Origin of the sequence: Streptomyces sp. NPDC058758 (assembly GCF_042746075.1) — a bacterium.
Lineage (GTDB): Bacteria > Actinomycetota > Actinomycetes > Streptomycetales > Streptomycetaceae > Streptomyces.
In genome coordinates this window covers 223,406-280,017 of sequence record NZ_JBHYPS010000003.1, presented here as the reverse complement: position 1 = coordinate 280,017, position 56,612 = coordinate 223,406, and the positions used below count along the sequence as shown (strand labels likewise).

Annotated in this window: 49 protein-coding genes (1 of these 49 cut by a window edge); 29 read left to right on the top strand and 20 right to left on the bottom strand. The window is 74.0% G+C overall.

Going from position 1 to position 56,612, the window contains the following annotated elements; genetic code table 11:
• Positions 1-278: 278 nt before the first annotated feature.
• Together ACFW6A_RS06020 and ACFW6A_RS06015 are read left to right on the top strand one after the other, a co-directional pair.
• Positions 279-1,580, top strand: coding sequence for an MDR family MFS transporter (locus tag ACFW6A_RS06020; RefSeq protein ID WP_386478289.1), 1,302 nt, complete (start codon positions 279-281; stop codon positions 1,578-1,580).
• Between the two features lie 150 nt (positions 1,581-1,730).
• Complete coding sequence (locus ACFW6A_RS06015) at positions 1,731-1,952, top strand: hypothetical protein (protein ID WP_386638945.1); 222 nt, start codon at positions 1,731-1,733, stop codon at positions 1,950-1,952.
• A gap of 46 nt (positions 1,953-1,998) precedes the next feature.
• On the opposite strand, the gene ACFW6A_RS06010 is transcribed toward ACFW6A_RS06015, so the two are convergent.
• Entirely contained in the window at positions 1,999-2,535 is a 537-nt protein-coding gene (locus tag ACFW6A_RS06010) for an isochorismatase family cysteine hydrolase (RefSeq protein WP_351849769.1), read from the bottom strand.
• A gap of 159 nt (positions 2,536-2,694) precedes the next feature.
• Between ACFW6A_RS06010 and ACFW6A_RS06005 the strand changes: the two genes are divergently transcribed.
• Together ACFW6A_RS06005 and ACFW6A_RS06000 are read left to right on the top strand one after the other, a co-directional pair.
• Positions 2,695-2,976, top strand: coding sequence for a hypothetical protein (locus ACFW6A_RS06005; RefSeq protein WP_351849699.1), 282 nt, complete (start codon positions 2,695-2,697; stop codon positions 2,974-2,976).
• A 340-nt stretch (positions 2,977-3,316) separates the two neighbouring features.
• Positions 3,317-4,513: an MFS transporter gene (locus ACFW6A_RS06000; protein WP_386638942.1), complete on the top strand. Its 1,197-nt coding sequence runs from the start codon at positions 3,317-3,319 to the stop codon at positions 4,511-4,513.
• Here the strand turns inward: ACFW6A_RS06000 and ACFW6A_RS05995 are convergent.
• From ACFW6A_RS05995 to ACFW6A_RS05985, 3 genes are all read right to left on the bottom strand, one after another.
• Positions 4,510-5,337: a methyltransferase domain-containing protein gene (locus ACFW6A_RS05995; RefSeq protein ID WP_351847371.1), complete on the bottom strand. Its 828-nt coding sequence runs from the start codon at positions 5,335-5,337 to the stop codon at positions 4,510-4,512. The genes ACFW6A_RS06000 and ACFW6A_RS05995 overlap by 4 nt on opposite strands.
• Before the next feature lie 115 nt (positions 5,338-5,452).
• Positions 5,453-6,037 (bottom strand): hypothetical protein, encoded by a 585-nt coding sequence (locus ACFW6A_RS05990; protein WP_386638939.1) that lies wholly within the window; start codon positions 6,035-6,037, stop codon positions 5,453-5,455.
• Between the two features lie 2 nt (positions 6,038-6,039).
• Positions 6,040-6,597, bottom strand: a complete 558-nt coding sequence (locus ACFW6A_RS05985) for an SRPBCC family protein (protein ID WP_386638936.1) — start codon at positions 6,595-6,597, stop codon at positions 6,040-6,042.
• Positions 6,598-6,807: 210 nt separating this feature from the next.
• Between ACFW6A_RS05985 and ACFW6A_RS05980 the strand changes: the two genes are divergently transcribed.
• The 6 genes from ACFW6A_RS05980 (at position 6,808) to ACFW6A_RS05955 (ending at position 10,879) form a co-directional block, all read left to right on the top strand.
• The gene (locus ACFW6A_RS05980) at positions 6,808-7,500 is read left to right on the top strand and encodes an HAD family hydrolase (RefSeq protein WP_351847365.1); all 693 of its coding nucleotides are present in this window, start codon (positions 6,808-6,810) and stop codon (positions 7,498-7,500) included.
• Between the two features lie 131 nt (positions 7,501-7,631).
• On the top strand, positions 7,632-8,018 hold the full coding sequence (locus ACFW6A_RS05975; protein WP_386638933.1) for a CDGSH iron-sulfur domain-containing protein: 387 nt from the start codon (positions 7,632-7,634) through the stop codon (positions 8,016-8,018).
• Between the two features lie 90 nt (positions 8,019-8,108).
• Positions 8,109-9,128 (top strand): iron-containing redox enzyme family protein, encoded by a 1,020-nt coding sequence (locus ACFW6A_RS05970; protein ID WP_386638930.1) that lies wholly within the window; start codon positions 8,109-8,111, stop codon positions 9,126-9,128.
• Positions 9,125-9,784, top strand: coding sequence for a nucleotidyltransferase family protein (locus ACFW6A_RS05965; RefSeq protein ID WP_351847358.1), 660 nt, complete (start codon positions 9,125-9,127; stop codon positions 9,782-9,784). Before ACFW6A_RS05970 ends, ACFW6A_RS05965 begins: the two co-directional genes overlap by 4 nt.
• Positions 9,777-10,070, top strand: a complete 294-nt coding sequence (locus tag ACFW6A_RS05960; protein ID WP_386478267.1) for a BON domain-containing protein — start codon at positions 9,777-9,779, stop codon at positions 10,068-10,070. Before ACFW6A_RS05965 ends, ACFW6A_RS05960 begins: the two co-directional genes overlap by 8 nt.
• On the top strand, positions 10,067-10,879 hold the full coding sequence (locus ACFW6A_RS05955) for a metallophosphoesterase (RefSeq protein ID WP_386478264.1): 813 nt from the start codon (positions 10,067-10,069) through the stop codon (positions 10,877-10,879). Before ACFW6A_RS05960 ends, ACFW6A_RS05955 begins: the two co-directional genes overlap by 4 nt.
• 10 nt (positions 10,880-10,889) lie before the next feature.
• Here the strand turns inward: ACFW6A_RS05955 and ACFW6A_RS05950 are convergent, their stop codons facing one another.
• From ACFW6A_RS05950 to ACFW6A_RS05940, 3 genes are all read right to left on the bottom strand, one after another.
• Positions 10,890-11,576 (bottom strand): DUF6766 family protein, encoded by a 687-nt coding sequence (locus ACFW6A_RS05950; RefSeq protein ID WP_386638927.1) that lies wholly within the window; start codon positions 11,574-11,576, stop codon positions 10,890-10,892.
• Positions 11,577-11,660: 84 nt separating this feature from the next.
• Complete coding sequence (locus ACFW6A_RS05945; RefSeq protein ID WP_351847348.1) at positions 11,661-12,089, bottom strand: hypothetical protein; 429 nt, start codon at positions 12,087-12,089, stop codon at positions 11,661-11,663.
• A 108-nt stretch (positions 12,090-12,197) separates the two neighbouring features.
• Positions 12,198-12,395: a hypothetical protein gene (locus ACFW6A_RS05940; RefSeq protein WP_351847345.1), complete on the bottom strand. Its 198-nt coding sequence runs from the start codon at positions 12,393-12,395 to the stop codon at positions 12,198-12,200.
• Positions 12,396-12,551: 156 nt separating this feature from the next.
• Here ACFW6A_RS05940 and ACFW6A_RS05935 point away from each other — a divergent pair, with 156 nt between their 5' ends.
• Together ACFW6A_RS05935 and ACFW6A_RS05930 are read left to right on the top strand one after the other, a co-directional pair.
• Positions 12,552-13,247, top strand: a complete 696-nt coding sequence (locus tag ACFW6A_RS05935; protein ID WP_351847342.1) for a DNA alkylation repair protein — start codon at positions 12,552-12,554, stop codon at positions 13,245-13,247.
• Positions 13,248-13,442: 195 nt separating this feature from the next.
• Positions 13,443-14,360: a pirin family protein gene (locus tag ACFW6A_RS05930; RefSeq protein WP_351847339.1), complete on the top strand. Its 918-nt coding sequence runs from the start codon at positions 13,443-13,445 to the stop codon at positions 14,358-14,360.
• A gap of 88 nt (positions 14,361-14,448) precedes the next feature.
• Here ACFW6A_RS05930 and ACFW6A_RS05925 read toward each other — a convergent pair whose 3' ends face one another.
• On the bottom strand, positions 14,449-17,808 hold the full coding sequence (locus ACFW6A_RS05925) for a S8 family serine peptidase (RefSeq protein ID WP_386639119.1): 3,360 nt from the start codon (positions 17,806-17,808) through the stop codon (positions 14,449-14,451).
• Positions 17,809-18,336: 528 nt separating this feature from the next.
• Here ACFW6A_RS05925 and ACFW6A_RS05920 point away from each other — a divergent pair.
• Positions 18,337-20,577, top strand: coding sequence for a glycoside hydrolase family 9 protein (locus ACFW6A_RS05920; protein WP_351847334.1), 2,241 nt, complete (start codon positions 18,337-18,339; stop codon positions 20,575-20,577).
• Positions 20,578-20,599: 22 nt separating this feature from the next.
• Here ACFW6A_RS05920 and ACFW6A_RS05915 read toward each other — a convergent pair whose 3' ends face one another.
• A complete protein-coding gene (locus tag ACFW6A_RS05915) occupies positions 20,600-21,592 on the bottom strand; it encodes a GlxA family transcriptional regulator (protein ID WP_386638922.1) in 993 nt (330 codons plus the stop codon).
• A 71-nt stretch (positions 21,593-21,663) separates the two neighbouring features.
• On the opposite strand from ACFW6A_RS05915, the gene ACFW6A_RS05910 reads away from it, so the two are divergent.
• Both ACFW6A_RS05910 and ACFW6A_RS05905 read left to right on the top strand, forming a co-directional pair.
• Positions 21,664-23,007, top strand: a complete 1,344-nt coding sequence (locus tag ACFW6A_RS05910) for an MFS transporter (RefSeq protein WP_386638919.1) — start codon at positions 21,664-21,666, stop codon at positions 23,005-23,007.
• Between the two features lie 62 nt (positions 23,008-23,069).
• Positions 23,070-23,417, top strand: a complete 348-nt coding sequence (locus tag ACFW6A_RS05905) for a GNAT family N-acetyltransferase (protein ID WP_351847327.1) — start codon at positions 23,070-23,072, stop codon at positions 23,415-23,417.
• A 10-nt stretch (positions 23,418-23,427) separates the two neighbouring features.
• On the opposite strand, the gene ACFW6A_RS05900 is transcribed toward ACFW6A_RS05905, so the two are convergent.
• From ACFW6A_RS05900 to ACFW6A_RS05890, 3 genes are all read right to left on the bottom strand, one after another.
• A complete protein-coding gene (locus ACFW6A_RS05900; protein WP_386485777.1) occupies positions 23,428-24,339 on the bottom strand; it encodes a M56 family metallopeptidase in 912 nt (303 codons plus the stop codon).
• Positions 24,336-24,704: a BlaI/MecI/CopY family transcriptional regulator gene (locus tag ACFW6A_RS05895; protein ID WP_351847323.1), complete on the bottom strand. Its 369-nt coding sequence runs from the start codon at positions 24,702-24,704 to the stop codon at positions 24,336-24,338. The genes ACFW6A_RS05900 and ACFW6A_RS05895 overlap by 4 nt, the downstream gene beginning before the upstream one ends.
• Before the next feature lie 195 nt (positions 24,705-24,899).
• Positions 24,900-26,369, bottom strand: coding sequence for a cytosine permease (locus ACFW6A_RS05890; protein WP_386485774.1), 1,470 nt, complete (start codon positions 26,367-26,369; stop codon positions 24,900-24,902).
• Between the two features lie 544 nt (positions 26,370-26,913).
• On the opposite strand from ACFW6A_RS05890, the gene ACFW6A_RS05885 reads away from it, so the two are divergent.
• The 5 genes from ACFW6A_RS05885 (at position 26,914) to ACFW6A_RS05865 (ending at position 32,083) form a co-directional block, all read left to right on the top strand.
• A complete protein-coding gene (locus tag ACFW6A_RS05885) occupies positions 26,914-28,323 on the top strand; it encodes a family 2B encapsulin nanocompartment shell protein (protein ID WP_351847317.1) in 1,410 nt (469 codons plus the stop codon).
• Between the two features lie 55 nt (positions 28,324-28,378).
• The gene (locus ACFW6A_RS05880) at positions 28,379-29,620 is read left to right on the top strand and encodes a family 2 encapsulin nanocompartment cargo protein terpene cyclase (protein ID WP_386638916.1); all 1,242 of its coding nucleotides are present in this window, start codon (positions 28,379-28,381) and stop codon (positions 29,618-29,620) included.
• Positions 29,621-29,646: 26 nt separating this feature from the next.
• Positions 29,647-30,525: a geranyl diphosphate 2-C-methyltransferase gene (locus tag ACFW6A_RS05875; RefSeq protein ID WP_351847313.1), complete on the top strand. Its 879-nt coding sequence runs from the start codon at positions 29,647-29,649 to the stop codon at positions 30,523-30,525.
• 210 nt (positions 30,526-30,735) lie between these two features.
• Positions 30,736-31,464 (top strand): helix-turn-helix domain-containing protein, encoded by a 729-nt coding sequence (locus tag ACFW6A_RS05870; RefSeq protein ID WP_351847309.1) that lies wholly within the window; start codon positions 30,736-30,738, stop codon positions 31,462-31,464.
• 148 nt (positions 31,465-31,612) lie between these two features.
• Positions 31,613-32,083 (top strand): hypothetical protein, encoded by a 471-nt coding sequence (locus tag ACFW6A_RS05865; RefSeq protein ID WP_351847306.1) that lies wholly within the window; start codon positions 31,613-31,615, stop codon positions 32,081-32,083.
• Between the two features lie 64 nt (positions 32,084-32,147).
• On the opposite strand, the gene ACFW6A_RS05860 is transcribed toward ACFW6A_RS05865, so the two are convergent.
• The 4 genes from ACFW6A_RS05860 to ACFW6A_RS05845 form a co-directional block, all read right to left on the bottom strand.
• Positions 32,148-33,590, bottom strand: coding sequence for a GH1 family beta-glucosidase (locus tag ACFW6A_RS05860; RefSeq protein ID WP_351847304.1), 1,443 nt, complete (start codon positions 33,588-33,590; stop codon positions 32,148-32,150).
• 107 nt (positions 33,591-33,697) lie between these two features.
• Complete coding sequence (locus ACFW6A_RS05855) at positions 33,698-34,612, bottom strand: carbohydrate ABC transporter permease (RefSeq protein WP_386479401.1); 915 nt, start codon at positions 34,610-34,612, stop codon at positions 33,698-33,700.
• Positions 34,613-34,615: 3 nt separating this feature from the next.
• Positions 34,616-35,626 carry a sugar ABC transporter permease gene (locus ACFW6A_RS05850; RefSeq protein ID WP_351847298.1) on the bottom strand — a complete coding sequence of 337 codons (1,011 nt, stop codon included), beginning with the start codon at positions 35,624-35,626 and terminating at the stop codon, positions 34,616-34,618.
• A 91-nt stretch (positions 35,627-35,717) separates the two neighbouring features.
• Entirely contained in the window at positions 35,718-37,055 is a 1,338-nt protein-coding gene (locus ACFW6A_RS05845) for an ABC transporter substrate-binding protein (RefSeq protein ID WP_351847295.1), read from the bottom strand.
• 422 nt (positions 37,056-37,477) lie between these two features.
• On the opposite strand from ACFW6A_RS05845, the gene ACFW6A_RS05840 reads away from it, so the two are divergent.
• Entirely contained in the window at positions 37,478-38,500 is a 1,023-nt protein-coding gene (locus tag ACFW6A_RS05840; protein WP_351847374.1) for a LacI family DNA-binding transcriptional regulator, read from the top strand.
• A gap of 119 nt (positions 38,501-38,619) precedes the next feature.
• Here the strand turns inward: ACFW6A_RS05840 and ACFW6A_RS05835 are convergent, their stop codons facing one another.
• Positions 38,620-40,374: a glycoside hydrolase family 6 protein gene (locus ACFW6A_RS05835; RefSeq protein WP_386638913.1), complete on the bottom strand. Its 1,755-nt coding sequence runs from the start codon at positions 40,372-40,374 to the stop codon at positions 38,620-38,622.
• Positions 40,375-40,427: 53 nt separating this feature from the next.
• A complete protein-coding gene (locus tag ACFW6A_RS05830) occupies positions 40,428-41,993 on the bottom strand; it encodes a cellulase family glycosylhydrolase (protein ID WP_386638910.1) in 1,566 nt (521 codons plus the stop codon).
• Positions 41,994-42,307: 314 nt separating this feature from the next.
• Between ACFW6A_RS05830 and ACFW6A_RS05825 the strand changes: the two genes are divergently transcribed.
• A complete protein-coding gene (locus ACFW6A_RS05825; protein ID WP_351847288.1) occupies positions 42,308-45,223 on the top strand; it encodes a glycoside hydrolase family 48 protein in 2,916 nt (971 codons plus the stop codon).
• A 108-nt stretch (positions 45,224-45,331) separates the two neighbouring features.
• Here ACFW6A_RS05825 and ACFW6A_RS05820 read toward each other — a convergent pair whose 3' ends face one another.
• On the bottom strand, positions 45,332-46,138 hold the full coding sequence (locus ACFW6A_RS05820; protein WP_351847286.1) for an MBL fold metallo-hydrolase: 807 nt from the start codon (positions 46,136-46,138) through the stop codon (positions 45,332-45,334).
• A 229-nt stretch (positions 46,139-46,367) separates the two neighbouring features.
• Between ACFW6A_RS05820 and ACFW6A_RS05815 the strand changes: the two genes are divergently transcribed.
• From ACFW6A_RS05815 to ACFW6A_RS05785, 7 genes are all read left to right on the top strand, one after another.
• Positions 46,368-47,891 carry an alpha-N-arabinofuranosidase gene (locus tag ACFW6A_RS05815; RefSeq protein ID WP_386638907.1) on the top strand — a complete coding sequence of 508 codons (1,524 nt, stop codon included), beginning with the start codon at positions 46,368-46,370 and terminating at the stop codon, positions 47,889-47,891.
• 158 nt (positions 47,892-48,049) lie between these two features.
• Positions 48,050-49,339 carry an extracellular solute-binding protein gene (locus ACFW6A_RS05810; RefSeq protein WP_351847280.1) on the top strand — a complete coding sequence of 430 codons (1,290 nt, stop codon included), beginning with the start codon at positions 48,050-48,052 and terminating at the stop codon, positions 49,337-49,339.
• The gene (locus tag ACFW6A_RS05805) at positions 49,339-50,373 is read left to right on the top strand and encodes a sugar ABC transporter permease (protein WP_351847277.1); all 1,035 of its coding nucleotides are present in this window, start codon (positions 49,339-49,341) and stop codon (positions 50,371-50,373) included. Before ACFW6A_RS05810 ends, ACFW6A_RS05805 begins: the two co-directional genes overlap by 1 nt.
• Entirely contained in the window at positions 50,370-51,227 is an 858-nt protein-coding gene (locus tag ACFW6A_RS05800; RefSeq protein ID WP_351847274.1) for a carbohydrate ABC transporter permease, read from the top strand. Before ACFW6A_RS05805 ends, ACFW6A_RS05800 begins: the two co-directional genes overlap by 4 nt.
• Positions 51,224-51,808: a hypothetical protein gene (locus ACFW6A_RS05795; RefSeq protein WP_351847271.1), complete on the top strand. Its 585-nt coding sequence runs from the start codon at positions 51,224-51,226 to the stop codon at positions 51,806-51,808. The genes ACFW6A_RS05800 and ACFW6A_RS05795 overlap by 4 nt, the downstream gene beginning before the upstream one ends.
• 348 nt (positions 51,809-52,156) lie before the next feature.
• Positions 52,157-54,892, top strand: a complete 2,736-nt coding sequence (locus ACFW6A_RS05790; RefSeq protein ID WP_386638904.1) for a Tat pathway signal sequence domain protein — start codon at positions 52,157-52,159, stop codon at positions 54,890-54,892.
• 17 nt (positions 54,893-54,909) lie between these two features.
• Positions 54,910-55,956 (top strand): rhamnogalacturonan acetylesterase, encoded by a 1,047-nt coding sequence (locus tag ACFW6A_RS05785; RefSeq protein WP_386638901.1) that lies wholly within the window; start codon positions 54,910-54,912, stop codon positions 55,954-55,956.
• 12 nt (positions 55,957-55,968) lie between these two features.
• Here ACFW6A_RS05785 and ACFW6A_RS05780 read toward each other — a convergent pair whose 3' ends face one another.
• Positions 55,969-56,612: the 3' portion of an ABC transporter permease gene (locus ACFW6A_RS05780; protein ID WP_351847263.1), read on the bottom strand. The gene runs 241 nt beyond the window's last position; 644 of the gene's 885 nt are visible here — the last part of the coding sequence; its start codon lies beyond the right edge, outside the window; it ends in the stop codon at positions 55,969-55,971.

Here is a 56,612-nt window from a genome sequence, read left to right as displayed (position 1 = left end):
CCATACGGGGGAGACGGGGGATACCGGGGATACGGGAGATACGGGGGGGACACGGGCGGCAGGGGAGATACGGGCGACAGAGGAGATACGGGGGCGGTTCACGCGGCGGGTTCCGGCGCCTTGCGCGAGACGTGCCCCCGACGTGTCCGAGAGGTGCGTGGCGCGTTCCCGCCTTTCGCGGAACCGCTCCGGCCGGTATTCATTCGGTGTTCGGACCGGCGGAACGCGGGTCTCGTACCATCCACCCCGTCCACGGGTCTCACGACGAAGGGGAACGCATGCGATTCCGGCCACTGACGAGGGCGCGGTCCTCTCTCGGCGCGACCTTCGGCGGGCTCCCCTCCGGCTTCTGGTGGCTGTGGACCGCTCAACTCATCAACAGGGCCTGCGGGTTCGTGATGCCCCTCCTCGCCTTCTACATCACCGAGGAGCTCGACCGCAGCGCCGCCTTCGCCGGCACCGTCGTGGCGGGCATCGGCGTCGGGTCGCTCGTCGCCGGCCCGTTCGGCGGCGCCCTGGGCGACCGCTTCGGCCACAAGCCCACGCTCGTCGGCGCGCTCGGCGCCACCGCGGTCAGCATGATCGCCCTCGCCTACGCCCGCTCGCCCTGGGCCCTGCTCCTCGGCGCCTTCGTCGTCGGCGTGGTCAACAACGCCACCCGGCCCGCCCACAACGCGCTCATCGCCGACGTCATCCCCGGCAAGGACCAGGTCCGCGCCTACTCGCTCAACTTCTGGGCGATCAACGTCGGTTACTCCATCGCGATGCTCTCCGTCGGCCTCGTCTCGTTCACCGGCTACACCGCGCTCTTCTGGCTCAACGGCGCCACCACCCTGATCGGCGCCGTGATGATCGCGATCCGGGTCCCGGGCCGGGCCCCGGCCACCGCGCCCCCCGACGGCGAGGAGGGCGAGGGCTTCGGCGCCGTGCTGCGCGACCGGAGCTTCGTGGCCTTCGTCGCCGCCCAGTTCCTCGTCCTCACGGTCCTCCTCCAGTCGGAGAGCGGACTGCCCATCGCGATGGGCCAGGACGGTTTCTCGCCCAGCACCTTCGGCCAGGTGGCCGCGCTCAACGGCATCGTCATCGTCGCCGTCCAGCTGCCGCTCACCCGGCTCTACAAGCGCTTCCCCGAGTCCTGGGTGCTGGCCGGGTCCTCGGCCCTGATCGGCGTCGGCTACTCGGTCCTCCTCTTCGGCCACTCCGCCTGGATCTACGGCGCCTCCATCGTCGTGTGGACCCTCGGCGAGATCGGCAACACCCCCACCAGCTTCGCACTCGTGGCCCGCATCTCCCCGGACCACCTGCGCGGCCGCTACCAGGGCCTCTACCAGGTGGCCTGGACCGGCTCCGCCGTCGTGGCGCCGCTGGTCGGCGGCTGGGTGATCCACACCTGGGGCGCGGCCCCGCTCTGGATCGGCTGCCTCGCCGTCGCCGTCGCCGCGGCCGCCGCCCAGTTCGGCATCGGCACCCGCCTCACCCGCCGCGCGAAGACCGCGGAACGGACCGAGCCGGAACCCGCCACGTCGGGAGCGGGCACGCCGGGGGCCGGCACGCCGGGAGCGGGCACCGAGACGGTCTGACCCGGACCCGGACCCGGACCCGGACCCGGCCCGCCGAATCCGGTCCTCCCGATGCGCCGTTCGGGGCGGGCGGGGAACCTTCCGGTGCGTCCGCCCGTCCTTCCCTCCAGGAAGCGGAGACCCATCGTGTGCAGACCCGAGCGAGGTGCCATGCGGACGACGAACGACCCGAACACCCTGGAGACCACCCTGGCCGACGGCCGGCGGATGACCCTCTCCCTCCCCGCCACCGGCGCCGGCTGGGCCGCCGACGGCCTCGCGGCGCTGCGCCCGGTGCGGCCCACCCACACCGGCCGCGGCGACGAACCGCCCGCCCTCCCCGAGCGGCCCGCGCTCCCGCTGGAGGTCGCCCTCCTCGGCTTCGCGCTGTAGCCGCGGCCGCAGGCGTGGCCGGTTCCCGGGCAGGGCGGGACGGACGTCAGAACGCGACGTCGGCGGCGTCCACGATCCGGCCGTCCATGTTCCGCTCGATCATCCGCAGCGCGGCCCGCGCCAGGTCCTCGTGGATGTGGGCGACCGCGTCCCGGGGCACCGTCACCCGCAGGTGCCGGATGTGCGCGTCCAGCGCGGAGTAGAGCACGCACTGCTCGGTCACCTGGCCGACGAGCACGAGATCGGTCACGTCGAGGGAGCGGAGCAGGTAGGCGAGCGGCGTCTCGTAGAAGACCGAGTGGCGCGCCTTCACGACGAACAGCGCGTCGTCGTCCGGCCGGACCGGCTCGACCAGGTCCGGCCTGCGGCCCGCGAGCGCCAGGTCGAGGATCTCGCCGTGGTGGGAGCGCCACTGCCCGAAGTTGTCGTTGGCGTACACGACCGGGGTCCCGGCGGCCCGCGCCCGCCGCAGCAGCTCCGTGATCGCGGGCAGCGCCGCGGTCACGGACGGCACGAGCCGGTCCGCGTCCTCGTGCTCGTACGTGTTGAGCATGTCGATCACGACGAGCGCCGCGCGTGCCACGGCGATCACCGCCCTTCTCCTGTTCCGGGTTCCGTGGGCCACCTCCCGGCATACCGGCGCGGAGCGCCGCGCGCACCCCGAGCGGGTGCCGTCCCCGGCCCGGCGTGGTGTGCTGGTGGGGAGGGGGGGTGGACCGTCGCCTCATGAGGAGGAAGGATCATGGCGATCCTCGTCCACGCCGTCCTCGGCGGAGTCAGCACGGATCAGTACGACCAGCTCAACGCCAAGCTCCAGGAGGTCCCGGGGATCTTCGACGGCTGCCTCTCGCACGCGTGCGTGCCGACCGACACCGGCCTGGAGATCTTCGACGTCTGGGCGAGCCGGGAGCAGATGGAGGCGTTCGCGGAGAAGATGATGCCCGTCGCGAGCGGGCTCGGCTGGGCCGACCAGCCCCGGCCCCGCGTGGTGAACGTCCACAACTACTGGGTACCCGGCGGCTGACCCGGCCCCGTACGCCCGGAAGAGCGGCGGACGGCCCGCCCCCGGCGCGCCCCTCCGGCCGTACGGCTCCCCGGCCCTCCGCCCTCCGGCCCGTACGGCTCTCGGGCCCTCCGCTCTTCGGCCGTACGGCTCCCCGGCCCCGTCCTCCGGATCGTACGGCTCCATGCCTCTCCGCCCTCCGGCCGTACGGTTCCAGGACCCCCGCTCTCCGACCGCACGGCTCCCAGCCCCGCCCTCCGGCCGTACGCACGGCTCCCCCGCCCCCCCCGTGCGGCCGGCGGTGTGGCCGGTCCGCCGCGCTGCCGCGGGCGGACGGGCCCGGCGGGTTACCTTCGCCGGTATGGCCGGTGATCGACGCGGGTGGCTGCGGTGTCTGCTCGGCGGAGCGGTGTTCGTGGTGTGCATGGCCGGCACCACGCTCCCGACCCCGCTCTACCCCCTCTACCAGGAGGAGTTCGGCTTCTCCGAACTCACCGTCACCGTGGTGTACGCCGTGTACGCCTTCGGTGTCCTCGCCGTGCTGCTCCTCGCCGGCAACGCCTCCGACACCATCGGCAGGCGCCCCGCCCTGCGCTGGGGACTCGCCTTCGCCGCGGCGAGCGCCGTCTGCTTCCTCTGCGCCGACGCCCTCGGCTGGCTGTACGCGGGGCGGCTGCTGTCCGGCCTGTCGGCGGGCCTCTTCACCGGGGCCGCCACCGCCTACGTCATGGAACTCGCCCCGCCCGGCAACGCCGCCCGCGCCACCCTCGTCGCGACCGCCGCCAACATGGGCGGCCTCGGCTGCGGACCGCTGCTCGCCGGGCTCCTCGCCGAGTACGCGCCCGAGCCGCTGCTGTTGCCCTTCGCCGTCCACCTGGCCCTCGTCGCGGTCTCGGCCCTGGTCCTCCAGTGGCTGCCCGAGACGGTGGCGAAGCCCCGGCCGCTCAGCGCCGTACGGCCCCGCAGACCGGCCCTGCCGGCCCGGGTGAGGGCCGTCTTCGTGCCGGCGGCCGTCGCCTCCTTCGCCGGCTTCGCCCTCTTCGGCGTCTTCACCTCCGTCAGCCCCGCCTTCCTCGCCCGCTACCTGCACGTCGACGACCACGCCGTCAGCGGCCTCGTCGTCGCCCTCGCCTTCTTCGCCTCCACCGCCGGACAGGTCGCCGCGGGGCGCTTCGGCCCCACCCGCTCGCTCCCGCTGGGCTGCGCCGTCCTCTTCGCCGGCCTCGTCCTGCTCGCCGCCGCCCTCGCCACGGACCTGCTCGCCCTCATCGTCCTCGCCGCCCTGGTCGGCGGCGTCGGGCAGGGCCTCGCCTTCCGCGCGGCGCTCTCCGCCGTCGCCGCGGCCTCGCCCCCCGACCAGCGGGCCGCGGTCATCTCGTCCCTCTTCGTGGTCGCGTACACCGGCATCTCGATCCCGGTGATCGGCGTCGGCCTGCTGGCCGACCCCCTCGGCCTGGAGGGCGCCGGCCTGGTCTTCATCGCCTGCATGCTGGTGCTGGTCGCATCCTCCGCCGCCTACCTGCTCCGGCGGGCGCGCACCGCGACGCCCTCCGGCTAGCCCACGGCGGGGCGCCGGCCCCACGCGGTGAGCATCCCGGCCGACAGCGCGGCGCACTCCTCCGACTCCAGATAGCGCACCGCCCCGTCGAGGGCGGCGTCGTCCACCAGGCCCGTGGCGACCATGGCGGCCCTGCTCCGCTCCCAGGTGTCCGCCCAGAACCGGCTGATCGGGCTGCCCGGCAGCAGGGGCGGCACGTGGAGCTCGGCCCCCACCTGCCGCAGCCCCGCCGCGCGCAGCAGGGACGGGTACGCCGGCACCCGGGAGACGTCGGTGCCGATGGTGTCCCGCAGGCCCCGCCACATCGCCCGCATCGCCCGCGTGTACGGCGTCCCGGGCACCACGTCGCTCGTCAGGTCGACGGCGTCGCTCAGCACCAGCACCCCGCCGGGCTCGACCAGCTCGGCCAGCCTGGCCGCCACGCGCTCCCGCTCGGGCAGGTGCATGAGCACGAACCGCGCGTGGACCAGCCGGAACCGGCCGGGGCCGAAGTCCGGGGCGGTGACGTCGGCCTCCAGCAGGTCGAGGCCCGGCACCCGGCGCGCGGCGAGGAACCGCACGTCGCGGTCGACCGCCAGCACGGACTCCACCCCCACCTCCTCCAGGAGCCGGCGGGAGACGGTGCCCGTGCCGGCCCCCACGTCGAGGCAGCGCCAGCCGGGACCGGCACCGAGCGCCGTCAGCCGCGCCAGGGTCAGGTCGTCGTAGGCGAGGGCGCCGTAGTCGATCCGTTCGCCCTCGCCCGGCCGCCCGGGCGGGAAGACGTCCTCGCCGTACCGCCCGCCGCCGGGGCGGCCGGAGGGGGGCGGGTCGCTCGGTTCCATGGGCGCGGGTCCTCTCCACGGGGCGGGAGGCGCGGCCGCGCGGTCCGGCCGGCGCCGCCGTCCCGTCGATCCTCCACCCCGGCCGCCCCGTCCGCATCCGAGGCGGCCGTCCGGCTCAGGGTCCGACCACCGGGCGCGGTTCCGGCGTCCCGGTCAGATGGATCAGACGGACGTGGTGCCGCTCGCGCGCCAGCTCACGCCCGTGACCGTCGGTCAGCCGCCAGGCGACCCCGTAGAGGCCGCAGTGCGCCCGGCCCACCGGCATCCGCCGCGGGGGGAGCCACACCTCGTACGGGCCGCCGTTCCGGAAGCCGCCGAGCGGGGTCCGCGTGGTGGCTTCCGGGGCCAGCCCGTCCCGGGCCCACTCCTCCTCGAAGACGAGCCCGTCGACCGCCGCGCCCAGCAGGAAGGTCAGCCCCACGCTCACCACCGTGCCCTCCGCGAGCACCAGCGGTTCGCTGTTCTCCGTCCCGCTCCCCAGCTCCACCGCGATCCGTCCTGACTCCTCCGTGTGCAGGGTGACGTCGAGAAGCCGGAAACCTGCACGGGCCCCGGAGCCGCCGGTGCCCGCGCCCGGCCCGGTGCCCGCGCCGCCGCCGATGCCGGCGCTGGTGTCTGTGCCCGAACCGCTGCCCGGACCGGTGCCGCTGCCGGTGCCCGGACCCCCGCCCGGACCGGTGCCGGTGTCGGTGCCGTCCACGACTACACGGGTCCCGGGTAGGGCGGTCCCGTGCCGGGGGCCGGGGGCGGGAGGTCGTCCGGCGCGGCCGGGTCCGCGGGGGCGGTGCCGCCGGGGCTGTCGGCGGGACGGATCCGGCCGCGCCACCCGCCGGTCGCCCGGTCCCGCTCCTCGATGAAGTGCTTGAAGCGGTGCAGGTCGCCCTCGATGCGGTTCTCCACCACCCCCATCGCCTTCGCCGCCCGCTCCGCGACGCCCGAGGCCTCCACCTCCATGGACAGGCGCACGCGCGTGTGCGCGTCGTCGACCCGCTCGAAGGTGACGACGCCCTTCTGCTTCACGTCCCCGCCGACCGTCCGCCACGCGATCCGCTCGTCGGGCAGCTGGTCGACGATCTCGGTGTCGAACTCGCGGGTCGCGCCCGCGATCCTGATCCGCCAGTGGCAGAGCCGGTCGTCGAGCTGCCGCACCTCCTCGACCCCCTCCATGAAGCGGGGGAACTCCTCGAACTGCGTCCACTGGTCGTAGACCTCGCGCAGCGGGGCCTCCACCGTGATCATGTCGTGCACCATCTCGGTCATCTCCTGCTCTCGGCGCGGCACCTGTCGGCGCGCGGTTACCCGCGCCCGCGCCCCGTAACCCCGCCCCCAGCCGCCCCTCCCGCACGACCCGCCCCTCGCGTCGCCTCCGCATGTCCCCCCGCATGACCCACCCCCGCCGGGGCAGCCGCAGCCTGTCGGCGCACGACGGCCGCGCCGGCCCAGCGGCACCCCTCGCCCCCGGGAGGCGCGATGACCCCGCACCCGGCGCCGCGGACCCGCGGCGCCGCCCTGTTCGACGTCGACGGCACCCTCGTCGACACCACCTACCTGCACACCCTCACCTGGTGGCTGGCCCTGCGGCAGCACGGCCACACCGTGCCGATGGCCCGCATCCACCGGGCCGTCGGCATGGGCGCCGACCGGCTCCTCGACGCCGTGCTGGGCGCGGAACGGCGGGCCGATGAGGACGACGCGATCTCCGGCGCCCACGGCACCCTCTACGCCACCTGGTTCGACACCCTCACCCCGTTCGAGGGCGCCGCGGAACTGCTGCGGGCCACCGCCGCCCGGGGCTGGCGGATCGTGCTGGCCAGCTCCGCGTCGGACGAGGAGGTCGCGGCCGTACGCGCCCGGCTCGACGCCGACGACGTCATCGACGCGGTCACCTCCAGCGCCGACGTGGCCGCCACCAAACCCGCCCCCGACCTGGTGCGGGCCGCCCTCGACAAGGTGCGCGCCGCACCGGAGGACGCCGTCTTCGTCGGCGACACCGTCTGGGACGTCGAGGCCGCGGGACGCGCCGGAGTGCCCTGCGTCGGGCTCCTCACCGGCGGCGCCACCCGCCGCGAGCTGGAGGACGCCGGCGCGGTCCTCGTCCACGACGACGCCCGCGCCCTGCTGCGCCGGCTCGACGCGGGACCGCTGGCCCGGCCCCCGAGCTGAGGCCCGGCCCCGCCCGGCGCCCCGCCCGCGGGCATGGCGGGGCCGGGAGCGGGCAGGCGCCAAGGCATCCGTCCCGCGGGACCGGCGGCCCTCACGGCCCCGTCCCGCGCTTCCGCCTCCGGAGGTGTGCCGTGGAACCCGTGTCAGAGAAGGCTCCCCGGCCGGCGGCCGCGGAGCCGGCCGGCCGGCCGGAGCGTCCGGCCCCCGCCGCACCCGCACCCGCACCGGCTCCGGCCCCCCGCCGCGGGGCGCCGGTCGTCCGCGTCACCCCGCTCGCGGAGGGCCCGCTGCTGGTCGACGGCCCCGTGGAGATCGTGCTCGCCGACGGGACCGTGCGCCGCAGCCAGCGGCCCGTCGTCGCGCTCTGCCGCTGCCGCCGCAGCCTGCTCGACCCGTTCTGCGACACCAGCCACCGCCGCCGCGTCCGGGCCGCCCGGCCCGGCCGGGCCGACGGACCGGAAGGACCCGACCGACCCGACCGAACCGGCCCACCCCGGCCCGCGCCGCCGCCCGCCTGACACCCGCCCGACGCCCGACGCCCGACACCAAGCCCCCTGCCCACCCCGTCCCCGCCCCCGCCCCCCCCCGCATCCCGAGGAGGACCCGCCATGACGATCACCGCCCCGCATCCCGCCGAGGCCCGGGCACCCGCTCTGCCCCCGGCCCGCGGCGAGCTGTCGGCGGCCGTCTCCGGGCGGCTGCGCGGACGGCCCGGCGCGCTGCCCGGGGCCCGCGCCGCCGCGGCGGCCGATCCGTACGGCGAGGACCTCCAGCTGGCCCTGCACCTCTGCTACGAGCTCCACTACCGCGGCTTCGCCGGCGTGCCCGACACCGCCGAGTGGGACCCGGACCTGCTGCGCCTGCGGGCCCTCCTGGAGGAACGCTTCGAGGGTGCGCTGCGGGAGGCGTGCCCCGGGCCCGCGACGCCCGACGAGGTCTTCGACGGCCTCCTGACCGAGCCGCCCGACGGCCGCGGCGTCTCCCGCCACCTGCTGCGCCACGGCACCCCGGAGCAGCTGCGGGAGTACGCGGTCCTGCGCTCGGTCCAGCAGCTGCGGGAGTCCGATCCGCAGGCCTGGATGCTGCCCCGGCTGCACGGGCGGGCCAAGGCGGGCATGGTGACCGTGCTGTACGACGAGTTCGGCTGCGGCCGGGAGGAGCGCGTGCACGCGCGGCTCTACGCGGACCTGATGAGCGCCCTCGGGCTCGATCCCGGGTACGGCCGCCACCTGTCGGCCATCGGGGCGCCCGCCCTCGCGACGGCCAACGTGATGTCCCTCTTCGGGCTGCACCGCGCCCGCAGGGGCGCCCTCGCCGGCCACTTCGCCGCCCTGGAGATCGGCTCGTCGCCCACCGCGTCCTGGCACGCGGCCGCCCTGCGCCGGTGTGGCGCGGAGGAGGCCGCCCGCTACTACGACGAGCACGTGGAGGCCGACGCCGTCCACGAGCAGCTGATCCGGCGCGAGGTCGTCGGCGGACTGCTCGCCGAGGAACCCGGCCTCGCCCCCGACGTCGCCTTCGGCGCCGAGGCCACCGTCTTCCTGGAGGACGCCCTCGCCGCGTCCGTCCTGCGCGCCTGGCGCTCCGGCGGCACCGCCCTGCGGCTCCCCGTGGAGGAGGAGGCATGAACCTCACGGCCCACGCCCACACCCACGCCCACGACGCCGACGGCGGAGGCGCCGCCGGCGCGCTCCCGCCCGACCACACCCAGGCCATCCTGGAGGTCACCAAGGAGGTCGGCGCCGTCCTCAAGGGCTCCGGCTGCCCCTTCGCCCTCGTCGGCAGCGTCGCCGCCTACGCGTACGGCATCCCGGTCCGGCTCCAGCACGACACCGACTTCGCGCTGCGCGCGGAGGACTCCGAGACCGTCGTGAAGCTGCTGCGCGACCGCGGCATCGAGATCGTCGACCCGCCGGAGGACTGGCTGGTGAAGGCCCGCAGCGGCGGGGAGCACATCGACCTGATCTTCGCCCTCGCCGGCCGGTCCGTCACCCGCGAGCTCCTCGACCGCGCCCAGATCCTCCCCGTCGACTCCGTGCACCTGCCGGTGATCGACCCGACCGACCTCATGATCGGCCGGCTCGCCGCCCTCTCCGAGCACCACTGCGACTACGGCGCCCTGCTGCCGGTCGCCCGGGGGCTGCGCGAACGGGTCGACTGGGACCGGGTCGCCGAGGAGACCCGCGACCGGCCCATGGCCGTCGCCTTCCTCTACCTCCTGAGGCTCCTCGGAGTCCTTCCGCACCCCCCGACGGCACGAGAGGAGGCCGACGGCCGTGACTGAACGACCCGAGCCGCACGAGGACCGGGCGCCCCGGCCGGAGCCGTACGAGGACGAGTACCGCATCGCGCTGCTGCGGGAGCGGCTCGCCGGCGACGGGCCGGCCGAACTCGGCGTGCGGGTGGAGCGGCGCGGCGGCGTCGTGCTGCTGACCGGCACCGTCCCCAACTCCACCCGGCGCGAGGAGATCCTGGAGCTCGCCCGCACCACCCTGACCGGCTGCACGGTGCGCACCGAGATCGCCGTGGCCGGCCGCGGCGCCCCGGACCACGGGGAGGAGCTGACATGACCCTTCCCGGAACGGAGGGCACCGGCCGGGGGGCGGTCGTCCGGGTCGCCGCTGTCGGTGACATCCACCTCGGCGAGGACTGCGCCGGCCTGCTCCGGCCCGCCTTCGAGACCCTGCCGGACTGCGCCGACCTGCTGCTGCTCGCCGGCGACCTGACCCGGCACGGCAGCGTCGCCGAGGCCGAGGTGGTGGCGGGCGAGATCGCGGGGCTCGGCGTCCCCGTCGTCGCGGTCCTCGGCAACCACGACCACCACGCGGACGCGCCGGACGAGGTCGCCCGGGTGCTGCGCGACGCCGGCGCGCACGTCCTGGAGGGCGAGAGCGCCGTCCTGCCCGTCGCCGGCCACGAGGTCGGCGTCGCCGGGGCCAAGGGCTTCTGCGGCGGCTTCCTCGGGCGCAGCGCCGGCGAGTTCGGCGAGCCCGAGATGAAGGCCTTCGTCCGCACCGCCCGGCACAGCGCCGAGCGGCTCGGGCACGCGCTCGGCGAACTGGCCGAGCACGGCTGCGCCGTCCGCATCGCCCTCACCCACTTCTCCCCGGTGCCCGACACCCTCGCGGGCGAACCGCTGGAGATCTACCCCTTCCTCGGCAGCTACCTCCTGGCCGAGGCCATCGACTCCCACGGCGCCGACCTCGCCGTCCACGGCCACGCCCACCTGGGCACCGAGCACGGCATGACGGCGGGCGGCGTCCGCGTCCGGAACGTCGCCCAGCCCGTCATCGACCACGCCTTCGCCCTCTACCGCCTGCCCCTGGACGGCGACCGGTCCCGACCCGCCGCCCCCGCGGCCCGTTACGACCCCCGCTGACCGGCCCCGCTCAGCCCTCCACGCCGGTGGAGCGGTGCGCCGAGCCCACCGGCTTGGACTCCGGGGAGCCTCGCTGGCGGAGGTAGACGGAGAGGACGGCCATCGCGGAGACGGCGAGGAGCTCCGACTGCCAGTTCTGCAGGGAGCGGTTCCAGAAGTCCGCGGAGGCGAGGTACGCGCCCCAGTCGATCGGCGCCTGGAGCTGCCGCAGCCGCTCGCCGTTGTACGCGGCGACGCCGGAGACCGACTGGGTGAACCAGGAGAGCAGGAAGAAGACGGCCATGACCAGGCCCAGCGAGTGGGCGTACAGGGCCTGCCGCCAGTCCTTCGTGCCCGCCCAGGAGGGGGAGTCGGGGCGGGCGTGGTCGCCCATCTTCTGGTCCCGTTCGCTCTCGGTCCCCGCCCGGTCCAGCGGCTTCGACTCGGGCGAGCCGCGCTGGACGAGGTAGACGGTCCCGTACACGTACAGGAAGAACTGGAGGAACTCCGACTGCCAGTTCTCCGTGACGTCGACGGCGAAGTCCGAGGAGGTCAGGTACGCGCCGAAGCCGATCTGCTGGAGCCCGGCGACGGCCAGCTGCTCGTTGAACTCGGCGCGCCCGGCGACGGCCTGGGCGGCGAGCACGACGAGGAAGGCCCCGGCGAAGACGAGGGTGAGGCTGTTGGAGCGCCAGAAACCGGCGCGGCCGGCGGTCACCGGTGCATCGCCCCGATCACCGTGAAGTAGGCGAGCCCGCCCAGGACGGTCACCACGCAGCCGAGGAAGAGGATCCGCATCCCGTCAGCCCCCCTGCACCGAGCAGCGGTACGGCTCGTCGCCGGAGTCCTCCTCGCAGCCGGCGGCCGTGACCAGCCAGCCGTCGTCGAACTGCGACAGGAAGAGCGTGTCCGCGGTCATCCGCAGCAGCGCCTCGCGGCCGTAGACGTCGACCCCGCGCGGTGCGCCGGCCGGCGGCAGCCCCGCCTCCCGCAGCCCCGGCCCGCACGGGCCCTGGGCGTCCTCCTCGATCTGTTCGCGGGTCTCGGGGGCGAGCAGCTCGCAGCCGGTCCGGTAGTCGCCGGCCGACACCGCGGCCGCGAACCGCCGGCCGGCGTCGGTCGCGCCGTCCTCGCGCGCCGCGGACGCCCCGCAGCCGCACAGCAGGAGCACGGCCGGCAGGGCGCAGACCGCGCGGCGGAGCGTTCTCGTCCGTGGTCCGGCTGCCGTCATGGGCCCACCCTGCCCCCGCGGGCGGTACGGCCCCGAGACGCGGGGCCGCCCGGCACACCGGCTTCACCCGATCGCACCGCCCGCGCCCCTGCCGCCCGCGGCCCGCCTTCAATGGGCGGCCGCGCCGAACTCGGCGTGCTGCGTGCGAAGGGAGAAGTCGGTCTCGCCGGGGGGCGGCCGGCCCAGGAAGCCGCGCCGCGCCTCGGCCCTGGCCTCCCGTATCAGGACCCTGAACTCCGCGTCCGTGAGCCTGCGCCGGCAGCCCGTGCCCGGGTCCGCCGCCCGTCCTCCGGTGCGTCCGCGCATCGTCCTCGCTACCTTCCCGATCCGGCCTCCCGTCCGGGCTCCGCGCCCGGACGCCTTCGTACGGCGTCTACCCGCCGGCCGCCCCGGCACCCGTCCCGGCCGCCCGGAACCGCCGCGCCCGTAGGCTGGGGCCGTACGCGAGCGGCAGGAGGAGCGATGGCCGGGACGGCGGCCGGGGAGACCGGCGTGACGGTGGACGAGGTGCTGGCCGAGCTGGCCGCGCTGGAGGACCCCCGGGCGCGCGAGGTCAACGAACGGCACGGAGACGACCACGGGGTGAACCTCGCCGCGCTGCGCGCGATCGCCAAGCGGCTGAGGACGCGGCACGGACTCGCCCGCGAGCTGTGGGCGACCGGCGACACCGCCGCCCGGCTCCTCGCCACCCTCGTCTGCCGCCCCAGGGAGTTCGGCCGGGACGAACTCGACGCCATGCTGCGCGAGGCCCGCGTTCCCAAGGCCCACGACTGGCTCCTGAACCACGTGGTGAAGAAGAGCCCCCACGCCGAAGAACTGCGCCGGCGGTGGCTCGCGGACCCCGACCCCGTCGTCGCGAGCGCCGGCTGGGCGCTCACCGTCGAGCGGGTCGCGAAGCGGCCCGACGGGCTCGACCTCGACGCCCTCCTCGACACCGTCGAGCGGGAGATGAAGGACGCCCCCGACCGGCTCCAGTGGGCGATGAACCACTGCCTGGCCCAGGTCGGCATCGAGCATCCCGCCCACCGCGCCAGGGCCCTGGCCATCGGCGAGCGCCTGGGGGTCCTCAAGGACCGTCCGACCCCCAGGGGCTGCACCTCGCCCTACGCCCCGGTCTGGATCACCGAGATGGTCCGCCGCCGCGAGGGCGGTTCCTGACCCCGTCCGCCCCCGTGCCCGGCCTGGAGCGCGCGATCCGCGCGGCCTTCCGGTGGAGGTCGTCCGGGCAGGGCCGGGAGGCACGGCGGGGCCGGGGAGGGGCGGCGGCGGGGTCCGGTGGATCATGGACTTGCGGAGGCGCGGGGCGTCGCCCACAATGGTTGAATCTGAAACTAAAGCGAGGAGGGGTCGGAGATGGGCGACACGAAGGTCGAGATCCTCACGCCCCGGGACGTGCCGCTGGGCGGCCCCCGCGCCATGACCGTACGGCGCACGCTGCCGCAGCGGGCCCGCACCCTGATCGGCGCGTGGTGCTTCGCCGACCACTACGGCCCCGACCCGGTCGCCGCCTCCGGCGGCATGGACGTCGCCCCGCACCCCCACATCGGGCTCCAGACCGTGAGCTGGCTCTTCAGCGGGGAGATCGAGCACCGCGACAGCCTCGGCAGCCACGCCGCCGTCCGCCCCGGCGAGATCAACCTCATGACCGGCGGTCACGGCATCGCCCACTCCGAGGTCTCCACCCCCGACACCACCGTCCTGCACGGCGTCCAGCTCTGGGTCGCCCTCCCCGACGCCCACCGCGACACCCCGCGCGCCTTCGCCCACCACGCACCCGCCCCGGTGCGCGTCGACGGCGCCGAACTCCGCGTCTTCCTCGGCACCCTGGCCGGCGACACCTCCCCGGTGGAGACCTTCACCCCCCTCCTCGGCGCCGAACTCCTCCTCGACCCCGGCGCCACCGTGACCCTCGCCGTCGACCCGGAGTTCGAGCACGGCCTCCTCGTCGACGAGGGCGACGTCACCCTGGACGGCACCCCGCTCCGGCCCGCCGAACTCGGCTACACCGCCCCCGGCCGCGCCTCCCTCACCCTCGTCAACACCTCCTCGGGCCGGGCCCGCGCGGTCCTCCTCGGCGGCCCGCCCTTCGGGGAGGAGATCGTCATGTGGTGGAACTTCATCGCCCGCACGGACGCCGAGATCCGGCAGGCCCGCGAGGACTGGGCCGCCGGCTCCGACCGCTTCGGCGCCGTCACCGGCTACCCCGGCGACCGGCTCCCGGCCCCCGAACTCCCCACCACCCCGCTCCGCCCCCGCCGCAACGCCCGCTGAACCGGACCGGCCGCCCGGCACGCCGGACCGGCGCCACCGCCCCACGCGGTGACGCCGGTCCGGCCGGCGCGCGCTCAGCGGCCGGGAATCACCTCCCGGTCCACGCGTTGCGGACGGAGAGCGTCGAGGTGTTGCCCTGCCGGTCCGCGACCTCGGCGGAGAGCGAGATCCCGCCGCCCTTCGCCGGGTTCTTCACGACCACCCGGCCGCCGACCACCGGCACGGACCGCCAGGTCCCGCCCCCGTCGTAACTGACCTTCACCGTCAGCGACCCGAGGTTCCGGCCGGCCGCCGACCCCTGCACCGTCACCGGCACCGACACCCAGGCGCCCGCGGGGGCGCTGGTGGCCAGGTCGACCGGGGCGGCGAAGCGGACCGTGGACACCGGCAGCGCCGTGGTGGCCGCGACCTCCTTCGAGCGGAACGTGAAGGAGGTGTCGATCCGGGTCGACACCCCGGCGACGCCGGCGGGCCGCTCCGCCGAGGTCACCAGCCGGTACTCCGCCTCGGCGCCGTCGACCGCGAACGGCTCCGTGCCGCTCAGCGGGTCCTCGTTCGCCGCGATCCGCACGCCGTCGCGGTACAGCGTCGACGTCGCCGACGAGAACGGCGAGGAGCCCGCGTGGCCCGCGCCGTCGGCCAGCAGCGGCACGGCCCCGACGAGGTGCTGCTCGCCCGTCGCCGGATCGGGCGCGGTGCGGAAGACGCCCATGCCCTCGCCCAGGAGCGGCCCGAACACGCCGGCGTTGAACCGCTCGTGGTACGTCCGGCCCGCCTCGTACCGCTTCGGCCGGAGCATCTCCAGGCTGCCCTCGAAGGCCGGGTAGCCCCACTCGTCGGGGGCGCCGAGCTGGTTGAAGCGGGTCAGCCACGACACGCCGTCGGCCGTCGACACGTGGAAGGTGCGCGTCCCCGGCGTCGCCTGCGGCGCGGAGAAGCCGTTGCCCTCCGGCGCCCCCGGCAGGTGCGCGTAGGGAGAGGCCAGCGCGGTCTTGCCGGCGGCGGAGGAGCCCAGGCCGACCTCCAGCGTGGCCAGTTCGCCGGCCTCCACGTGGCGGCGGTAGCCGGTCGCGATCCGGTCCGTCCGGCCGCCGAAGGCCACCGAGTACTGGCTGCCGGCGGCGTCGTCGAGGAAGTGGGCGTCCCAGGTCTGCAGCAGCGAGCCGTCGGTGACGGCCGGCCCCTGGTGGGCGGTGCGGAAGCCGGTGAGGTCGCGCAGGACCCAGCCGTTGCCGACCCGCCCGATCTCGGTGTCGACCTCGTAGTACGCGCCCGCGTAGTCCGCCCGGTCGTTCCCCGGCACGGTCAGCTCCACGGGCCGCGTCGTGCGCGCGTCGACGGTGACCTCCGTGTCGGCGGAGACGTCCAGCTTCGGCCGGGCGATCCAGTCGGTGCCCTTCGTGTAGTCCGAAGGGTCCTCGTAGACGGCCGTGTTGAGCGTGTACGAGCCCTTGGGCACCCGGAGCGTGTGGCTGCCCGGCTCGTTGTCGACGCGCGCCTGGAAGCCGGCGGCCGGCCCGGCGACGCCGATCAGCGTGTTGGCGAAGTTCCGGGCGTCGGCGCCGTCGCGGCCGAGCGTCCTGACCGTGAGGTCGTACGACTCCGCCTCCCGCACGGCCACGGCGGCGGCGCGGACGGATCCGCCCGCCCCGGTGGCGGTGACGTAACCGGAGTAGGTGCCGTCGGCCTCGCCGATCCGGGTGTCGGCGACGAGGTCGACCGACGCGGTCCCGCCGGCGGGCACGGTCACCCGGGGGGAGCCGAGCGCGAAGAAGCCCTCGGGGGCGGGCTTGCCCGCCGGGTCGAGCCCGGCCACCGACAGGTCGAGGGTGACGTCGGCCGTGCCGAGGTTGCGGTAGACGAGCTGCCGGGTGACCGGCTCGTCGTCGGCGTGCGGCCAGCGCGCGGTGCCGAAGTTCAGCGATCCGGACTCGGCGACGACGGTCTGCTCCAGCGCCCGGTCGACCTGGATCCGGCCCGTGCCCTGCTGGAAGGCGGTGAGGCCGTCGCCGCCCTTCGTCGACCCGGTCAGCGCGCCCTTGAGCTCGGCGGCCTTCCACTGCGGGTGCCGCTGCTTGAGGATCGCCGCCGCTCCGGCCACGTGCGGGGTGGCCATGGAGGTGCCGTCGAGCCGGAGGTAGCCGGGCGCCGGATGCGGGGTGCCGGGGCGCGTGTCGATCGCGCTGCCGGCGGCGGCCGCCGCCGTGACGGCGACGCCGGGGGCGGTCACGTCCGGCTTGACGGCCCCGTCGCCGACGCGGGGGCCGGTGCTGGAGAAGGGCGCGAGCCGGTCCTCGTGGTCGACGGCGCCGACGGTCAGCGCGGCGTCCGCGCTGCCGGGCGAGCCGACCGTCGAGGGGCCGGCCTCGCCCTCGTTGCCCGCGGCGACGGCGAAGAGGATCCCCTTCTCGGCGGAGAGCCGGTCGATCGCCGCCTCCAGCGGGTCGACGCCGGGGCTGTCGGCGCTGCCGAGGCTGAGGTTGACGATGTCGGCGCCCTCGGCCGCCGCCCACTCGATGCCCGCGAGGACGGCCGAGTCGTCGCCGTAGCCCTCGTCGTCGAGGACCTTTCCGCTGATCACCTCGGCGCCGGGGGCCACTCCCTTGTACCGGCCGCCGGACCTGGCGCCGGTGCCGGCGGCGATGGACGCGACGTGGGTGCCGTGGCCGACGCGGTCCACCGCGTCGGGGGAGGAGGAGAAGTTCTTCTCCGCGACGACCCGGGTCCTCAGGTCGTCGTGGGTCCGGTCGACGCCGGTGTCGAGGACGGCGATCTTCACGCCGGTGCCGTCGTAGCCCGCCCGCCACGCCTTGTCGGCGCCGATCTGCGGGACGCCGCGGTCCAGGCGTGCGCCGCGCACCCCGTCCAGCCACACCTTGCCGATGCCGGAGGCGGCGGCCCGGGCACCGTCCCGCCGGCGGTCGGTCAGCGCCTCCCAGAGCCGGGCCAGGTCGTCCGGGGAGGCGAGGAGCGCCTCGGCGCCGAGCGCGGGGAAGGTCCGCAGGACCTCGGTGTCCCCGGCCGCCCGGACCCCGGCCCGCGCGGCGGCGGCCCCGCCCTCGTACCGGACGATCAGCTTGAGCCCCGCGCGGTGGGCGGCGCGCAGGCGCGGATCGGTGAGGACGGAGAGGTCGAAGAGCCGTTCGTCCAGCCGGTCCTCGGCGATCAGGCGCTGGGCGTCGCCGGGCACCACCAGGGTGCGGTCGCCGGTGCGGCGCACCTCGACGGGTATGTGTTCGCGGCCCGCGGCGGCCTCGAAGCGGACCATGCGGCCCGCGGCGTCCACCACCACGTGGTCGCCGGTGACGAGCGGGATCCGCAGGTCGGCGCCGGTGCGCCGGACCTCCGGCGCGCCGGGGGCCTTCGGGCCCTTCGCGTCCTTCCGGTCCTTCGCCGGGCGGGCGGTGTGCGGGGTGTCCGCCGCGCTCGCGGTGGCCGGGCCGGTCATGCCCGCCAGCAGGGCCACCGAGGTGGCCGCCGCGATCGTGAGGACGCGTGCTTTCTGCACGTGTGCGCGCAAGTCTCCCCCAGGAGCTTGGGATGAGGTCGAGTGGTCGAATCCGGCCAGCGGCGCGAGAGGCGCCCGCTGCCGGTCAGCGCAGTATGTGAGGTCACCGGGGTGTGATCAACGGCGGTCCGGGGGAGGGACGTTGGAACGCATGGTTTCCGGCCACGCCGTGGGACGCCAGTTCGATGGGGCGGCGACGGTGGTGTGACGAGTCCGTGACACCCGTGCGATGCCTGTGCGACAGCGGCCGCCGGCGATGCCGCGGAACCCCAGGCGGCGCACGCCTTTCGGCCGTCGGCCGCCCCGCGACCGGAGCCCGTCTCTCCGATTGGCCGTATCCGGGCCGCGTCGGTCCGGTCCCGTCCGAGCCGTTGACGGCCCGGCGTCCGGACCACAAGGATGTCCACCGCCCGCTTGGGAGCGCTCCCACCGATGGTGTGCTCCCCCGACCCCCCGAGGAGCCCGGACGTGAACCGACGCAGAACCGCCCTGCTCTCCCTGACGGCCCTGCTGGCGGCGGGCCTCACCGCGCTGCCCGCGGGGACCGCCGGCGCGGACGAGGTGGAACAGGTGAGGAACGGCGGCTTCGACGCCGGCACCGAGTCCTGGTGGACCAGCGGCGTCACCGCCGGGCCCGACGGCGGCGGACTCTGCGCCGACGTGCCCGGGGGCACCGCGAACCGCTGGGACGCGGCGGTCGGCCAGAACGACCTCACGCTGGTCAAGGGCGAGTCGTACCGCATCTCCTTCCGCGCGACCGGCACCCCGGCGGGCCACTCCGTCCGCGCCGTCGTCGGCCTCCAGGTCGCCCCGTACGACGCGTACCACGAGGTCGTGCCCCAGCTCAGCGTCTCCGGCGACACCTACGCGTACACCTTCGCCTCCCCGGTGGACACCACCCAGGGCCAGGTCGCCTTCCAGCTCGGCGGCGCCGCCGACCCCTGGCGGTTCTGCCTCGACGACGTGTCCCTCCTCGGCGGGGTGGAGCCGGAGAAGTACGAGCCCGACACCGGGCCCCGCGTCCGCGTCAACCAGGTCGCCTACCTGCCCCGCGGACCGAAGAACGCCACCCTCGTCACCGAGGCCGTCACCCCGCTGCCCTGGCAGCTCAAGGACGCCCGGGGCGCCGTCGTCGCCCGCGGCCGGACCGTCCCGCGCGGCGTCGACCCCTCCTCCGGGCAGAACGTCCACACGATCGACTTCGGCGGCCACCGCAGGCCCGGCACGGACCTCACCCTCGTCGCCGACGGCGAGACCAGCCGCCCCTTCGACATCGGCACCGCCGCCTACGAGCGACTGCGCCTGGACGCCGCGAAGTTCTACTACACCCAGCGCAGCGGCACCCCCATCCGCGACGACCTCCGCCCCGGCTACGGCCGCGCCGCCGGCCACGCCGGCGCCGCCCCCAACCAGGGCGACACCCGGGTGCCCTGCCAGCCGGGCGTCTGCGACTACGCCCTCGACGTCTCCGGCGGCTGGTACGACGCCGGCGACCACGGCAAGTACGTCGTCAACGGCGGCATCTCCGTCTGGCAGCTGCTCTCCACCCACGAACGCGCCCTGCACGCCCGCACCGGCAGCCCCGAGGCCCTCGGCGACGGCACCCTCGCCCTCCCCGAGAGCGGCAACGGCGTCCCCGACATCCTCGACGAGGCCCGCTGGGAGCTGGACTTCCTCCTGAAGATGCAGGTCCCCGACGGCGAGCCCCTCGCCGGCATGGCCCACCACAAGATCCACGACGAGCAGTGGACCGGCCTGCCGCTGCTGCCCTCCGACGACCCCCAGAAGCGCGAACTCCACCCGCCGACCACCGCCGCCACCCTCAACCTCGCCGCGACCGCCGCCCAGGCGGCCCGCCTGTACGAGGAGTACGACCCCGCCTTCGCCGCCACCGCGCTCGCCGCCGCCCGCAAGGCCTGGGCCGCCGCCCTCGCCCACCCCGACGTCCTCGCCTCCGAGAGCGACGGCGTCGGCGGCGGCGCCTACCCCGACCGGAACGTCGCCGACGAGTTCTACTGGGCCGCCGCCGAGCTCTACCTCACCACCGGCGCCAAGGAGTTCGAGGAGCACGTCCTCACCTCGCCGCTCCACACCGCCGACGTCTTCGGAGCCGTCGGCTTCGACTGGGCGAGCACGGCCGTCCCCGCCCGCCTCGACCTCGCCACCGTCCCCAGCCGCCTCCCCGGCCGCGACCGGGTCCGCCGCTCGGTCCGGGCCGGCGCCGACCGCTACCTCGCCACCCTGAAGGCCCACCCCTACGGCATGCCGTACGCCCCCGAGGGCCAGAAGTACGACTGGGGCTCCACCCACCAGATCCTCAACAACGCCGTCGTCCTCGCCACCGCGTACGACCTCACCGGAAACGCCGCCTACCGCGACGGGGCCGTCCAGAGCATGGACTACGTCCTCGGCCGCAACGCCCTGAACCTCTCCTACGTCACCGGCTACGGCGAGGTGGCCGCCCACAACCAGCACAGCCGCTGGTACGCCCGCCAGCTCGACCCCGCGCTGCCCCCGCCGCCCGCCGGCTCGCTCTCCGGCGGCCCGAACTCCAGCATCCAGGACCCGCTCGCACAGGCGAAACTCCAGGGCTGCGTCGGCCAGTTCTGCTACATCGACGACATCCAGTCCTGGTCCACCAACGAGCTGACCGTCAACTGGAACTCCGCCCTGACCTGGATGGCCTCCTTCGTCGCCGACCAGGACTGAGCCCTCCGGCCGCCGGCCGCCCCTACCCGGCCGCCCGCCCCGCGCGGAAGGCGCGCCGGTAGGCGGCCGGCGTGGTCCGCAGGGCCTCGTGGAAACGGCGCCGGAGGTTGACCGCGGAGGAGAGGCCGACGCGGTGGGCGACGGTCTCCACCGGCAGGTCCGTCTCCTCCAGCAGGGCCCGGGCCGCCGCGATCCGCCGGTCCAGCAGCCAGCGCCCCGGGCTGATGCCCAGCTGCTCGGTGAAGCGCCGGGTCAGCGTCCGCGCCGACACCCCCGAGCGCGCCGCCATGTCGCCGACGCCGACCGGCTCGTGGAGCCGCTCGCCCAGCCACTCCAGGAGCGGCGCCAGCGAGTCGTTGACCGGCACGGCCGCGGGCAGCTCGGCGTACTGGAGCTGGCAGCCCTCCCGGTGCGGCGGCATCACCATCCGCCGGGCGATCCGCGTCGCGTACGCGGCGCCCTGGTCGGCGCTCACCAGATGCAGACAGAGGTCCACCCCCGCCGCCGAGCCCGCGCTGGTCGCCACGTCGCCGTGGTCCACGTACAGCACCGCCGGATCGACCCGGACCCGGGGAAAACGGGACGCCAGCTCGGCGGAACGCGCCCAGTGCGTGGCGGCCCGCCGGCCGTCGAGGAGTCCCGCCGCGGCGAGCACGAACGCGCCCGCGCAGAGGCCCACCACCCGCGCCCCCCGCTCGTGCGCCCGGCGCACGGCCGCGACCACGTCCGGCGGCACCTCGGCCCCGGGCGGTCCCGTCCAGCCGGGCACCAGCACGGTGTCCGCGCGCTCCAGCGCGTCGAGACCCGGGCCGACTAGCAGGTCGTAGCCGGCGTCGGTGCGGACCGGCCCGGGCTCCTCGGCGCAGACCTCGAAGGCGTACCGGACGGGTACCGCCGGACCGTGGTCCCCGAACACCTCGCTCGCGCAGGCCAGCGTGAAGACCGGCTGGGGCGGCCGCACCAGCGCCACGACCCGGTGCGGAGCGGAGGAGCGCGACGGCGGACGGAGCGTCATGGCGCGAAAGTACCCCATCGTGTCGGTCCGGACACTGGGGCGGCCGAAAGGTCCGGTCCAGCATCGGTGGGGTGAACACCGACCCGTCGCCCACGCGACCGACGACCGACCCCTCCCGCCCGCCGGCGGACGGGCGCGAGCGGACCGAGCGCGCCCCCGCCGTCCCCCGCAAGGGCCCGTCCCCGCTGTGGGACCGCCGCTTCGCCCTCTACTTCGCCGCCCGTTCGGTCTCGCTGCTCGGCGACGCGATGATGCCCGTGGCCGCCGCGCTCGCCGTCGGCGCGCTCTACGGGGTGTCCGGGGTCGGGCTCGTCCTCGGCGTCTGGACCGGGACGTTCGTCCTCCTGGTCCTCTTCGGCGGCGTCCTCGCCGACCGCTTCGGCGCCCGCCGGATGATGGTCGGCGCGGACCTCGTGCGCGTGGCCACCCAGGGCGTGCTGGCGGTCGCGTTCTTCGCCGGGCGGCCCCCGTTCTGGCTCCTCGTGACGATGGCGGCGCTGGCCGGCGCGGCGGTCGCGATGTTCCTCCCGGGGGTGAACGGCATGGTCCCGCTCGTCGCCCGCGATCCGCAGCGGGCCAACGCCACCCTCAAGGTCGCCGACGCGCTCGCCCACCTCCTCGGCCCCGCGCTGGCCGGCCTGCTCATCGCGGTGGCGAACGCCGGCACGGTCTACGCCCTCGACGCCGCCACCTTCCTCCTGAGCGCCCTCTGCCTCGCCCTCCTCCGCCTGCCCCGCCGGGCGCCCGGCCCGGCGCCGCGCACCGCCGGATCCCTCCGCCGCGATCTGCGCCAGGGCTGGCGGGAGTTCCGCGCCCGGACCTGGATGTGGTCGGTGATCCTCATCTGGATCGGGTACGGCGTCCTGGTCTTCGGCCCCCTCGTCCCCCTCGCCTCGGCCCTGATCGGCGCCCGCCTGGGCCCGGACGCCTACGGCCTCGCCGTCTCCGCGCTCGGCGCGGGCACGGTCCTCGGCGGCCTCGTCGCCCTCCGGCTGCGCCCCGCCCGCCCGCTGGCGGCGGGCGCGACGGCGCTCACCCTCTACACCGCCCTGCCGCTGAGCGTGGCCCTCGACGCCGCCCTGCCGGTCCTCCTCGCGGCCCATGCCACGGCCGGCGCCGCCCTCGCCTTCTGGTCCGTCATGTGGGCCACCAGCGTCCAGACCCACACCCCGCCCGGGGTCCTCAACCGCGTCACCGCCTACGAACTGGCGGGCTCGGTCTCCGGCATCGCCCTGGGGCAGATCCTGGCCGGCCCCGCGACCGCCCTGGCCGCCCCCGCCCCCTTCCTCCTCCTGTCCGCCCTGGCCTGCCTCGCCGCCACCGCGGCCCTCCTCGCCGTCCCCGCGATCCGCACCCTCCCCCGTACGGCGCCGGTGCCGGAGTCCTCCGTCCCACCTGCGGATACCGCCGAGTAGGGTGGGCGGGCCGGACGCGCGCCGTCCGGCGAGCCGATTCCGAGCGAGCGTGAGAGGCCCCCATGAGCGAGCAGAACGCCGTCCCCGCCCCCGTCGTCCGCAGGGTCGACGAGCGGCACCGGTACGAGATCCTCGTCGACGGCGCGCGGGCCGGTCTCACCGCGTACCGCGACCGCGACGACCGGCGGGTGTTCTTCCACACCGAGATCGACGAGGCCTACGCCGGGCAGGGGCTCGCGGGCATCCTCGTCGAGCAGGCCCTGACGGACGTCCGGGCCTCGGGGATGCGGATCGTCCCGGTGTGCCCCTACGTCGCCAAGTTCCTCAAGAAGCACGAGGAGTTCGCGGACATCACCGACCCGGTCACCCCCGAGGTCCTCCAGTGGCTGGACGCCCGGCTCGGCCGCTAGCGGACACCGGCTAGACCCCCGGCGGGCAGGCGACGAGCAGGGGGAGGAAGGGCGCGGTGACGGCCGCGGAGGCGAGGGCGGAGCGCAGGGCGGGGTGCGGGGCCGGGCGGGGGCCGAGGATGCGCCTCATCCGGAGCACCGCCGGGGACGGCCCCGCCGCCCCGAAGGCACCCCGCGGCGTCCGGCCCGCGGCCAGTTCGTACATCGCGGTGGCGAGCACCGCGTCCGGGTGGCGGCGCAGCGCCCGGTCGTCGGCGGTCATCTCCAGGAGCAGGGCGACCTGGTCGCGGACGTGCCGGGCGAGCGGCAGCCGGCGGAACAGCGCCGCGAAGCCCTCGGCCGCGGCGAGCGGCAGGTGGTGGCGGCCGGCGACGTGGGCCCGCTCGTGCTCGACGACCGCGTCGAGCTGACGGGCGCTCAGCAGCCGGACGGCGGCGTCGCTGACGACGACCCGGGCGCGCAGCCCCGGCAGGCAGTACGCGCCCGGCGTGGCGTGCGGCAGGACGGTGACCCGCAGCCGGGGGCAGCGGACGCCCACCAGGTCGAGCCGGGCCCGGTGGCGGGCGCGGTCCCGTCCGGCCCGGAGCAGCCGGCGGGCGACGGCCCCCGCCCAAGCGCCGAGGACGGCGGCCGGCAGGGCGACGGCGAGGCGGTCGGCGGTGCCGGGGTCCGGTGCGGCCGGACCGGAGCCGACCCCGCAGGCGTGCAGCAGGCCCACGAGCCCCGCGTGCAGGTGCTCGGTGGGGGAGGCGAGTTGCGCGGCGGCGAGCGCGACCGCCAGGACGAAGGTGACGGTGAGGGCGAGCCACACGGTCACCCCGAGCGCGGGCGCCCGGTGGGGCCAGGCGCTGCGCAGCAGGACCCGCGGGGCGGTGACGCCCACCAGGGCCGCGTAGCCGAGCAGCGCGGGGGCCGCGTTCACCCGTCGGTCCGCCGCTCGGCCTCGCGGAGCGCGGCGCGCAGCGCGTCGAGTCCGTCGGTGTCGAGGTTCTCCACGAAGCGGGCGAGCGCGGCCGTCCTGTCCTCGCTGGCGCCGAGGCCGTCCTCCATGAGCGCGGCGGCGTACGCCTCGCGGGTGGCGGCGGCGCGGTAGAGCCAGATCCGCCCCTCGCGGGTGCGGGTGAGGTGCCCCTTGTGGAAGAGAATGCCGGTGACCGTGGTCACCGTGGTGTAGGCGACGGCGCGGTGGCGGTTGATGTCGTCGACGACCTCGCGCACGGTGGCGGGGCGTCCCCACCGCCAGAAGCGGTCCATGATCTCCGCTTCCAGCTCCCCGAGCCGACGCATGCGTCCCCGTCCTCTCCGCCGATCCCGGTCCGCGCGGACCGGACCCCGATGCCGCGACCGGCCTCATCGTAGTCGGGCCGGCGACGGCGGCCGGGGCACCCCGCGGGGCGCCCCGGCCCCGGGCGCGGCCGGCGGCGGGGAACCCCCGCGGGCGCAGTCCCGCGCGGCCGGCCCGCGCACCTGCCCGGACCGGCGTCAGTCGCCCGCCGGTCCGGCGCGGCGCGCCCACCGGGTGAGCGCCGTGTACAGCCCGCCCGCGGCCACCAGTCCCGCGAGCCACCCGAAGTCGTCGAGCGCCGAGAGGAAGGGGAGCGCCGGACCGTTCGCGCCCAGGCCGCTGTTCTCGCCGGACGAGCCGCCCACCGCCAGCACCCCGCCCACGAGGAAGGAGACGACGGCCCGCCAGTTCCAGCCGCCCGCGTACCAGAACGGCCCCCCGCGCCGGTACAGGTCGGCCGGCCGCAGCCGAGTCCCGCGGACGATCCAGTACTCCGCGACGAGGATGCCGGAGACCGTGCCGAAGAAGCCCTCGGCCAGGTCCGCCCAGACCAGCACCTGGTAGTCGCTGCTGCTCCGCGCCCACCACGCCACCGCCGAGCCCGCCAGGGCCGCGACCACCGCCGCGCCCCGGAAGCCGAGCCGGGACGGGGCGGTGCTCGACAGGTCGTACGCGGCCGACACCAGGTTCAGGCCGAGGTTGCCGCACAGGGTGGCCACGATCAGCATGGCGGCGGCGACCACGGTCCCGCCGGGCATGCCGGCCAGCGCGTGCAGGGTGAGCGAGCCGGCGTACCCCTCCTCCGCGTATCCGGACCCGGACATCAGCGCCATCGTGTACAGCGACATCCCCGTCATCAGGACCGGGAGCAGCAGCCCGACGCCGAGGCGGGAGCCCGGCCGCCCGTCCTCCGTCCGCCGGCCGCGGGCGCCCAGGTGCACCAGGTCGGGCACGGTCAGCCCGACCGCGGCGAACAGCGCCGTCGCGGCGGCCAGCGCCGGGGCGGCCTCCAGCCAGAAGTCCGCCCCCCAGCCGACCGGCCGCGCGGGCTCGGGCAGCATCGGCCCCCGGGGGTGGGTGGACACCCAGAGGAACGCCACCGCCAGACCCGCGATCAGTACCGGCGCGGCGAGGTCGGCGAACCGGCGCAACCCGCGCGGCCCCTTCGTGACGATCCACAACTGGAGCCCCAGGAACACCAGAGGGGCGGGGCCGAGGAAGCCGAAGGCGTCGGACGGCCCCGGGTCCCCGGTCAGCAGGACGATCCCCTGGACGCCGAGATCGGCCTGGAAGCCGAACCACACGCACGCCGAGGCGAAGCGCAGCAGCGCCGGCAGCGCGGCCCCCCGGATGCCGAAGGCGCTGCGCGCGAAGACCGCGAACGGCACCCCGTACCGGTCCCCGGCGTGTTCCACCAGGAAGGACGGCAGCAGCACGAGGAGCTGGGCGAGGCAGCAGATCAGCAGTGTCTGCGGCCAGGTGAACCGGTCCGCCCCCGGCATCCCGGAGAGCATCAGGGCGGCCAGCGTCCAGGACACGCAGACCCAGACGGCCGCGAAGTCCCACCAGCGCCAGCGGAACTCGCCGGTCCCGGCGGGGAGCAGGTCCGCGTTGGCGTACCGGCGGTCCGGCGCCCCCTCCGCGTGCGGATCCCGGAGCGCGCTCACCGCGCCCCCCGTTCCCGGGCGTGTCGCTTCCCCATGTGTCCCCCCGTTCCCCGTCCCCCGTGACCACGGGGCCCCCTGGCGGTCATCGTTCCATGAACTCCCTAGCCGATAAGGGGAGTTGTCCGAGTGGGAGAGATGTGACGGGGAGTACCGGGGTTCCGGGGAGCCCGGGTTGACGGCCCGTGTTGACTTGTGTGACGGCAGGGGAGGCTTGTCAAGACGGGGTCACCGGCATCGACGTGGCCGGAACGCATGCCGTCCGATCGGGGCGCGACACCGGCCCGCGGCCCCCACCGGCCCGCATGCCGTCCCCCCTCCGCGACGGATGGCGGAAACCCGGCGGGCGCACCGGTAAACCGGGCCCGAAACAAGATCACTGCATCGAGGTAATGCCCCTCGGCTCTCCGGGCGGGCCGTGCTGACGGACCGTTACTGTTCCCCCGTCTGGACGGATGGCCAGACCACCTCCCTCCATTCCTCCTCTTCGACCGGTCCGGCGTGCCGCCGTGCCCGGTCGTCCCCTCGCTAAGGAGAGCCCGGTCCGATGACCGTCGACACCAGCCCGGAAGCCCAGGCGGCGCCCCCGCAGCAGTCCCTCAGCACCGAAGCCGCGCGGAACCTCGCCTCGACCACCAAGTCCGCCCCGCAGATGCAGGAGATCACCTCCCGCTGGCTGCTGCGGATGCTCCCCTGGGTGGAGACCAAGGGCGGCGCCTACCGGGTCAACCGCCGGCTCAGCTACACCGTCGGCGACGGACGCGTGGAATTCGTCCAGGACGGCGCCACCGTCCGCGTCATCCCCCGCGAGCTCGGCGAGCTCGCCCTGCTGCGCGGCTTCGACGACGACGAGGTGCTCGCCGCCCTCGCCGGCCGCTGCGTCCAGCGCGACTTCTCCGTCGGCGACGTCATCGTCGCCCGCGGCAACCCGGCCGGCGAGATCCACCTCCTCGCCCATGGCCGCATCGCCCAGACCGCCGAGGGCCCCTACGGCGACGACATCGCCGTCGCCGTCCTCGGCGACGGCGACCGCTTCGGCGAGAACGCCCTCCTCGACGCGGACGCCACCTGGGACTACACCGCCACCGCCGAGACCTCCGGCACCCTCCTGACCCTCTCCCGCGCCGACTTCGCCTCGGTGATGGCCGGCTCCCCGGCCCTCCAGGCCCACATCGACGCGTTCAGCAGCCTCCCCGAGCAGGCGCAGAACAAGCACGGCGAGGCCGAGATCGCCATGTCCTCCGGCCACGTCGGCGAGGCCGTGCTCCCCGGCGCCTTCGTGGACTACGAGCTCAAGCCGCGCGAGTACGAGCTCTCCGTCGCGCAGACCGTCCTCAAGGTCCACACCCGCGTCGCCGACCTCTACAACGGCCCGCACAACCAGACGGAGGAGCAGCTCCGCCTGACCATCGAGGCCCTGCGCGAGCGCCAGGAGCACGAGCTCGTCAACAACCGCGAGTTCGGCCTCCTGCACAACGCCGACTTCAAGCAGCGCATCCAGACCCACTCCGGCCCGCCCACCCCGGACGACATGGACGAGCTGCTCAGCCGCCGCCGGGGCACCAAGCTCTTCCTCGCCCACCCGCGCACCATCGCCGCCATCGGGCGCGAGTTCAACGCCCGCGGGCTCTACCCGGACCACGTCGACCTCGGCGGCCAGTCCGTGCCGGCCTGGCGCGGCGTCCCGATCCTGCCCTGCAACAAGATCCCGATCACCAAGGAGCAGACCAGCTCCATCATCGCCATGCGCACCGGCGAGGAGAACCAGGGCGTCATCGGCCTGCGCCAGACCGGCCTCCCGGAGGAGTACGAGCCCGGCCTCTCCGTCCGCTTCATGGGCATCAGCGAGCAGGCGATCATGTCGTACCTCGTCACCACCTACTACTCCGCCGCCGTCCTCGTCCCGGACGCCCTCGGCGTGATGGAGAACGTGCAGATCGCCCGCCGCCGCGACTGACGCCACCGCCGGCCCCGGACCCGGGACCGGCGCCCCACCCAGCAAGGAGCAACGGATGCCCCACCCCGGGCTCTCCCCCCTGCCGGCACACCTGCCCGCGGCGGCGGCCCGCCTCGGGGCCGACGTCCTCGCCCAGGCCCCCGCCGGTCCGGCCGCCGGGGCACCCGCGCCGCCCGCCGCCCCCCGCTGGATCCCCGGCGGGCCCAGCGGACTCGGCACGGCCGGTCTGTCCTTCGCCCGTCCGGCACCCCTCCCGGTGCCGGACCCGGCCCCCCTTCCGGTGCCGGACCCGGCGCCCGCCGCCCCCTCGGCGGCGGAGGGCCGGCCCATCCCCGGCCTCTACTTCCACCCCGTCCCGGACCCGGACCCGGTCCGGGTGGACGAGGTCAGCCGCCGGATCAAGGACTGGGCCGTCGACGAGGTCCAGCTCTTCCCCGACGAGTGGGAGGGCCAGTTCGACGGCTTCTCCGTCGGGCGCTACATGGTGGCCTGCCACCCCGACGCCCCGACCGTCGACCACCTCATGCTCGCCACCCGGCTCATGGTGGCCGAGAACGCCGTCGACGACTGCTACTGCGAGGACCACGGCGGTTCGCCGATCGGCCTCGGCGGCCGCCTCCTCATGGCGCACACCGCGCTCGACCACCTCCACACCACCCCGGAGTACGCCCCGGCGTGGGCGGACTCGCTCGGCTCGGACGCCCCGCGCCGCGCCTACCGCTCCGCCATGGACTACTTCGTCCGCGCGGCCTCGCCCTCCCAGGCCGACCGCTTCCGGCACGACATGGCCCGGCTCCACATGGGCTACCTCGCCGAGGCGGCCTGGGCCGAGACCGACCACGTGCCCGAGGTGTGGGAGTACCTGGCCATGCGCCAGTTCAACAACTTCCGCCCCTGCCCCACCATCACCGACTCCGTCGGCGGTTACGAACTCCCCGCGGACCTGCACGCCAGGCCGGAGATGCAGCGGGTCATCGCCCTCGCGGGCAACGCGACGACCATCGTCAACGACCTGTACTCCTACACCAAGGAACTCTCCAGCCCCGGAGTCCACCTCAACCTGCCGGTGGTGCTCGCGGAGCGCGAGAAGCTCTCCGAGCGCGACGCCTACCTCAAGGCGATCGAGGTCCACAACGACCTCATGCGCGCCTTCGAGACCGCCGCCGCCGAGGTGGCCGCCACCTTCGCCGTCCCCACCGTGCTGCGCTTCCTCAAGGGAGTCGCCACCTGGGTCGACGGCAACCACTACTGGCACCAGACCAACACCTTCCGCTACAGCCTGCCCGACTTCTGGTAGACCCGACTTCCGAAATGGATCCCTCTGTGACCACCGAGCTGACCTCCACCGACGCCACCGCGACCATCCCCGGCCCGGCGACGCCGTACCAGGGCGACATCGCCCGCTACTGGAACGCCGAGGCCCGGCCCGTGAACCTGCGCCTCGGTGACGTGGACGGCCTCTACCACCACCACTACGGCATCGGCGCCGTCGACCACGCCGCCCTCGGCACCCCCGAGGACAGCGAGTACGAGAAGAAGCTGATCGCCGAGCTGCACCGCCTGGAGTCCGCCCAGACCGAGGTGCTCCTCGACCACCTGGGCACCGTCACCCCGGCCGACACCCTCGTCGACGCCGGCTGCGGCCGCGGCGGATCGAGCGTCATGGCCCACCAGCGCTTCGGCTGCCACGTCCGGGGCGTCACCCTCTCCTCCACCCAGGCCGAGTTCGGCAACAAGCGCGCCCGCGAGCTGGGCATCGACGACCACGTCAGCGCCCAGGTCTGCAACATGCTCGACACCCCGTTCGAGAAGGGCAGCATCACCGCCTCCTGGAACAACGAGTCCAGCATGTACGTCGACCTCGACGACCTGATGGCCGAGCACTCCCGCTTCCTCAAGGTCGGCGGCCGCTACGTCACCATCACCGGCTGCTGGAACCCGAAGTACGGTCAGCCCTCCAAGTGGGTCTCCCAGATCAACGCCCACTTCGAGTGCAACATCCACTCCCGCCGCGAGTACCTCAAGGCGATGGCCGACAACCGCCTGGTGCCCCAGGCCGTGATCGACCTGACCCCCGACACGCTGCCCTACTGGGAGCTGCGCGCCACCTCCTCGCTCGTCACCGGCATCGAGGAGGCGTTCATCGAGTCGTACAAGGACGGCTCCTTCCAGTACGTCCTGATCGCCGCCGACCGCGTCTGACCCCCGCGCCACCGGTCACCGGGCCGGGTCCGTCCACCGCGACGGGCCCGGCCCCGCCCCTTTCCGGCCGGTCCCGGCCCTCCTCGGCCGCGACGCACCGGCGCCGAACCCTTCGGTGATTCGTCCGGGTCTGCGGCATCGTGGAGGAGCGCCCGGAGCCGCGCCGCAGGGGGACGACGGCCGGGCGGAGCAGACAGGGGGAACACGACCATGGACCACGGGACGAGCCCGAGACCCGGCACCGCGCGCGCGACCGCGGAACAGGACAGGCCGGGCCGCGGCCGGGGCGTGCTCGAAGGGGCCTTCGCCCTGCTCGACGCGCTGCGCCGCTGCGGCGACGAGGCCGGAGTCACCGAACTGGCCCTCGCCTGCGGGGTGCCGAAGGGCAGCGCCCACCGGCTGCTCGACCAGCTGGTCGCCGTCGGCGCGGTGGAGCGGCACGGCTCGCGCTACCGCGTCGGCCCGCAGCTCTACCGGCTCGGCCAGGCGTGGGAGCCGCACCCGGGACTGCGGCTCGCCGCCCGGCTGCCGGTGCAGCGGCTGCGGGCCGCGACCGGCGCCAGCGTCGTCCTCGCCGTCCTGCGCGAGGACCAGGCCATCGTCGTCTCCTCGGCGCCGGGCGAGCTGGAGCCCCTGGTGCCGGTACGGAACGGCACCGCGTTCCGCCTCGACACCGCCGCCGGCCACGCGCTGCGCGGACCCCTCAGGGGCGGGCCCGTCCTCGACCGCGAGGACGTGATGGAGGGGGTGTGCTGCGCCGCCTTCCCCGTCCGGGGCCGGGACGGCCGGACCGTCGCCGCGCTCGCCGCCATGGTCCCGGCCGGACGGCGGCTCGACGCCCTCGCCGAGGCCGTCGCCGGCGCGGGCGCCGCGCTCGGCCGCGCCCTGGCCCGCGGCGTACCCCACCGCACCGTCCCGCCGGCCGCGCTCGCCCCCTGACCGGCCCCGCCCCCACTCCCCGCGGGAGCGGTTCCGTTGAGCGGAACGCGCGTAGAACGGGACGGGGGAGGGGCGGCACAGTGGGGGACGTGCCGGGGGAACGGCACGAAGAAGGAACGGGAACACACACCTTCGGGGGAGACACACCATGCGCAAGAACCGCGTCGCACGCATCGCCGCCACCGCCCTGCTCGGACTCGGCACCCTCGGCGCCTTCGCCGGCACCGCCCACGCCGAGCCGATCGACTACGTGAAGATCGAGCTGTTCGAGCTGCACTGCCAGCAGAACAGCGAGGGCGACCACGACGAGGCCTACCTCAAGATCACCGACGCCAACGGCAACGCCGTCAAGGTCTGGCCGGGCAACGGCATCAGCTACCAGACGATGGGCTCCGGCTACGTCCGCTCCATGGCCGACGGCAACGGCAGCGCCGCCCTCATCCTCGGCCGCGAGCAGGCCCGCACCCTGACCCTGTGGGACAAGGACACCTTCGGCGGCGACGACAAGCTCGGCTCCACCCTCGTCACCGGCAGCGAGGTCGGCGCCGAGACCCAGTGGCGCACCGTCGAGGGCTCCGGCGGCGTCTACGTCATCGGCTACCGGGTCGTCGACATCTGATCGCACCCCGGGAACGCGTGAGGGCCGTGCCGGTGAACCCGGCACGGCCCTTCGCCGCGTCCCGTCAGACCGCGTCGGGCGCGTGCAGCTCGCCCGACCGCGCCACCCGGGAGTACCAGCGGGCACTCGTCTTCGGGGTGCGCTCCAGGGTGTCGTAGTCCACCCGGACCATCCCGAACCGCTTCGCGTAGCCGTACGCCCACTCGAAGTTGTCGAGCAGCGACCACAGGAAGTAGCCGCGGACGTCGATGCCGTCGGCCATCGCCCGGTGCACCGCCTCCAGGTGCGCGTGCACGAAGGCGGTGCGCTCGGGATCGTGCACCCCGCCGTCCTCGCCGACCACGTCCTCGTACGCGGCGCCGTTCTCGCTGATCACGAGCGGCAGGTCCGGGTACGCCTCGGAGGTCCGGCGCAGCAGGTCGTACAGGCCGCTCGGGTCGACCGGCCAGCCCATCGCCGTCCGCTCGCCCGGCGCCCGGTGGAAGGCGACCGAGTCGGCGCCCGGCCACGGCGAGTGGGCGCTGTCGCCGTGCCCGTCGTCCTGCGGCTTCTCCTCGCCCTCGGCGACGTGCGCCACCAGGGTGGGGGAGTAGTAGTTGATGGCGAGGAAGTCGAGCGGCTGGTGGGCCGTCGCGGTGTCGCCGTCCTGGACGAAGGACCAGTCGGTGAGGTGCCGGGTGTCCGCGATCAGGTCCTCGGGGTAGGCCCCCTCCAGCATCGGGCCGAGCCAGACGCGGTTGCCCACGGCGTCGATGCGGCGGGCCGCCTCCACGTCCTCGGCGGAGGCGCTGCGCGGGCGCACCTCGTGCAGGTTGAGCGAGACGGAGATCTGCCGGTCCGCCGGCAGCGAGGCCCGCAGCGCCCGGACGGCGAGTCCGTGGCCGAGGTTGAGGTGGTGGGCGGCGCGCAGCGCGGCGACCGGGTCGGTGCGGCCCGGGGCGTGCACCCCGGAGCCGTACCCGAGGAAGGCGCTGCACCAGGGCTCGTTGAGCGTGGTCCACCGCTTGACGCGGTCGCCGAGCGCGTCGGCGACGATGCCCGCGTACTCGGCGAAGCGCTCGGCCGTGGCGCGCTCGGGCCAGCCGCCCGCGTCCTCCAGCTCCTGCGGGAGGTCCCAGTGGTAGAGGGTGAGGGCCGGCTCGATGCCGGCGGCGAGCAGCTCGTCCACGAGCGAGCGGTAGAAGTCCAGGCCCTTCTGGACGGCGGGGCCCCGTCCGGTGGGCTGGACCCGGGACCAGGAGACGGAGAACCGGTACGCGTTCAGGCCCAGTTCGGACATGAGCGCGACATCCTCGCGGAACCGGTGGTAGTGGTCGACGGCCACGTCGCCGGTGTGGCCCTCGAAGACCTTGCCGGGAGTGTGCGAGAAGGTGTCCCAGATGGACGGGGTGCGGCCGTCCTCACGGGCCGCTCCCTCGATCTGGTAGGCGGCGGTGGCCGCGCCCCAGAGGAAGTCGGAGGGGAACTGGCGGACGGCGGTGAGCGGCCGGGTCTCGGACGCGGTCATAGGAGGGCGCTCCCAACGCGGGGTACGGGCCGGCGCGTCCGGGTCCGGCGACTGCGGCGGACCCGTACGGCCGGCGGGAATTGCGGTACGGAGAGGGGTGGGGCGGGTCAGCTCTTGACCGCGCCGGCGGTGATGCCGCCCACGATGTGCTTGCCCAGGAAGGCGAAGACCAGCAGCAGCGGCACGGTCGATATCAGCGCGCCGGTCAGGACGATCGCGTGGTCGACGGTGTGGTTGCCGGCGCCGAGTCCGGCGAGGGCGACCTGGAGGGTCGGGCTGCCGTCCGGGGTGAGCGCGATGAACGGCCAGAAGAAGTCGTTCCACGCCTGGACGAAGACGAGCATGCCGAGCACGGCCATGGCCGGGCGGGCCACCGGGAAGACCACGTGCCAGATGATGCGCAGGCTGTGCGCGCCGTCCATCCGGGCCGCCTCGACCAGCTCGACGGGCAGCGCCTCGACGAGGAACTGGCGCATGAAGAAGACGCCGAAGGCCGCGACGAGCGAGGGCAGGACGACCGACTGGAGCTGGTCGAACCAGCCGAGGTCGGTGATGATCTGGTAGAGCGGGATGACGCTGAGCTGCGGCGGGATCGTCATGGTGGCGACCACCAGCGAGAGCAGCATGCCGCGGCCCTTGAAGGGCAGCTTGGCGAAGGCGAAGCCGGCGAGCGTGGAGAAGAGGACGGTGGAGGCGGCCACCAGGCTCGCCACGACCGTGGTGTTGATCAGCGCCTCGCCCATGTCGACCTGGTCCCAGGCGAAGCTGAGGTTGTCGAGCAGCCGGGAGCCGGGCAGCAGCGGCGCCGGCGCCTGGACGACGCGGTCTCCGGTGTGCGAGGCGGCGACCACGTTCCAGTACAGCGGGAAGAGCGAGACCACCGTCGCGACGATCAGCAGCACGTAGGTGAGCGGTCCGGCGTGGTGCTGCCGGCCCGCCGTCTGGCGGAAGCCGCGGCGTGCCGGGCGGGCCCCCGGCGTCCTGGGCTCGACGGACGGGGTGGATTCGAGGGTGCGGGCCATGGGTCAGTCCCCCAGCTTCTTGCGGTTGCGGCGGGAGACGAGCGCCTGGATGCCGCCGATGAGCAGCAGGAGCGCCAGCATGACCCAGGCGATCGCGGAGGCGGAGCCCAGCGCGCCGGTGATCCAGCCCTTTTCGTACATCAGGAGGCTCAGGGTCTGGAACTGGTGGCCACTGCCGCCGCTGATGCCGACGCTGCCGCCGAAGAGCATCGGCTCGCCGAAGAGCTGGGTGGCGCCGATGGTGGAGACGATGATCGTGAAGAAGATCGTCGGCCGGATGGAGGGGATGGTGACGCTGATGAACTGGCGCCAGCGGGACGCGCCGTCCAGCGAGGCGGCCTCGTAGAGGTCCTGCGGCACGGCCTGCATGGCGGCGAGGTAGATCAGCGCGTTGTAGCCGGTCCAGCGCCAGGTGACGATGACGGAGATGGCGATCTGCGCCGGCCACTTGGAGTTGTTCCAGTCGACCGGCCCGATCCCGACCCAGTCCAGGATGCCGTTGATCATCCCGTAGTCGGTGTTGAAGAGCTGGGCGAAGACCAGCGTCGCCGCCGCGATCGAGGTGGCGTACGGGGCGAGGATGGCGACCCGGAAGAAGCCGCGGCCGCGGAGCTTGTAGTTCAGCAGGTGGGCGAGGCCGAGGGCCATCAGCAGCTGCGGGACGGTGGAGATGACACCGATGGTGAAGGTGTTGAGGAGGGCGTTCCAGAAGAACTCGCTGGTGGCGAGGTCGGTGTAGTTCTCCAGGCCCTTCCATTCGGCGGTGCCGCCGAGCTCGACCCGGTTCAGCGACAGCCACCCGGTGTAGATCAGCGGGAAGAGGCCGAAGGCGGCGAAGGTGAGGAAGAAGGGGGCGATGAAGACGTACGGGATCGCCTTGACGTCCCAGCGGTACAGGGTGCTGCGCCAGCCGCCCGGGCCGGAGCGGCGGCGCCGGCCGCGCGGGGCGGGCGAGGAGGGCGGTGCGGCGGGCGGCGGGGTGCCGCCCCGCGTCGCCCGTACGGAGGTGGCCACGGGTGGCGTCCTTCCAGGTCGATGCGTGCGGTGGTGCGGACGGTGCCGGCCCGCCGCCGGCAGGTGGCGGCGGGCCGGCGCGCGGTCCCCGCTACTGCTGGATCTTGTCGTCGACCAGCTTCTTGACGTTCTCCCAGGCCTTGGCCGGGTCGGTGCCCCGCTGCTCGATGTCGAGGATGCCGTTGTCGGTGAGGAAGGTCTTCACCTGGCCGTCGTAGCGGCTGATCACGGCGGGGGTGATGCCGGCCGCGGCGGAGGAGAAGATCTTGCCGACCGGGGTGTCGCCGAAGTACGGCATCTTGGCGTTCTGCACCGCGGGCGAGAGGAGGGTGTCCTTGGTGGACGGGATGTTGCCGTTCACCGCGAAGACCTTGGCGTGCTGCTCGGGGGCGGTCAGCCAGGCGGCCAGCTCGGCGGCCTCCTTGGTGTGCTTGCCCGCCTTGGGCACGGCGAGGAAGGAGCCGCCCCAGTTGCCGGCGACGGGCGGCGCTGCGATGTCCCACTTGCCCTGGTTGGCGGGGCCGGCCTGGTCCTTGATGATGCCGGTCATCCAGGAGGGGCAGGCGACGGTGGCGAACTTGGAGTTCTTGAAGGCCGCGTTCCAGGTGCCCTTCTCGTCGAACTGGCGCAGCTTGGCGGTGAGTCCGCCCTCGGCGGCCTTGACGCCGAGCTCCCAGGCCTTCTTCACGCCGGGGCTGTTCTCCCAGTCGAGCTGGCCGCTGGAGTTGGCGTACTGGACGGGGTCGCTGGAGAGCACCGCGTTGAAGAGGCCGCTGGCGGAGTCGTGGAAGGCGGTGCCGGCGGGGGCGTTCTTCTTGTACGTCTCGCCGACCGTGACGAACTTGGACCAGTCGCCGTCCCACAGCTTGGCGACTTCCTCGCGGGCGGTGGGCAGCTTGGCCTTGGCGAAGAGGTCCTTGTTGTAGCAGATGGCCATCGGGCCGATGTCGGTGCCGAGGGCGATGATCTTCCCGTCGGCGGTGGAGGCCTGCTTGACCTTCCAGTCGAGGAACTTGGAGGTGTCGGCGCCGCCCTCCTTGCCCAGGTCGACCCACTTGGAGGCCATGCTCTCGCCGGTGGCCTCGGCGATGTAGCCGACCTCGATGGCCTGGATGTCGGCGACGCCGCTGTTCTGGGAGAGGCGCAGCTTCAGGGTGTCCCAGTACTTCTGACCGTCGGAGACGTTCGACTCCTCGATCTTGATGTTCGGGTGGAGCCGCTCGTACTCGGCGTACAGCTTCGCGCCGGTCTTGTTGTCGTAGCCGAAGGACCCGAAGGTGCCGACGCGCAGGGTGATCTTCCCGCCGTCCTTCCCGGCCTCGTCGTCCTTGTCGCTTCCGCAACCGGTGAGCAGGACCGTGCCGGTCACCACTGCGGCGACCGCCGCGGCGGCCGTGCGGCGTCCGCGTCTGCTGCTGGAAGTGCGCATTCCACTCTCCTCGTCCAAGGTGGTGCTCGTTGTGCGCCAAGAGGTCCGGCCGGCTGCTCGCGGCTCGGCGGGCCCTGCCCGGACCTGATGCAGGCTGTGCCGCCCCCCTGATGGGAGCGCTCCCACGTCGTTGCCGGAAGGTTGCCGCCGGGGGGGTGGGGGTGTCAAGACATGAACGCGGTTTCGTTACCGGAAGGTGTTCGGCGGGTTTCCCCGTACCGGAATGCGGTCCTTCGCGTCATCTCCTGAACGCACGCGTGGCGCGGCAGGAGCGCGGTGCTCTAGGGTGGGAGCGCTCCCATCCCGGTGTGGCCCCGCGCGGGCCCCTTCCTCCGGCACGGCCCGCGCCGCCCGCCGGAGGGCCCGCCCCCACCGAGGCCCTGGTGAGCGGCACGAGGTCCGACGAGGGGAGCACGACGACGGTGAACGGACGGCAGAACAGCAGACCCACCCTGGAGCAGGTCGCGGCCCGCGCCGGAGTCGGCCGGGGCACCGTCTCGCGGGTCATCAACGGCTCCCCGCGGGTGAGCGAGCAGACCCGCGCCGCCGTGGCCCGGGCCGTCGCCGAGCTGGGCTACGTCCCCAACCAGGCCGCCCGCGCGCTCGCCGGCAGCCGCACGGACGCCGTCGCCCTCGTCATCCCCGAGGCCGAGGCCCGGCTCTTCGCCGAGCCCTACTTCCTCGACCTGATCCGCGGCGTCAGCGCCGAACTCGCCGAGGCGGACCGACAGCTCCTGCTCACCCTGGTCCGCAGCGAACAGGAGCGCCAGCGCTTCGAGCAGTACCTCGCCGCCCAGCGCGTCGACGGCGTCCTCCTCGCCTCCGTCCACGGCGACGACCCGCTCCCCGACCGCATCCGCGAACTCGGCATCCCGCTCGTCATGAACGGCCGCCGCTCCGAGGCCGAACCCGTCCCCTACGTCGACTCCGACAACATCGGGGCCGGCCGCGCCGCCGTGGCGCACCTGGTGGGCCGCGGCAGGCAGCGCATCGCCACCGTCACCGGCCCCCTCGACATGTACGTGGCCCGGGCCCGCCTCGGCGGCTACCGGGCCGGCCTGGCGGAGGCGGGCCACGCCCCCGACGAGGGCCTGGTCGCCGCCGGCGACTTCACCGAGGACGGCGGCCGCCGCGCCATGCGCGGCCTCCTGGAACGCCGCCCCGACCTGGACGCCGTCTTCGCCGCCTCCGACGTCATGGCGGCCGGCGCCCGCGCCGCGCTGCGCGAGGCGGGCCGCCGCGTCCCCGAGGACGTCGCCCTCGTCGGCGTCGACGACTCCCCGGTCGCCCGCCTCATGGACCCCCCGCTCACCAGCGTCCGCCAGCCCATCGAGGAGATGGGCCGCACCATGGCCCGCATGCTCCTCGACGACGTGGCGGGCACCCGCGAAGCCGCCCCGAGGCGCGTCCTGCCGACGGAACTGGTGGTGCGGGGGTCCTGCTGACGACGGGCACGCCCGAGGCCGGACGGGCTCTGCGGGCCCGTCCGGCCTCGGGTGCGTCCTCGTGCGGGGGCGCCGTGCCCGGACCCGCCGGGCCGGGCACGGCACCCGTTTCGGAGGGGTTACAGCGCCGGGTGCGCGTTCTTCATGAGTTCCTGGAACTGGGCCGAGAACCACTGGCCCGAGAGGGGGGCGTCGGGGAGGGCGCCGGACATGCTGTTGCCGTTACGGGCGTTGCCCGTGTAGGTGGGGTCGCACATGCGGTCGAAGCCCTTGCCCTCGGTGTTCGGGATCTCCTTCGACGCGCCGTCGGACTCGCCCGGGGGCTTCATCCAGACGTACGCGTCGATGCCGGCCGCGGGGGCCGCCTGGGGACGTTCGCCGAGGCCGGCGCCGGACTGGTTGCACCAGTTGCCGAGGTGGATGCGGCGGTCGTAGCGGCCGCCGTTCACGTAGGTGTCGACGCTGGTCAGCGCGCCCGGGCCGGTGGGCCGGGCGGTGCCGCCCCAGCCGTTGCGGGAGGTGTCGATCAGCATGCCGATCTTGCTGTCGAAGCCGAGGGTGACGAGCTTGTCGCGCATCGCCTGGGCGTAGGACAGCTCGTCGGTGTACTGGTTCCAGTCGATCCACTTCGACGTGCGGACGGAGGTGCCGTTCACGCTGTCGGTGATCTTGAAGTTCTCCTCCTTCAGGGCGCTGTAGTTGGCGGTGTTCACGATGAAGCCGTGGACGTTGGCGACCGTGGAGCCCTCGGCGGTCGCGGCCTGCTTGAACAGCTCGGCGGAGGGGCCGAAGTTGGAGTCCCAGCCCAGCCAGCCGTGGTGGCCCGCGTCGACGTAGTTGTAGACGTTGGCGATCGAGCCGAGCTTGTTGAGGGCGTAGCCGACGCCCTTGATGTAGTTGCCGTTCTCCTTCATCACGTTGCAGTTGGCCGTCTCGGTGGGACGCCCGGCGACGTTGGTGACGAGGTTCGGCAGCGAGTCGATCTCGACCGTGGTGACGATCCGCAGGCCCGCGTACTTCGGGTCGGAGAGGATCGCCGCGATCGGGTCGATGTACTGCGTCTTGTACTTGTCGATCTCCGTCGGGCCCAGCTCGCCGTTGGAGGCGAGCGCGGCACAGTCGCGGCCGGGCAGGTTGTAGATGACCAGCTGGACGACCAGCTCGCCGTCGCCCTTCTGCTTGAGGGCCTCGTCGAGGTGGGCGCGCAGGCCCATGCCGCCGTTGACGCCGGCGATGGCGGCGGTGCGGTCCAGCCACACGCCGGTGGGCTGGTTCGAGATCCGGCTGCCGCCCGGCTCGGCCGCGGCCTTCGCCGACCACTCGGGGTTGACGTACACCTTGGCGCCCGCGTACGGGTTGTCCGCCTTCTGGCCGGGCGGCGGGGTGGTCGGCGGCGTCGTGGGCGGGGTGGTCGGGGGAGTGGTGGGCGGCGTGGTCGGCGGGTCCGTCGGCTGGGTGGTGGTGTTGCAGGTGACGCCGTTCAGCTTGAAGGTCGCGGGCACCGCGTTGGTGCCGCTGTAGGAGCCGTTGAAGCCGAAGGAGGTCGAACCGCCGGTGGCCAGCGTGCCGTTGTAGGAGAGGCTCTTGGCGGTGACGGCCGTGCCGGACTGGGTGATGGTGGCGTTCCAGCCCTGGGTGACCTGCTGGTTGCCGGCGTAGCTCCACTCCAGCGTCCACGCGGTGGTCGGGTCGCCGGTGTTGGTGACGACGACGTTGGCGCCGAAGCCGGTGTTCCACTGGTTGGTGATGCTGTAGTCGACCTTGCAGCCCGGGGTGGCTGCGCCGGCGGTGGCGCCGAAGACCGTGGCGGTCGCTCCGGTCGCGGTGATGAGGCCGAGGGCCGCCAGGAGGGCGGTATGGCTGGTGCGGCTCATGGGAGTGGGGTTTCCTTTCGGGGGATTCACGGGGTGTACGGAACGGGCGGCGGTCACGGGACGATCGCGCGCAGGTGGTCGCGCAGCCCGATCCCGAACGCGGTGGGCGTGCCGTCGTACGAACTGATCAGCGCGGGACCCGAGTTGCAGTTCCAGGTGTTCCAGGTCCAGCCCAGGTACGAGAGCCCGCGGTCGTCGAACCACTTCATGACGCGGTCGACGAACGCGTGTCCGCAGGTGTTCTCGCCGATCTCGCCGGCGAGCAGGGGCACCTGCGCGGCGACGGGGGCGAGCGTGTCGTTCCAGCACGTCTCGGTGGAGCAGGTGTTGAAGTTGTAGACGTGCCAGGCGGCGCCGAGATTCTGCGCCGGGTCGGTGGGGCGGTACGCCGGCCACTGGCTGAGGTCGTTGGAGTACGCGATGCCCGGGACGAGGACGAGGTTCTTCGCCCCCGTGGCGCGGACCGCGTCCACCAGGTCCTGCATGCCGGCGACCTCGTACCCGATGCCGGGGCAGGTGCCGCCGTCGCGCCAGCAGGTCCATGCCTGGGTCGCGGTGGAGGTCGCCCGGTCCGGGTAGGGCTCGTTGAAGAGGTCGAAGACGACCCGCTTGTCGTTCTTGAAGGTGTTCGCGACCGAGGTCCAGAACGCCGGGGTGTACCGGGCGTTCGGCATCGGCTTCTGGCAGGTGGCGTGCACGTCGGCGCAGCCCGAGGAGTTGCCGGTGTACTGGCCGTGCGTCCAGTGCAGTTCGACGACCGGGGTCATGCCGTGGGCGAGGACCTTGGCCACCAGGTCCTTCACGGCGTCGACGTAGTTCGCGCCCCGGTACTCGGGCTTGACGTTGTCCAGGCCCAGCCAGCACTCCTCGTTGAGGGGGATGCGGACCGTGTTGGCCTTCCAGTCGGCGATCGCCCGGACGGAGGCGTCGTCCGCCGGACCGTCCCAGATGCCGTAGCCCTGGACGCACATGAACTCGCCGCCGGAGCGGTTGACGCCGAGGAGCCGGCGGACCGCGCCGTTCTGGTCGGTGAACTTGTTGCCGGTGACGGTGAGTTCGGGCGCGCCGGCGACCGGGGTCGGCGGCGGCGAGGTGGGCGGGGTGGTCGGGGGAGTGGTGGGCGGCGTGGTCGGGGGATCGGTCGGGGGAGTCGTGGGCGGATCGGTCGGCGGGGTGCCGGTGGGAGGGGTGGTCGGCCCCTCCGTGTCGCAGGGCACACCGCCGAGCGTGAACGCGGTGGGGGCCGTGTTGGCCCCCGTCCACGAGGCGATGAAGCCCGTGGTCGCCTCCGCGCCGGCGCCGAGCCGGCCGTTCCAGCTCTCGTTGGTCACGGTGACGGCGGCGCCGGACTGGGTCCACTTGCCGCCCCAGCCCTGGCTGACCCGCTGGCCGGCGGGGAAGGAGAAGCCGAGGCTCCAGCCGTTCAGCTCGGTGCCGTTGTTGGTGACGGTGACGGCACCCTGGAAGCCTCCGGTCCACTGGTTGGTGACCGAGTACTCCACGGTGCAGACGGGTGCGGCCGCGGCTCCTGAGGCCGTACCCACGACGGCGAGCGCGGTGCTCGCCATCGTGACCGCTGCTCCTGCGAGCAGCGCGGTGAGACGTGGGGGATGTCGCATGAGCGAGTCCTCACAGCGAGGGCACGCCCCCTACGGCGTGCCGACTGGATGGAATCGCTCCCACTGGTCGGGGCAGACCGTAGCGGCAACCAAGGCCAAGCAAAAGAGGAGTTGGGGAAATTGCTCGTCGTTTGCCTTCGACTCTTCACACGTCTTGACGTGGTTGCGTCACGCTTGCACAGTGGGAGCGCTCCCACTGGTTCACGGCTTGTTCGCGCACCCCCCGTACGGTCCGCGCCGCGCACCGCGTGGCGTTCCGTGCGGTCCCCTCTTCGCACCACCCGACCTCCCGAGCCGCGAGGAGATCCACCCGCATGCCACGCCTGAGACCACGCCGCCCACGCAGGCACCTCACCGCCCTGACCGCCGCGCTCTCGCTCCCCCTCGGCCTGCTGGCCGCCGGTGCCGGAGCCGGCACCGCGCAGGCCGCCGCCGTGCAGTGCAGCGTCGACTACAAGACCAACGACTGGGGTTCGGGCTTCACGGCCGAACTCACCCTCACCAACCGCGGCACCGCCGCCCTGAACGGCTGGACCCTCACCTACTCCTACGCCGGTGACCAGAAGCTCACCAACGGCTGGAGCGGCGTCTGGTCCCAGACCGGCAGGAACGTGACGGTCACCAACGCCGGCTGGAACGGCACCGTCGCCGCCGGCGCGGCCGTCACGGCCGGCGGCCAGTTCACCTACACCGGCACCAACGCCGCGCCCACGGACTTCGCCGTCAACGGCACCTCCTGCACCGGCGCCCACCAGCCGCCGGTCGCCGTCCTCACCAGTCCCGCCGCCGGCGCGGTCTACGCCGCGGGCGACGCCGTCCCGCTCGCCGCCACCGCCGCCGCGGCCGACGGCGCCACCGTCGACAAGGTCGAGTTCTACAGCGACACGACCCTGCTCGGCACCGACACCACCGCGCCGTTCACGTACAGCGCCTCGACCCTCGCGGCCGGTGCCCACTCGCTCTACGCGAAGGCGTACGACAGCCAGGGCGCCTCCGCCGAGTCCGCCCCGGTCGGCATCACCGTCGCCGCGGGCCCCGCGCTCGTCGCCAGTCCGGGCCGGCTGGCCGTCCGCCAGGGCTCCACCGGCACCTTCGACCTCAAGCTGTCGAAGGCCCCGGCGGCGAACGTGACCGTCACCGTGGCCCGCACCTCCGGGAACACCGGCCTGACGGCGTCCCCGGCCACGCTCACCTTCACCCCGGCGAACTGGAACACCGCCCAGAAGGTGACCGTCACCGCCGCCGCCACCGGCACCGGCGTCGCCGTCTTCACGGCGACCGCCCCCGGCCACGCCAAGGCCGAGGTGCAGGCCACCCAGCTCGCCGCGGACTCCACCTACGACGCCCGCTTCCTCGACCTGTACGGGAAGATCACCAACCCGGCCAACGGCTACTTCTCGCCCGAGGGCATCCCGTACCACTCCGTCGAGACCCTGATCGTCGAGGCACCCGACCACGGGCACGAGACGACCTCGGAGGCGTACAGCTACCTCATCTGGCTCCAGGCCATGTACGGCAGGATCACCGGCGACTGGACCAAGTTCAACGGCGCGTGGGACACCATGGAGAAGTTCATGATCCCGACCCACGCCGACCAGCCGACGAACTCCTCCTACAACGCCTCGAAGCCCGCCACCTACGCCCCCGAGTGGGACCTCCCCTCGCAGTACCCGGCGAAGCTGGACTCCGGCGTCACCTCCGGCTCCGACCCGATCGCGGCCGAGCTGAAGAGCGCGTACGGCACCGACGACATCTACGGCATGCACTGGATCCAGGACGTCGACAACGTCTACGGCTTCGGCAACGAACCCGGCAAGTGCTCCGCAGGACCGACGGCGACCGGCCCCTCCTACATCAACACCTTCCAGCGCGGCCCGCAGGAGTCCGTCTGGGAGACCGTCACCCACCCGACCTGCGACAACTTCTCGTACGGCGGCAAGAACGGCTACCTCGACATCTTCACCGGGGACGCCTCCTACGCCAAGCAGTGGAAGTACACCAACGCCCCCGACGCCGACGCCCGCGCCGTCCAGGCCGCCTACTGGGCCGACCTCTGGGCCAAGGAGCAGGGCAAGGGCGCGCAGGTCTCGGCCACCGTCGGCAAGGCCGCCAAGATGGGCGACTACCTGCGGTACGCCATGTTCGACAAGTACTTCAAGAAGATCGGGAACTGCGTCGGCCCGACCGCCTGCCCGGCCGGCACCGGCAAGGACAGCGCCCACTACCTGATGTCCTGGTACTACGCCTGGGGCGGCGCCGTCGACACCTCCGCCGGCTGGTCCTGGCGGATCGGCTCCAGCCACAACCACAGCGGCTATCAGAACCCGCTCGCCGCGTACGCGCTCAGCGAGTACGCCCCGCTCAAGCCCAAGTCGGCCACCGGACAAGCGGACTGGGCCACCAGCCTCGACCGGCAGCTGGAGTTCTACCGCTGGCTCCAGTCCAGCGAGGGCGCCATCGCGGGCGGCGCCACCAACAGCTGGCAGGGCCGCTACGCCACCCCGCCGGCCGGCACCCCCACCTTCCACGGCATGTACTACGACGAGAAGCCCGTCTACCACGACCCGGCGTCGAACCAGTGGTTCGGCTTCCAGGCCTGGTCGATGGAGCGCGTCGCCGAGTACTACCAGCAGACCGGCGACGCCGAGGCGAAGACCGTCCTCGACAAGTGGGTCTCCTGGGCCCTGTCCAAGACCACGATCAACCCCGACGGCACCTTCCGCATCCCGTCCACCCTCCAGTGGTCCGGCGCGCCCGACACCTGGAACGCGGCGAACCCCGGCGCCAACACCGGCCTGCACGTCACCGTCGCCGACTACACCAACGACGTCGGCGTCGCCGCCGCCTACGCCAAGACCCTTACCTACTACGCGGCCAAGTCCGGCCACGCGGAGGCCAAGCGGGTCGCCAAGGCCCTGCTCGACGGCATGTGGGACCACCACCAGGACCCGCTGGGCATCGCCGTCGAGGAGACCCGCGCCGACTACAACCGCTTCGACGACCCGGTCTACGTGCCGAGCGGCTGGACCGGCGTGATGCCGAACGGCGACGCGGTGAACAACACCTCCACCTTCGCCTCGATCCGCTCCTTCTACCAGGACGACCCGGCCTGGCCGAAGATCGAGGCCTACCTGGCGGGCGGCGCCGCCCCCGTCTTCACCTACCACCGGTTCTGGGCCCAGGCGGACATCGCCCTGGCCATGGGCTCGTACGCGGAGCTGCTCGAATAACAGCCCGCCCCGCGCGAGCGGGCTCCGCGTACGACATCGAGGCCGGGCGGACCCCGAAGGGGGCCCGCCCGGCCCTCGCGCTCTCCCGGCCCGGCCGGCGGGGGCGGGTCAGCGGGCGACGAACGGCTCGGTCAGGTGCGGCGTCGCGAGGTGGAGGACGCCGGCCTCCCGGGCGCGCAGCACGCGCTCCCTCGACTCCCGTGCCCGCGCGGGGTCCATCTCGTGGGCGTAGGCGAGTGCGGGGTGGAGCAGCTGGACGGCGTGGACCAGCAGGTCGCCGGTGACGGCGACGCTCTCGCGCCCGGCGGAGACGAGCACGCTCTGGTGCCCCGGCGTGTGGCCGGGCGTGGCGATCACGCGCCCGCCGCCGCGCAGCGGGGCGTCGCCGTCGAGCAGCCGCAGCCGCCCGGTGCTGCGCAGCGGGTCGACGAGCCGGGACCGCAGCTGGGGGTTGATCGCGTCGATCGCGTCCAGTTCGGCCCGCTGGAGCAGGTACTCGGCGTTCGGGAAGAACGGCCGGGCCGCCCCCTCCCCGCCGACGACGGCCCAGCCCACGTGGTCGGTGTGCAGGTGCGTGAGCACCACCGTGTCCACGTCGGACGGAGCGATCCCCGCGGCGGCGAGCGCCTCCGGGAGCACCCCGGGTACGGGCGCCCAGGCCGCCGCCGGGCTGTCGGCCGGGCCGATCCCCGCGTCCACCAGCGTCACCCCGTGCTCGCCGCGGATCGCGAACGCGCGGAACCGGAGCCACCAGCGCCCTTCGGCGTCGAGCGCGCCGGGGTCGAAGCGGTCGGCCGCCGCCCACTGTTCGTCGGTGGCGTCGGGGAACGCCTCGGTCCTGGGGGCGAAGAAGGGGCCCGCGCCGTCGGAGAGCGCGATGACCGTGTGGGGGCCGACCCGGAGGGAAGGGAGCATCCGCCAGATGCTGCCACCGCGGGCCCGCCCGCCGCCAGGCGTTCCGCCCTCCCCGCCGGGCCGTTCCCCGCCCCCGCCCGGCGGTTTCCCCGCTCGCCGCCGCGGAACCGTCGCCCCCCGGTGCGCGCTCCGGGGGTCCATTGACGCGCGCGGATCGCCCTCCTACGTTCTCGTTCGGACATACGACCGCTGGTCGATATTTCGAACGCACCGAACGAGAGGGAATCGCGTGTCCCACCCCGAACGCCCCGCCCGCACCGCCCGTTTCACCCTCGACCCCGACTTCACCGTCGGTCCCGTCGACCCCCGCCTGTACGGCTCCTTCGTCGAGCACCTCGGGCGCTGCGTCTACACGGGCATCTTCGAGCCCGGCCACCCCGCCGCCGACGAGGACGGGCTGCGCACCGACGTCCTGGAGCTGGTCCGCGAGCTGGGCGTCACCGCCGTGCGCTACCCCGGCGGCAACTTCGTCTCCGGGTACCGGTGGGAGGACGGCGTCGGACCGGTGGAGCAGCGGCCGCGGCGGCTCGACGTCGCCTGGCGCTCCACCGAGACGAACCGTTTCGGCCTGAGCGAGTTCATGGCCTTCCTGCGGAAGCTCGGTCCCCGGGCGGAGCCGATGATGGCGGTCAACCTCGGCACCCGCGGCATCGCGGAGGCCATGGACCTCGTCGAGTACGCCAACCACCCCGCCGGCACCGCGCTCTCGGACCTCCGGATCGCGCACGGCGACAAGGATCCCTTCGGCATCCGCCTGTGGTGCCTCGGCAACGAGATGGACGGCACCTGGCAGACCGGACAGAAGACGGCCGAGGAGTACGGCCGGCTCGCCGCCCAGACCGCCCGGGCCCTGCGCCAGATCGACCCGGACCTCGAACTCGTCGCCTGCGGAAGCTCCGCCCGCGACCTGCCGACCTTCGCCGCCTGGGAGGCGACCGTGCTGGCGGAGACGTACGAGGTGGTCGACCACGTCTCGCTGCACGCCTACTACGAGGAGACCGACGGGGACCGGGACTCCTTCCTGGCCTCCGCCGTCCACATGGAGGCCTTCATCGAGGAGGTGGTCGCCACCTGCGACCACGTCGGCGCCCGGCTCAAGTCGCCGAAGCGGCTGACCCTCTCCTTCGACGAGTGGAACGTCTGGTACCAGCGCCGCCCCAACCCGCACCCCTTCGAGGACTGGCAGGAGGCCCCGCGCCTCCTGGAGGACGTCTACACGGTCACCGACGCGGTCGTCTTCGGCTCGCTCCTCATCACGCTGCTGCGGCACGCCGACCGGATCGCGGTGGCCTGTCTCGCCCAGCTGGTGAACGTGATCGCGCCGATCATGACCGAGCCGGGCGGCCCCGCCTGGCGGCAGACCACCTTCTTCCCCTTCGCGCAGGCCGCGCGGTACGGCCGCGGCACCGTCCTCGACGTGCGCCCGGTCTCGCCCGCGCACCGCACCGAGAAGTACGGCGAGGTGCCGCTGCTGCACGCGACCGCCGTACGGGCCGAGGACGGCGGCGTGACGGTCTTCGCGGTCAACCGCGACCGGCACCGGCCGCTGCCGCTCGACGTGACCCTGCGCGGCTTCGGCCTGGCGGAGGTGGTGGAGCACAGCGTGCTCGCCGACGCCGATCCGGAGGCGTGCAACACCCTGGCCGAGCCGGACCGGGTGGCGCCCCGCGAAGCGGCCGGCGCGGAGCTCGCGGACGGCGTGCTGAGCGCCGTCCTGGAGCCGATGTCGTGGAACGTCATCCGGCTCGCCTGACCCTCTCTTTGAATCCTTTCATCGCCGTGGTGCGCACCCGGGCCTCGAAGCGCTTCGAAAGATCCTGTCCGAAGCGTTGACGTGGCTGACGGGCAACCCTACGGTGACCCAGCAAGCGCTTTCCTGAAACGTTCTAATCACGCGCGGGAGGACGAACTGTGCGTACTCAAGGCACTGTCGACCGTCGGAGTCTGCTGAAGGTCACGGGCGGCTCGGTGGCGGTACTCGGCCTGACCGCGGCGGGCTGCGGAAGCGGCTCCGGCTCCGGGGGCGGCGACGGCACCGTCACCATCCGGTACACCTGGTGGGGCTCCGACGACCGCGCCAAGCGGATCAACCAGTCGATCGCCCTCTTCGAGAAGAAGTTCCCGAAGATCAAGGTGAAGACCGACTTCCAGCCGTACGCCGACTTCTGGAAGAAGTTCAACACCCAGGCGTCCGGCGGCAACACGCCCGACGTCTTCCAGAACGCCATCGGCTTCCTGCGCAAGTACGACGCCAAGAACGTCCTCCTCGACCTGCGCGAGCAGGTCGAGGCCGGGAACCTCCGCATGGAGGGCTTCCGGGCGGGCCTCGAGAAGTTCGGCGAGGTCGACGGCAAGCTGCTCGGCGTCCCCGTCGGCTCCAACTCGATGGCCCTCGTCGTCGACCGGACGGTCTTCGAGAAGGCCAGGGTCACCCCGAAGCCCGGATGGACCTGGGACGCCTACCACGACGCCCTGGCGAAGATCCGGGAGACCTCCGGCCGGGCCGGCGACGCGGGCCCCTACGGGATCATGTACCTGTACGACATGTACCTGCGCCAGCAGGGCAAGGCCTTCTTCACCGCCACCGGACTCGGCTTCACCGAGGCCGACCTGACGGACTGGTGGAACAAGGCGGCCGAGCGGGTGAGGTCCGGCGTCTACGCCGACCCGAAGAAGACCATCCAGGCCAAGCCCAAGTCCGCGGTCACCGCCGAACTGGCCGGCTGCGAGTTCACCTGGGACAACTTCGCCGTCCGCTACACGGCCGAGGGCAAGAGCCGGTACGGCCTCGCCCCCATCCCCACCACCGACGGCAAGCGCACCGGCCAGTACCTCGGCTCGCTCATGCTCAGCGCCTCCAGGCGCACCAAGCACCCCAAGGAGGTCGCCCAGTTCATCGACTTCATGGTCCACGACCCCGAGGTCGGCAGGATCATGGGGTACGACCGGGGCGTCCCCGCCACCGAGGCGCAGAACGCGGCCTACGTGCCCGCCGACGAGGTCGGCAAGCAGATCGCCGCCTACGAGAAGCAGCTCGTCGAGACCCGCGTCCTGGAGCCCATCACCCCGCACCCGGCCGGCGCCGACGTCTGCGAGGCGGCCTTCCTGCGCCTCTCCGAGGAGATGTCCCTGGGCACCCGGACCGTCGCCGACGCGGTGAAGCAGTACTTCACCGAGGCGAAGACGGCCCTCTCCTCCTGATGGACGCCGCCGTGACCACCGTACCGACCCCCGCCGCCCCGGAGAGTCCGGAAGCGGCCCCGCCCGGGCCGGGGACCGCGCCCGCGGCCCCCGCCCCCGGCGGCGGACGCCCCCGCCGGGCGGCGGACGGCGCCCCCCGGTCCCGCGCCGCCCGCGAGAACCTCGCCGGCTACCTCTTCATGTCCCCGTGGCTCACCGGCTTCCTGCTGCTGACCGCGGGCCCGATGGCCTTCTCGCTCTACTTCGCCTTCACCGACTACAACCTCTTCGACGCCCCCCGCTGGATCGGGTTCGACAACTTCACCGAGATGTTCGGCGACCCCCGCTGGCGCACCTCCGTCGAGGTCACCGGCTGGTACGTGGTCCTCGGCACCCCGCTGAAACTGGCCGCCGCCCTCGGCGTCGCCCTCCTCCTCAACCAGAGCCGGCGCGGACAGGGCTTCTACCGGGCCGCGTTCTACGCCCCCTCGCTCATCGGCGCCAGCGTCTCCATCGCCATCGTCTGGCGCGCCCTCTTCGCCGACGACGCCCCCGTCGACCGGGCCCAGCAGCTGATCGGCCTCGACCCGGGCGGCTGGATCGGCGACCCCGACAAGATCATCTACGCCCTTGTGGCGCTCACCGTCTGGCAGTTCGGCGCGCCCATGGTCATCTTCCTCGCCGGGCTCAAGCAGGTGCCCCGCGAGCTGTACGAGGCCGCGCAGATGGACGGCGCGGGACCGTGGCGCCGGTTCTGGAGCATCACCCTGCCGATGATCTCCCCGGTGCTCTTCTTCAACGTGCTCCTGGAGACCATCCACTCCTTCCAGATCTTCGGCTCCGCCTACATCATCGGCAGCCAGGGCAACGCCTGCGGCCCGGCCGACGGCACGCTCGTCTACACCTGCTACCTCTACGTCCAGGGCTTCGAGAACAGCCGGATGGGCCTCGCCTCCGCGATGGCCTGGATGCTGCTGCTCGCCGTCGGCCTGGTCACGGCGGTCCTGTTCTGGTCCCAGCGGCGCTGGGTGCACTACGAGGAGGGAGGCCGATGAGCCTCGTCCGCACCGGGACGCGGGGCCCGCGCGCCGGGTCCCTCGCCTGGCACCTCGGCTCCCTCGCCGTCCTCGCCGTGGTCCTCTACCCGGTGGTCTGGGTGATCGGCGGGTCGTTCAAGCCCAACGACGAGATCGTCGGCAGCCCGAACGTCTTCCCGGCGAACCCCATCACCGACAACTACCGGCGGCTCGCCGATGGCATCGCCGACATCCCCCTCTCCACCTTCTTCGGCAACTCGCTCTTCCTGGCGCTCGCCTCGGTCGTCGGCGTGCTGGTCTCCAGCTCGCTCGCCGCCTACGCCTTCGCCAAGATCGGCTTCGCGGGCCGCAACCTGCTCTTCGCGCTGATGATCGGCACCCTGCTGCTGCCCTACCACGTGCTGCTCATCCCGCAGTACGTGCTCTTCCAGAAGCTCGAACTGATCAACACGTACACGCCGCTGCTGCTCGGCAAGTACCTCGCCACGGACGCCTTCTTCGTCTTCCTGATGGTCCAGTTCATGCGGGCCCTGCCCAGGGAGCTGGACGAGGCGGCGCGGCTGGACGGCTGCGGGCACCTGCGGACCTACTGGTCGATCGTGCTGCCGCTGTGCCGGCCCGCGCTCATCACCAGCGCGATCTTCACCTTCATCAACGCGTGGAACGACTTCATGGGTCCGCTGATCTACCTCAACGAACCCGAGAAGTACACGGTCTCGCTCGGCCTCAAGATGTTCGTCGACCAGGACGGCGTCGCCAACTACGGCGGCATGATCGCGATGTCGCTGGTGGCGCTGCTGCCCGTGGTGGCGTTCTTCCTCGCCTTCCAGCGGTACCTGATCGACGGCATGGCCACCTCGGGGCTCAAGTGAGGCGCGACCGCTTCCTCGCCCGCTTCGGGGTCTTCGCCGAGTGCCTGCTGACGGGGGTGTGGATCGCCGTCGCCGCGCTCCCGCTCGTCACCCTGCCGGCGGCGCTCGCCGCCGGCGCGGGGCACCTGCGGCGCACGGTCGGGGGCGAGGAGACCGGGCTGCGGTCCTTCGCCGCCGGACTGCGCGCCGCCCTGCGGGGCGGCGGGTGGGCGGCGGGCGCGGCCTACGGCGCCGTGCTCGCCCTCGTCGGGGCCGATCTCGCGCTCGTACGGGCGCTGCCGGTGCCGGGCGGCAGGCCGGCCGGGGCCCTCGCGGTCCTCGCGGCGCTCTGGGCGACCGTCGCCCTGCTGCGGGCGGCCACCGCCTGGCGGCCCGGCGCCTCCTGGCGGGCGCTGCTCCCGGCCGCCGGACGCCGCGCGCTGCGGGACCCGGCCGGCTCCCTGCTCGTCGTCTGCGGCCTGGCGGTGGTCGCCGCCTCGGCCTGGTTCTCCGCCCCCCTGGCCCTCCCCGCCCTGGGCCTCCTGCTCGCCGGCACCCTGGCGGCCGAACACCGCGCGGCCGGCGCCCTCGCGAGGGCCTGACCGCCACCGCCCGGCCGGGGCCTTCCCCCTGCCGCCCGGCCGGGTCCGTACCCCCTCCGGCCGCGCGGCGCCCCGGCCCCGGCGGTCCGTCGCCCCGCTCGTCCCGGGCGGGCACGGCCCCGCGCCCGTGCCCGGTCCGTACGGCTCCGGCCCGGCCCGGCCCGTACGGCTCCGGCCCGGTCCGTACGGCCCCGCCCGTACGGCTCCGCCCGTACGGCCCCGGCCGGGAAGTCCCGGCGCCGGCCCCGGCCGTAAAGCCCCGGCGGGGCCCGCGCCCCGTCCCGTACCACCGCGTCGCCCTTCCCCTCCCGCAGGCATGTCACCGGCATGCCCCCGAAAGGAGTTCCCGTGTCCTCGATACCCCGCCGTTCCCTCCTCAGGGCGGCCGCCGTCGCCGGTGCCGCCGCCCAGTTCAGCTGGGTGCTCGGGCGGAACGACGAGGCGCAGGCCGCGCCCGTCGCCGAGCCGGCCGCGGAGGAGCGGCCCGCGAGCATCTCCTGGCTGGAGCCGGGCGGTCTCGGCGCCGCCGGAGGGTCGACCTTCGGCGTCGCCTGGCCCAAGGGCGTCCACCCGGGCGACCGCGAGTTCGCCCTCACCACCGCCGACGGCGCCCCCGTCCCCGTACAGACCTGGACCACCGCCCGGTGGCCCGACGGCTCCCTCAAGTGGACCGCCCACGCCGTCGGCCCCGAGGCGGCCGGCGCCGAGCGCTACTCCCTCGCCCCCGGCACCCCCGCCTCCGGCGCGAAGACCGTCACCGTCACCGAGTCCGGCCGCCGGATCACCGTCGACACCGGCGTCGTCAAGGCCGTCCTGGGGAAGGACGGCGGCAGGCTCGTCGAGTCCCTGACCCGCGACGGCGTGAAGATCGCGACCGACGGGCGGCTCGTGCTGCTGCGCCAGGGCGACCTCGACGACGGCGACCAGGGGAACGCCAAGTGGGAGCGGTTCGACGGCGAGATCTCCGGCGCCGTCGTCGAACAGTCCGGCCCCGTCCGGGCCGTGGTCCGGATCGACGGCAAGCACCGCAAGGGGAGCAGGAGCTGGCTGCCCTTCTCGGTCCGGCTCTACTTCCACGCCGGCTCCGAGGCCCTCCGCATGATCCACACGATCACCTTCGACGGCGACCAGGACAAGGACTTCATCCGCGGCCTCGGCGTCCGCTTCACCGTCCCGATGCGCGACGCCTTCCACGACCGGCACGTCCGCCTCGCCGGCGAGGGCGCGGGCTTCCTCACCGAGGCCGTCCGGGGCATCACCGGCCTGCGCCGCGACCCCGGCGCCGCCGTCCGCGCCGCGCAGGTCAGGGGCGAGAAGCTGCCCGACCCGGCGACCTGGGACCAGCGCGTCACCAGCCGGCTGCAGTACGTCCCGACCTGGGGCGACTACACCCTCTCCCAGCTCACCGCCGACGGCTTCGGCATCCGCAAGCGCACCAAGCCCGGCCACGGCTGGATCCCCGCCGGCGGCGGCCGCCGGGCCGGCGGCTTCGGCTACGTCGGCGGCGCGAGCGGCGGACTCTCCTTCGGCCTGCGGGACTTCTGGCAGAAGCACCCCGCCCAGCTCGACGTGCGCGGCGCCGCCGGCTACGAGGCCGAGGTCACCCTCTGGCTCTGGTCGCCCGAGGCCCAGCCCATGGACCTGCGCTTCTACCACGACGGCATGGGCCAGGACACCTTCCCCGAACAGCTCGAAGGCCTCAACATCACCTACGAGGACCACGAGCCCGGCTTCGGCACCCCCTACGGCATCGCCCGCACCAGCGAGCTGATGTTCTGGGCCAACGCCGCCACCCCGGCCGCCGCCGCCCTCGTCGCCCAGGCCGCCGCCGTCCGCGTCCCGCCGCAGCTCGCCGCGAGCCCCGAGGACCTCGTCCGCGCCCGCGTCTTCGGCGGACTGTTCTCGCCCGTCGACCGCTCCACCCCCGCCAGGGCGAGGATCGAGGACCGCCTCGACTACCTCTTCACCTACTACAAGGACCAGGCCGAGCAGCGCCGCTGGTACGGCTTCTGGGACTACGGCGACATCATGCACACCTACGACGAGGACCGGCACCAGTGGCGGTACGACGTCGGCGGCTACGCCTGGGACAACTCCGAGCTCTCGCCCGACCTGTGGCTCTGGTACGCCTACCTCCGCTCCGGCCGCGCCGACGTCTTCCGCTTCGCCGAGGCCATGACCCGCCACACCGGCGAGGTCGACGTCTACCACCTCGGCACCTGGGCCGGCCTCGGCACCCGCCACGGCGTCCAGCACTTCGCCGACAGCGCCAAGCAGCAGCGGATCTCCACCGCCGTCTACCGCCGCCCGTACTACTTCCTCACCGCTGACGAACGCGTCGGCGACCTCATGCGCGACCTGGTCGACTCCGACGAGACCTTCCTCGCCCTCGACCCCATCCGCAAGATCCGCACCGAGCCCTACACCCCCGACCGCCACGCCCTCTCCATCGGCTTCGGCACCGACTGGAGCGGCCTCGCCGCCGCCTGGCTCACCGAGTGGGAACGCGGCGGGCCCCAGGCCGCCAAGGCCGAGGCGCGGCTGCGCTCCACCATGGAGACCATCGCCGCCCAGCCCAACGGCTTCGTCCAGGGAACCGGCCTCTACGACCTCGACACCGGCCGCTTCGCCGTCGCCGAACAGCCCGCCGTCGGCGTCTCCCACCTCTCCGCCATGTTCGGCCTCGTCGAGATGTGCGCCGAACTCATCGACCTCATCGACATGCCCGCCTTCAAGAACGCCTGGCTCGACTACTGCCGCTACTTCAACGCCTCCAAGACCGAACAGGCCGCCCGCTACGGGCAGAACTTCGGCACCCTCCTCCTCTTCCAGGGCCACTCCCGCCAGGACGCCTACGCCGCCGCCCAGCTGAACGACGCCAAGCTCGCCCAGCGCGCCTGGGCCAAGTTCGACAAGAGCGACGGCTACACCTCCGCCATGGTCTGGGACAAGACGCCCGTCCAGGGCCCCGCCGCCCTCGAACCGGGTTACGAGCACCTGTGGATCAGCACCAACACCACCGCCCTCTACGGTCTCGCCGCCATCCAGAACCTCGCCCTCGTCGGCGACCACCTCCCCGCGTGACGGACAGGAGAAGCCCGATGAACAGGACAGCCGTCCTGGCCGCGAGCCTGCTCGCCCTGCTCGCCGCCACCGCGCCCGCGCACGCCGGGGAGAACCCCTACGGCCAGGGCCTCGACCACTGCGCCGCCACCGAAGCGGGCGCCCTCGCCTGCCACTTCGACCTCGCCCCCGGCACGTACGACGTCACCGTCACCCTCGGCGGCGACACCGCGGGAGCGACCGAGGTCGGCGGCGAGACCCGCCGCGCCCTGCTCGCCGAGACCCCGACCGGGGCCGGCGAGCGGGTCCGCCGCTCCTTCACCGTCGACGTCCGCGACCCGGAGGGGGAGCCCACGGGACCCGCCGGCACCCCCGGCCTCGACCTGCTGATCGGCGGCCCCGCCCCGCGCGTCGCGTCCCTCCGCGTCACCCCCGCCCCCACCGCGACCCGCCTCTTCCTGGTCGGCGACTCCACCGTCTGCGACCAGCCCGGCGACCCGTACACCGGCTGGGGCCAGCGGCTCCCCGTCCACCTGAAGCGGGGCGTCGCCGTCGCCAACCACGCCGACTCCGGGGAGAGCACGGTCACCTTCCTGGCGAACCCGGCCCTCTTCGACCGGGTCGAGGCGGAGCTCCGGCCCGGCGACCCCGTCCTGATCCAGCTCGCCCACAACGACAAGCAGACCGACGCCGCCGCCTACCGGGCCAACCTCACCGCCCTGGTCGAGCGGGTACGCGCCCGGGGCGGCGAACCCGTCCTCGTCACCCCGATCGTCCGCCGCTGGTTCAACCCGGACGGCACCCTGGACAACGGCACCGCCCTGCTCGTCAACGGCCTCGGCGTCGACCACCCGGCCGAGATCCGCGCCCTCGCCGCCACCCTCTCCACCCCGCTGATCGACCTCACCGCCCTCACCAGGGCCCGCGTCGAACAGCTCGGCCCCGAGGCCTCCAAGGCGCTCTACCTCACCACCGAGAAGCGGGACAACACCCACACCTCGGTCCGCGGCGCCACCGAGTACGCGGCCCTCGTCGCCGCCGGACTGAAGGCCCAGGGCCTGCTGCCCGAGCGGGCGCTCCGCTAGGCCCGGTCGGGCTCAGACGTCGCGGTGGCGGACCACCGCCACCGCGACGGCGAGCCCCGCCAGCGCCCAGGCGCCGAGGACGGCCCACGCCTCGGCCGCCGTCGCCGGGTACCTCTCCGTCACCGGCAGCGCCGGGTCGCGGACGAGCGTCGCCCAGGCGTCCAGGGGCAGCAGGTGGCCCGTCTCCCTGACCCAGCGGTACGTGTCCCCCCGGAACAGCGCGGGCACCAGCAGGAGCACGCCGATCACCGTGACGGCGGCCCCGGCGGCGTGGCGCACCAGCGCTCCCGCCGCCAGGCCCGCCAGCCCGCACACCGGCGCGAGCAGCGCGGACGCGACCACGGCCCGTGCCGCGCCCGGATCCGACAGGGACAGGCCGCCGTGGTCCCGCAGCAGCGCCTGGCTCGCCCCGAACGAGGTCAGGGCCACGCAGCCGCCGAAGACCAGCAGCACCGCCGTCACCACGACCGCCTTCGCCGTGACGACCGACCGCCGGTCCGGCACGGCCGCGAACGTGGTCCGCGCCAGGCCCGTCGCGTACTCGCCGGAGAGCGCGGCCGCGCCGAGGCAGGCGGCGAGCGCCATCAGCAACTGCCAGGCGGGATCGACAAACGCGGTCCCCAGCGCGTCGAACGCGAACGGGGGCGGGCCGGGGA

Excerpts from the sequence above, each read along its gene's own strand:
- ACFW6A_RS05845 (WP_351847295.1), bottom strand. The coding sequence starts at position 37,055 with ATGCGCACTTCCAGCAGCAGACGCGGACGCCGCACGGCCGCCGCGGCG.
- ACFW6A_RS05870 (WP_351847309.1), top strand. The coding sequence starts at position 30,736 with ATGGACCACGGGACGAGCCCGAGACCCGGCACCGCGCGCGCGACCGCG.
- ACFW6A_RS05925 (WP_386639119.1), bottom strand. The coding sequence starts at position 17,808 with ATGACCGGCCCGGCCACCGCGAGCGCGGCGGACACCCCGCACACCGCC.
- ACFW6A_RS05825 (WP_351847288.1), top strand. The coding sequence starts at position 42,308 with ATGCCACGCCTGAGACCACGCCGCCCACGCAGGCACCTCACCGCCCTG.
- ACFW6A_RS06015 (WP_386638945.1), top strand. The coding sequence starts at position 1,731 with ATGCGGACGACGAACGACCCGAACACCCTGGAGACCACCCTGGCCGAC.
- ACFW6A_RS05880 (WP_386638916.1), top strand. The coding sequence starts at position 28,379 with ATGCCCCACCCCGGGCTCTCCCCCCTGCCGGCACACCTGCCCGCGGCG.
- ACFW6A_RS05970 (WP_386638930.1), top strand. The coding sequence starts at position 8,109 with ATGACGATCACCGCCCCGCATCCCGCCGAGGCCCGGGCACCCGCTCTG.
- ACFW6A_RS05855 (WP_386479401.1), bottom strand. The coding sequence starts at position 34,612 with ATGGCCCGCACCCTCGAATCCACCCCGTCCGTCGAGCCCAGGACGCCG.
- ACFW6A_RS05995 (WP_351847371.1), bottom strand. The coding sequence starts at position 5,337 with ATGGAACCGAGCGACCCGCCCCCCTCCGGCCGCCCCGGCGGCGGGCGG.
- ACFW6A_RS06000 (WP_386638942.1), top strand. The coding sequence starts at position 3,317 with ATGGCCGGTGATCGACGCGGGTGGCTGCGGTGTCTGCTCGGCGGAGCG.
- ACFW6A_RS05895 (WP_351847323.1), bottom strand. The coding sequence starts at position 24,704 with ATGCGTCGGCTCGGGGAGCTGGAAGCGGAGATCATGGACCGCTTCTGG.
- ACFW6A_RS06020 (WP_386478289.1), top strand. The coding sequence starts at position 279 with ATGCGATTCCGGCCACTGACGAGGGCGCGGTCCTCTCTCGGCGCGACC.
- ACFW6A_RS05965 (WP_351847358.1), top strand. The coding sequence starts at position 9,125 with ATGAACCTCACGGCCCACGCCCACACCCACGCCCACGACGCCGACGGC.
- ACFW6A_RS06005 (WP_351849699.1), top strand. The coding sequence starts at position 2,695 with ATGGCGATCCTCGTCCACGCCGTCCTCGGCGGAGTCAGCACGGATCAG.
- ACFW6A_RS05820 (WP_351847286.1), bottom strand. The coding sequence starts at position 46,138 with ATGCTCCCTTCCCTCCGGGTCGGCCCCCACACGGTCATCGCGCTCTCC.
- ACFW6A_RS05805 (WP_351847277.1), top strand. The coding sequence starts at position 49,339 with ATGGACGCCGCCGTGACCACCGTACCGACCCCCGCCGCCCCGGAGAGT.
- ACFW6A_RS05835 (WP_386638913.1), bottom strand. The coding sequence starts at position 40,374 with ATGAGCCGCACCAGCCATACCGCCCTCCTGGCGGCCCTCGGCCTCATC.
- ACFW6A_RS05930 (WP_351847339.1), top strand. The coding sequence starts at position 13,443 with ATGGGCGACACGAAGGTCGAGATCCTCACGCCCCGGGACGTGCCGCTG.
- ACFW6A_RS05830 (WP_386638910.1), bottom strand. The coding sequence starts at position 41,993 with ATGCGACATCCCCCACGTCTCACCGCGCTGCTCGCAGGAGCAGCGGTC.
- ACFW6A_RS05940 (WP_351847345.1), bottom strand. The coding sequence starts at position 12,395 with ATGCGCGGACGCACCGGAGGACGGGCGGCGGACCCGGGCACGGGCTGC.
- ACFW6A_RS05945 (WP_351847348.1), bottom strand. The coding sequence starts at position 12,089 with ATGACGGCAGCCGGACCACGGACGAGAACGCTCCGCCGCGCGGTCTGC.
- ACFW6A_RS05865 (WP_351847306.1), top strand. The coding sequence starts at position 31,613 with ATGCGCAAGAACCGCGTCGCACGCATCGCCGCCACCGCCCTGCTCGGA.
- ACFW6A_RS05785 (WP_386638901.1), top strand. The coding sequence starts at position 54,910 with ATGAACAGGACAGCCGTCCTGGCCGCGAGCCTGCTCGCCCTGCTCGCC.
- ACFW6A_RS05955 (WP_386478264.1), top strand. The coding sequence starts at position 10,067 with ATGACCCTTCCCGGAACGGAGGGCACCGGCCGGGGGGCGGTCGTCCGG.
- ACFW6A_RS05860 (WP_351847304.1), bottom strand. The coding sequence starts at position 33,590 with ATGACCGCGTCCGAGACCCGGCCGCTCACCGCCGTCCGCCAGTTCCCC.
- ACFW6A_RS05905 (WP_351847327.1), top strand. The coding sequence starts at position 23,070 with ATGAGCGAGCAGAACGCCGTCCCCGCCCCCGTCGTCCGCAGGGTCGAC.
- ACFW6A_RS05885 (WP_351847317.1), top strand. The coding sequence starts at position 26,914 with ATGACCGTCGACACCAGCCCGGAAGCCCAGGCGGCGCCCCCGCAGCAG.
- ACFW6A_RS05935 (WP_351847342.1), top strand. The coding sequence starts at position 12,552 with ATGGCCGGGACGGCGGCCGGGGAGACCGGCGTGACGGTGGACGAGGTG.
- ACFW6A_RS05915 (WP_386638922.1), bottom strand. The coding sequence starts at position 21,592 with ATGACGCTCCGTCCGCCGTCGCGCTCCTCCGCTCCGCACCGGGTCGTG.
- ACFW6A_RS05985 (WP_386638936.1), bottom strand. The coding sequence starts at position 6,597 with ATGACCGAGATGGTGCACGACATGATCACGGTGGAGGCCCCGCTGCGC.
- ACFW6A_RS05980 (WP_351847365.1), top strand. The coding sequence starts at position 6,808 with ATGACCCCGCACCCGGCGCCGCGGACCCGCGGCGCCGCCCTGTTCGAC.
- ACFW6A_RS05800 (WP_351847274.1), top strand. The coding sequence starts at position 50,370 with ATGAGCCTCGTCCGCACCGGGACGCGGGGCCCGCGCGCCGGGTCCCTC.